Source organism: Streptomyces sp. NPDC001493, from assembly GCF_053597235.1.
Window position 1 is genome coordinate 224,828 of record NZ_JBSFHV010000005.1, and the last position, 57,093, is coordinate 281,920.

50 protein-coding genes and 1 tRNA gene (2 of these 51 only partly in view) are annotated in these 57,093 nt (G+C 72.3%); 34 read left to right on the plus strand and 17 right to left on the minus strand.

What is annotated here, in order from left to right:
- On the minus strand, nt 1–126 hold the beginning of the coding sequence (locus ACWCWD_RS10515) for a helix-turn-helix transcriptional regulator (RefSeq protein WP_450771763.1). The gene continues 726 nt to the left of window position 1, outside the view; 126 of the gene's 852 nt are visible here — the first part of the coding sequence; the start codon lies at nt 124–126; its stop codon lies off the left edge, out of view.
- Between the two features lie 87 nt (nt 127–213).
- Here ACWCWD_RS10515 and ACWCWD_RS10520 point away from each other — a divergent pair, with 87 nt between their 5' ends.
- Nucleotides 214–1,053 (plus strand): SDR family NAD(P)-dependent oxidoreductase, encoded by an 840-nt coding sequence (locus tag ACWCWD_RS10520; protein ID WP_450771765.1) that lies wholly within the window; start codon nt 214–216, stop codon nt 1,051–1,053.
- Nucleotides 1,054–1,089: 36 nt separating this feature from the next.
- On the opposite strand, the gene ACWCWD_RS10525 is transcribed toward ACWCWD_RS10520, so the two are convergent.
- From ACWCWD_RS10525 to ACWCWD_RS10540, 4 genes are all read right to left on the minus strand, one after another.
- On the minus strand, nt 1,090–2,493 hold the full coding sequence (locus tag ACWCWD_RS10525; RefSeq protein WP_450771767.1) for an NlpC/P60 family protein: 1,404 nt from the start codon (nt 2,491–2,493) through the stop codon (nt 1,090–1,092).
- A 174-nt stretch (nt 2,494–2,667) separates the two neighbouring features.
- Nucleotides 2,668–5,415, minus strand: coding sequence for an outer membrane protein assembly factor BamB family protein (locus tag ACWCWD_RS10530; RefSeq protein WP_450771769.1), 2,748 nt, complete (start codon nt 5,413–5,415; stop codon nt 2,668–2,670).
- Nucleotides 5,416–5,502: 87 nt separating this feature from the next.
- On the minus strand, nt 5,503–5,778 hold the full coding sequence (locus ACWCWD_RS10535; RefSeq protein WP_450771771.1) for a hypothetical protein: 276 nt from the start codon (nt 5,776–5,778) through the stop codon (nt 5,503–5,505).
- A 116-nt stretch (nt 5,779–5,894) separates the two neighbouring features.
- Nucleotides 5,895–6,830, minus strand: a complete 936-nt coding sequence (locus ACWCWD_RS10540) for an AurF N-oxygenase family protein (protein WP_450771773.1) — start codon at nt 6,828–6,830, stop codon at nt 5,895–5,897.
- A gap of 212 nt (nt 6,831–7,042) precedes the next feature.
- Here ACWCWD_RS10540 and ACWCWD_RS10545 point away from each other — a divergent pair, with 212 nt between their 5' ends.
- Both ACWCWD_RS10545 and ACWCWD_RS10550 read left to right on the plus strand, forming a co-directional pair.
- Nucleotides 7,043–7,972, plus strand: a complete 930-nt coding sequence (locus ACWCWD_RS10545; RefSeq protein ID WP_450771775.1) for an ADP-ribosylglycohydrolase family protein — start codon at nt 7,043–7,045, stop codon at nt 7,970–7,972.
- A gap of 102 nt (nt 7,973–8,074) precedes the next feature.
- Nucleotides 8,075–9,043, plus strand: a complete 969-nt coding sequence (locus ACWCWD_RS10550; protein WP_450771777.1) for a hypothetical protein — start codon at nt 8,075–8,077, stop codon at nt 9,041–9,043.
- On the opposite strand, the gene ACWCWD_RS10555 is transcribed toward ACWCWD_RS10550, so the two are convergent.
- The 7 genes from ACWCWD_RS10555 to ligD all read right to left on the minus strand — a co-directional run bounded on the left by ACWCWD_RS10555 (nt 9,036) and on the right by ligD (nt 17,984).
- Entirely contained in the window at nt 9,036–10,133 is a 1,098-nt protein-coding gene (locus ACWCWD_RS10555) for an amidase family protein (protein WP_450771934.1), read from the minus strand. The two genes, ACWCWD_RS10550 and ACWCWD_RS10555, sit on opposite strands and share 8 nt — an antisense overlap.
- 185 nt (nt 10,134–10,318) lie before the next feature.
- Nucleotides 10,319–11,797, minus strand: coding sequence for a penicillin-binding transpeptidase domain-containing protein (locus ACWCWD_RS10560; RefSeq protein WP_450771779.1), 1,479 nt, complete (start codon nt 11,795–11,797; stop codon nt 10,319–10,321).
- On the minus strand, nt 11,794–13,173 hold the full coding sequence (locus ACWCWD_RS10565; protein WP_450771780.1) for an FtsW/RodA/SpoVE family cell cycle protein: 1,380 nt from the start codon (nt 13,171–13,173) through the stop codon (nt 11,794–11,796). Before ACWCWD_RS10565 ends, ACWCWD_RS10560 begins: the two co-directional genes overlap by 4 nt.
- Before the next feature lie 217 nt (nt 13,174–13,390).
- On the minus strand, nt 13,391–13,963 hold the full coding sequence (locus tag ACWCWD_RS10570) for an SH3 domain-containing protein (RefSeq protein ID WP_450771782.1): 573 nt from the start codon (nt 13,961–13,963) through the stop codon (nt 13,391–13,393).
- Between the two features lie 277 nt (nt 13,964–14,240).
- Nucleotides 14,241–14,591: a zinc-ribbon domain-containing protein gene (locus ACWCWD_RS10575; protein WP_450771784.1), complete on the minus strand. Its 351-nt coding sequence runs from the start codon at nt 14,589–14,591 to the stop codon at nt 14,241–14,243.
- 126 nt (nt 14,592–14,717) lie between these two features.
- Nucleotides 14,718–16,823: a PBS lyase gene (locus ACWCWD_RS10580; RefSeq protein ID WP_450771935.1), complete on the minus strand. Its 2,106-nt coding sequence runs from the start codon at nt 16,821–16,823 to the stop codon at nt 14,718–14,720.
- A gap of 243 nt (nt 16,824–17,066) precedes the next feature.
- Complete coding sequence (ligD, locus tag ACWCWD_RS10585; protein WP_450771785.1) at nt 17,067–17,984, minus strand: non-homologous end-joining DNA ligase; 918 nt, start codon at nt 17,982–17,984, stop codon at nt 17,067–17,069.
- Nucleotides 17,985–18,105: 121 nt separating this feature from the next.
- Between ligD and ku the strand changes: the two genes are divergently transcribed.
- Nucleotides 18,106–19,233, plus strand: a complete 1,128-nt coding sequence (gene ku / locus ACWCWD_RS10590; protein ID WP_450771787.1) for a non-homologous end joining protein Ku — start codon at nt 18,106–18,108, stop codon at nt 19,231–19,233.
- 65 nt (nt 19,234–19,298) lie between these two features.
- On the opposite strand, the gene ACWCWD_RS10595 is transcribed toward ku, so the two are convergent.
- Together ACWCWD_RS10595 and ACWCWD_RS10600 are read right to left on the minus strand one after the other, a co-directional pair.
- Entirely contained in the window at nt 19,299–21,080 is a 1,782-nt protein-coding gene (locus ACWCWD_RS10595) for a hypothetical protein (protein ID WP_450771789.1), read from the minus strand.
- A gap of 236 nt (nt 21,081–21,316) precedes the next feature.
- Nucleotides 21,317–22,063, minus strand: coding sequence for an SAM-dependent methyltransferase (locus ACWCWD_RS10600; RefSeq protein WP_450771791.1), 747 nt, complete (start codon nt 22,061–22,063; stop codon nt 21,317–21,319).
- 417 nt (nt 22,064–22,480) lie between these two features.
- On the opposite strand from ACWCWD_RS10600, the gene ACWCWD_RS10605 reads away from it, so the two are divergent.
- Both ACWCWD_RS10605 and ACWCWD_RS10610 read left to right on the plus strand, forming a co-directional pair.
- Nucleotides 22,481–23,815, plus strand: a complete 1,335-nt coding sequence (locus tag ACWCWD_RS10605; RefSeq protein WP_450771792.1) for a serine hydroxymethyltransferase — start codon at nt 22,481–22,483, stop codon at nt 23,813–23,815.
- Between the two features lie 168 nt (nt 23,816–23,983).
- Nucleotides 23,984–25,276, plus strand: a complete 1,293-nt coding sequence (locus ACWCWD_RS10610; protein WP_450771793.1) for a cytochrome P450 family protein — start codon at nt 23,984–23,986, stop codon at nt 25,274–25,276.
- A 78-nt stretch (nt 25,277–25,354) separates the two neighbouring features.
- Here ACWCWD_RS10610 and ACWCWD_RS10615 read toward each other — a convergent pair whose 3' ends face one another.
- On the minus strand, nt 25,355–26,392 hold the full coding sequence (locus ACWCWD_RS10615; protein WP_450771794.1) for a ScbA/BarX family gamma-butyrolactone biosynthesis protein: 1,038 nt from the start codon (nt 26,390–26,392) through the stop codon (nt 25,355–25,357).
- A 255-nt stretch (nt 26,393–26,647) separates the two neighbouring features.
- Here ACWCWD_RS10615 and ACWCWD_RS10620 point away from each other — a divergent pair, with 255 nt between their 5' ends.
- From ACWCWD_RS10620 to ACWCWD_RS10630, 3 genes are all read left to right on the plus strand, one after another.
- Nucleotides 26,648–27,382, plus strand: coding sequence for a ScbR family autoregulator-binding transcription factor (locus tag ACWCWD_RS10620; protein ID WP_450771795.1), 735 nt, complete (start codon nt 26,648–26,650; stop codon nt 27,380–27,382).
- A 126-nt stretch (nt 27,383–27,508) separates the two neighbouring features.
- Nucleotides 27,509–27,769: a hypothetical protein gene (locus ACWCWD_RS10625; protein WP_450771796.1), complete on the plus strand. Its 261-nt coding sequence runs from the start codon at nt 27,509–27,511 to the stop codon at nt 27,767–27,769.
- Nucleotides 27,770–27,999: 230 nt separating this feature from the next.
- A complete protein-coding gene (locus ACWCWD_RS10630; RefSeq protein ID WP_450771798.1) occupies nt 28,000–28,434 on the plus strand; it encodes a VOC family protein in 435 nt (144 codons plus the stop codon).
- Nucleotides 28,435–28,545: 111 nt separating this feature from the next.
- Here the strand turns inward: ACWCWD_RS10630 and ACWCWD_RS10635 are convergent.
- Nucleotides 28,546–28,617 (minus strand) — tRNA-Arg (locus ACWCWD_RS10635).
- Between the two features lie 133 nt (nt 28,618–28,750).
- Here ACWCWD_RS10635 and ACWCWD_RS10640 point away from each other — a divergent pair.
- The 25 genes from ACWCWD_RS10640 (at nt 28,751) to ACWCWD_RS10760 (ending at nt 54,969) form a co-directional block, all read left to right on the plus strand.
- Nucleotides 28,751–29,233, plus strand: a complete 483-nt coding sequence (locus tag ACWCWD_RS10640; protein ID WP_450771800.1) for a response regulator — start codon at nt 28,751–28,753, stop codon at nt 29,231–29,233.
- Between the two features lie 148 nt (nt 29,234–29,381).
- Entirely contained in the window at nt 29,382–30,512 is a 1,131-nt protein-coding gene (gene nrtL / locus ACWCWD_RS10645; RefSeq protein ID WP_450771801.1) for an ArgS-related anticodon-binding protein NrtL, read from the plus strand.
- 21 nt (nt 30,513–30,533) lie between these two features.
- Nucleotides 30,534–31,925 (plus strand): diaminopimelate decarboxylase, encoded by a 1,392-nt coding sequence (gene lysA / locus ACWCWD_RS10650; RefSeq protein WP_450771802.1) that lies wholly within the window; start codon nt 30,534–30,536, stop codon nt 31,923–31,925.
- A 95-nt stretch (nt 31,926–32,020) separates the two neighbouring features.
- Nucleotides 32,021–33,322, plus strand: coding sequence for a homoserine dehydrogenase (locus tag ACWCWD_RS10655; protein ID WP_450771804.1), 1,302 nt, complete (start codon nt 32,021–32,023; stop codon nt 33,320–33,322).
- Between the two features lie 6 nt (nt 33,323–33,328).
- Nucleotides 33,329–34,399: a threonine synthase gene (gene thrC / locus ACWCWD_RS10660; RefSeq protein WP_450771806.1), complete on the plus strand. Its 1,071-nt coding sequence runs from the start codon at nt 33,329–33,331 to the stop codon at nt 34,397–34,399.
- 400 nt (nt 34,400–34,799) lie between these two features.
- Nucleotides 34,800–35,717 (plus strand): homoserine kinase, encoded by a 918-nt coding sequence (thrB, locus tag ACWCWD_RS10665; RefSeq protein WP_450771807.1) that lies wholly within the window; start codon nt 34,800–34,802, stop codon nt 35,715–35,717.
- A gap of 386 nt (nt 35,718–36,103) precedes the next feature.
- Nucleotides 36,104–38,137, plus strand: coding sequence for a transcription termination factor Rho (gene rho / locus ACWCWD_RS10670; protein WP_450771809.1), 2,034 nt, complete (start codon nt 36,104–36,106; stop codon nt 38,135–38,137).
- 337 nt (nt 38,138–38,474) lie between these two features.
- Nucleotides 38,475–39,578, plus strand: coding sequence for an LCP family protein (locus ACWCWD_RS10675; RefSeq protein ID WP_450771810.1), 1,104 nt, complete (start codon nt 38,475–38,477; stop codon nt 39,576–39,578).
- Nucleotides 39,579–39,743: 165 nt separating this feature from the next.
- On the plus strand, nt 39,744–39,968 hold the full coding sequence (rpmE, locus tag ACWCWD_RS10680) for a 50S ribosomal protein L31 (protein WP_327177988.1): 225 nt from the start codon (nt 39,744–39,746) through the stop codon (nt 39,966–39,968).
- A gap of 146 nt (nt 39,969–40,114) precedes the next feature.
- Nucleotides 40,115–41,191, plus strand: coding sequence for a peptide chain release factor 1 (gene prfA / locus ACWCWD_RS10685; RefSeq protein WP_390965436.1), 1,077 nt, complete (start codon nt 40,115–40,117; stop codon nt 41,189–41,191).
- A 40-nt stretch (nt 41,192–41,231) separates the two neighbouring features.
- Nucleotides 41,232–42,077, plus strand: coding sequence for a peptide chain release factor N(5)-glutamine methyltransferase (gene prmC, locus ACWCWD_RS10690; RefSeq protein WP_266709130.1), 846 nt, complete (start codon nt 41,232–41,234; stop codon nt 42,075–42,077).
- A 70-nt stretch (nt 42,078–42,147) separates the two neighbouring features.
- Nucleotides 42,148–42,795: an L-threonylcarbamoyladenylate synthase gene (locus ACWCWD_RS10695; protein WP_386891249.1), complete on the plus strand. Its 648-nt coding sequence runs from the start codon at nt 42,148–42,150 to the stop codon at nt 42,793–42,795.
- Entirely contained in the window at nt 42,792–43,433 is a 642-nt protein-coding gene (locus ACWCWD_RS10700; RefSeq protein WP_450771813.1) for an arsenate reductase/protein-tyrosine-phosphatase family protein, read from the plus strand. The genes ACWCWD_RS10695 and ACWCWD_RS10700 overlap by 4 nt, the downstream gene beginning before the upstream one ends.
- 150 nt (nt 43,434–43,583) lie before the next feature.
- Nucleotides 43,584–44,876 carry a serine hydroxymethyltransferase gene (locus ACWCWD_RS10705; protein WP_450771815.1) on the plus strand — a complete coding sequence of 431 codons (1,293 nt, stop codon included), beginning with the start codon at nt 43,584–43,586 and terminating at the stop codon, nt 44,874–44,876.
- Nucleotides 44,877–44,960: 84 nt separating this feature from the next.
- Nucleotides 44,961–46,343, plus strand: a complete 1,383-nt coding sequence (locus ACWCWD_RS10710; protein ID WP_450771817.1) for an MraY family glycosyltransferase — start codon at nt 44,961–44,963, stop codon at nt 46,341–46,343.
- Nucleotides 46,344–46,606: 263 nt separating this feature from the next.
- Entirely contained in the window at nt 46,607–47,044 is a 438-nt protein-coding gene (locus ACWCWD_RS10715; RefSeq protein ID WP_450771818.1) for a hypothetical protein, read from the plus strand.
- A 211-nt stretch (nt 47,045–47,255) separates the two neighbouring features.
- Nucleotides 47,256–48,092, plus strand: a complete 837-nt coding sequence (atpB, locus tag ACWCWD_RS10720) for a F0F1 ATP synthase subunit A (RefSeq protein WP_450771937.1) — start codon at nt 47,256–47,258, stop codon at nt 48,090–48,092.
- Nucleotides 48,093–48,165: 73 nt separating this feature from the next.
- Nucleotides 48,166–48,396, plus strand: coding sequence for an ATP synthase F0 subunit C (atpE, locus tag ACWCWD_RS10725; RefSeq protein WP_031039373.1), 231 nt, complete (start codon nt 48,166–48,168; stop codon nt 48,394–48,396).
- A gap of 44 nt (nt 48,397–48,440) precedes the next feature.
- Entirely contained in the window at nt 48,441–48,986 is a 546-nt protein-coding gene (locus ACWCWD_RS10730) for a F0F1 ATP synthase subunit B (RefSeq protein WP_327177996.1), read from the plus strand.
- The gene (locus tag ACWCWD_RS10735) at nt 48,983–49,798 is read left to right on the plus strand and encodes a F0F1 ATP synthase subunit delta (RefSeq protein WP_450771820.1); all 816 of its coding nucleotides are present in this window, start codon (nt 48,983–48,985) and stop codon (nt 49,796–49,798) included. The genes ACWCWD_RS10730 and ACWCWD_RS10735 overlap by 4 nt, the downstream gene beginning before the upstream one ends.
- A 140-nt stretch (nt 49,799–49,938) precedes the next feature.
- Nucleotides 49,939–51,510, plus strand: a complete 1,572-nt coding sequence (atpA, locus tag ACWCWD_RS10740) for a F0F1 ATP synthase subunit alpha (protein ID WP_390965441.1) — start codon at nt 49,939–49,941, stop codon at nt 51,508–51,510.
- Between the two features lie 3 nt (nt 51,511–51,513).
- A complete protein-coding gene (locus ACWCWD_RS10745; protein ID WP_450771821.1) occupies nt 51,514–52,431 on the plus strand; it encodes a F0F1 ATP synthase subunit gamma in 918 nt (305 codons plus the stop codon).
- A complete protein-coding gene (gene atpD, locus ACWCWD_RS10750; RefSeq protein ID WP_450771823.1) occupies nt 52,431–53,873 on the plus strand; it encodes a F0F1 ATP synthase subunit beta in 1,443 nt (480 codons plus the stop codon). Before ACWCWD_RS10745 ends, atpD begins: the two co-directional genes overlap by 1 nt.
- Before the next feature lie 110 nt (nt 53,874–53,983).
- Nucleotides 53,984–54,358 carry a F0F1 ATP synthase subunit epsilon gene (locus ACWCWD_RS10755; protein WP_266709153.1) on the plus strand — a complete coding sequence of 125 codons (375 nt, stop codon included), beginning with the start codon at nt 53,984–53,986 and terminating at the stop codon, nt 54,356–54,358.
- Between the two features lie 164 nt (nt 54,359–54,522).
- Nucleotides 54,523–54,969, plus strand: a complete 447-nt coding sequence (locus ACWCWD_RS10760) for a DUF2550 domain-containing protein (RefSeq protein ID WP_387365983.1) — start codon at nt 54,523–54,525, stop codon at nt 54,967–54,969.
- 353 nt (nt 54,970–55,322) lie between these two features.
- Here ACWCWD_RS10760 and ACWCWD_RS10765 read toward each other — a convergent pair whose 3' ends face one another.
- Nucleotides 55,323–57,093 carry the 3' portion of a glycosyl hydrolase family 18 protein gene (locus tag ACWCWD_RS10765; protein WP_450771825.1) on the minus strand. It continues 116 nt past the right edge of the window, so only the last 1,771 of its 1,887 coding nucleotides appear in the window; the start codon falls outside the window, past its right edge; its stop codon occupies nt 55,323–55,325.

The following is a 57,093-nucleotide window of genomic DNA, read 5'->3' on the forward strand; positions in this document are numbered from 1 at the left end:
CTGCGCCACCTCCTCGCGGCGCAGCCCCGGGGTCCGGCGGCGCGGCCCGGCGGGCAGACCCACGTCGGAAGGGGCGATGCGCTCGCGCCTGCCGCGCAGGAAACCGGCCAGCTCTTCTCTGTCCACGCGTCCCAGTCTGCACGCGTGACGGGGACTCATCCAGGTACCGCTGATGCCTGGATGGGCTCCGGGCCCGGACCCAGACTCGGGGCCATGAACGACGCACCGCACATCGAGCACTCCACCGGGACCACCACAACCACCACCACGGGCACCGCCGCCTCCGCTTCCGGCGGCCTGCTCGCCGGGAAGGTCGCCTTCGTCACCGGCGCCGGTCGCGGCATCGGCGCCGCCGCCGCCCGCCTGTTCGCCCGGGAAGGAGCCCGGGTGCTGCTCGCGGCCCGTACCGAGCGGGAGCTCAAGGCGGTGACCGAGGAGATCCGGGCGGCCGGCGGCACCGCCGCGTACGCCGTGTGCGACCTTGCCGACGGGGTTGGTGTCCGGGCTGCCGTCGACCGTGCGGTCGAGGTGTACGGCCGGCTCGACGTCGCCTTCAACAACGCCGCCACCAGCGTGCCCCCGGCCCCGATGGACCAGGTGTCCGAGGCGGACTTCGACCACGTCTACGCCGTGAACCTCAAGGGCCAGTGGCTGGCGATGTCCGCCCAGGTCGCCGCCATCCGGGCCACCGCCGGCACGGGAGCGATCGTCAACAACTCGTCCGTGGGCAGCTTCCGGGGCAACCCCCCGCTCGCCGCCTACGCCGCGACGAAGCGGGCGGTCAACAGCCTCACCGAATCGGCCGCCGCCACCTACGGCCCGGAGGGCATCCGCGTCAACGCCATCGCCCCCGGCACCACGCTGACCGAGATGATGCGCGCGTGGGACGACGCCTCACCCGGCGTCATCGACCACCTCAACGCCCGCACCCCGCTCCGCCGCGCGGCCGAGCCCGACGAGATCGCCCAGGCCGCCGCCTGGCTCCTGAGCGACCGCGCCTCCTACGTGACCGGAGCGGTCCTGCCGGTCGACGGCGGCATGCAGGCGGTCTGAAGCGCGTTGCGCTTGAGGGCACCGGGCCCGAACACGTCACTCCGGCTCGGTCGACCCGCTGTATCCCGTGTCGGACCCCTCCGACGCCCCCTCCGGCAACTCCGGCCGTGTGTACGTGCCGAGCGGTACGCCCTCCGGGTCGGGGCGTACGGCGCCGAGCAGCGGGTTCGACGCCAGCGGCGACACCTTCACCCGCGCCCCCGGCCTCGGCGCCTGCACCACCAGGCCGTCGCCGATGTACAGCGCCACATGGGTGGCCTCCGGGTAGTACACGACGAGGTCGCCCGGGCGCAGCGAGGAGACCGGGACGCGGGGCAGTCCGGCCCACTGCTCCTGCGAGGTCCGGGGGACGGTCAGCCCGGCGTGCTCCCAGGCCCGCATGGTGAGCCCGGAGCAGTCGAAGCTGTCCGGCCCCTCGGCCCCCCACTCGTACGGCTTGCCGATCTGCTCGATCGCGTACGCCACCGCCTCGGCGCCCTCCCACGACGGCGGGCGCGTCGAGCTGAGGGCGCCGGAGGCGACGAGGTCCTGCTGCGCCGCGTCCACGCGGTCGTCCTCCAGGGCGGAGACCGCGCCGAGTTGGCCGGGCGTGAGCTCGGCCAGGCGCGCCTCCACGCGGTCCAGCGCCGCCCGTACGGAGTCGCGCTGCCCGCGCTGCTCCGCCGCGAGCGCCCGCTGTTCGGCGAGCGCCTCGCGGGCGGCGACCGCGAGGACGCCGGCCCGCTTCTCGGCCTTCGTCAGGCGGTCCACGGTCGCCGCGCGCCCGGCCGCCGCACGGGCGATCACATGACTCTGGTCGAACGCGTCGGACGGCCGGTCCGCCAGCAGCAGCCGCAGGTACGCGGAGAAGTCGGACCGGTCCCGGTACTGCTCCCGGGCCAGCCGCCCGGCCGCCGCACGCCCGGAACGCAGGGTGCGCCGGGCCCGCGTGAGGTCGTCGTTCACCTTCCGGGTGGCGGTCATCTGCCGCGCCAGCTTTTCGTCGGTCGCGTTGTAGGTCTCGGTGGCCTTCTCCATCCGCCGGAAGAGCGTCTGGAGTTCGGTGAGCAGGGCGGGGGCGGCCTGGGGGGCGGCGGCGTCGGGGGTGGGGGACGCGGACGGCTCGCGGCCGGCGAGGGCCTCGGAGGCGTCCACGGTCACGCCGGGGGACGGGGCGGGGGCGGAGGACGAGGCAGGGACGGACGACGGGGTGGGGCTGGACGACGGGGCGGGAGTGGGCGACGCCTCGCGGGCCGGGTCGTCGGACGCCCCGGGGGCCGGGGCGGGGGCCGCCGGGCCGGTCGCATCGCCGTTCGCATCGCCGTTCGGGGCGCGCGAGGAGTCCCGGGTGGAGGGCTCGGGCGCCGCTCGTGGGTCTGGGCCGGCGCCGGCCGGGGCGTGGGCGGCGACGGCGGCCAGGACCGCCGTCGCGCAGACCGCTCGCAGAAGCCTGCCTGACACGTCATCACCTCCGGTGATGGTGCGGGCCCGTCGTCCGTACGCCGGACCGGACCGACCCCTTAAAAGTGTGCGAATCATATTTATCCGCTCACTCGGGGTCCGCCGACGCAAGCACCGCACGGCGTGGCGCCCCGCGTCACCCCGTACGGCGGGGTACGCCCGAGGCGTCGCCCGTCAGGCCACGGGGAACGCGTAGACGGCCCGGCCCCGCAGCACGACGGCGGTCTGACCGGCCGTCAGCGTCCGGTACGGGGCGGTGACGGCGGCGCCCCTGGGTTCGGCCACCCCGATGTCCTGGAACTTCCACAGCCGCCGCCCGTCCCGCGCGTCGAACGCCGTCACCTGCGTGGTGTCCGAGGCGAGGACCGTGTCGCCGGACGCGGTGACGGTGACCAGGGGCGCGGCACCGCCGACCGGCACCTCGGTGGAGCGCAGCCAGAGGAGCTTGCCGGTCTCGCGTTCGACCATGCCGACCTCCTGGCTGCGGTTGGTGGTGACGATCAGATCGCCCGACTCCACCGGGGTGCCGAACTCCGACTTCGGGCCGGTTCCGTCGAGCCGCCACAGCGGTTTGCCGCTGTCCGTGTCCCAGGACTGCAGAGCGTCGCCGGCCGCCCCGAAGAGCCGCCCCTCCTCGTCGCCGCCCGCCGCGCCGGAGGGGCTGACCGCGCCGAACTGCTTCGTCCAGAGCAGCTTCCCGGTCGTCCGGTCGAAACAGCGGAAGGAGCCCTTGCCCTTGGCCGCGCGCACATCGTCGGCGGTGAGGGTGGAGGCGTCCTGACGCACCACGATGTCGTTCAGCCGGGCCGCCGTCAGCCGGTACTCGGGGCCTGCCGCGCCCCGGCCCGCCGGCACCTGGACCCGCCACAGCTCCTCGCGGCTCACCAGGTCGTACGCGAAGAAGTACGCCTGGACGACCTGCTTGTCCTTGCCGGGCTTCTTGCCCTTGGCCGGCTTCGGGGCCTTCACGGTCACCGTCCGCGCGCCCGAGAACCAGACGACGGAGCCCGACTGCCCGGTGAGCTTGCCGACGCGGAGCCCGGGGAGGCCGGCGAAGCCGTCCGCGTACCGCACCCGGTGCTCCACCTCGCCCGTCCCCGGCGACAGCCAGAGGAACGCGGTCGGGCCCGCGACGAAGACGAGGCTGTCCCCGGCGGCCAGCGCCGCCTGGCCCTCGGCGGCGTCCGCGCGCTGCCAGACCCGCTTGCCCGTGCGGAGGTCGACCGCCGACGCCTGGGCCTTGCTCGTCAGCACCAGCAGCCGGTCCTGCCAGAGCGCGGCGGTGAGCGGCTCCGCCTCGGACGCCGGGTGCGCGTACGTCCAGGTGAGGGCGGGAGGCTGCCCGGGCAGCGCGGGGCCCTTGCTCGGCTCGGGCTTCCCGTCGTCCACCGGGGCGGGTGCGTCGTCGGTCCCGAGGGCGCCGACCGCGACCCCGCCGACGAGGAGGCCCAGCGCCCCGGCGGTGACCGTGGCCAGCAGCGACCTGCGGGTGGGGAAGAGCGAGGCCCGGTCCGGCGCGGGGGGCTGCCGCACCGGCGGGGTCGCCGCACCGGTGGGCAGGGAGCCGCCGCCCGGCAGGGAGGTGCCGGAGTACGGAACCGGGTAGGCCGGGGAGGCCGGTGCCTGGGCGGCGAGCGAACCGCCGGACGGCGACTCCAGGGGACGGCGCGCGGGGAGCAGCGAGCCGGGGGCGGGAACGCCCGGCGGGACGGCCGGGGCGGGCGGGGCGGACCGCCTGGTCGCCAGGGCCCGGCCGGGTGCCGGGGCCTGCTCGGGGGCGGGGGCCGGGCCGGTGGTCGAGGAGGAGGGTGCGCGGAGTGCGGCGAGCCGGGTGGTGGGGTGGTCCGGCTCCCCGTCGCGGGGCCGGGTGTTGAGGAACCGGGTGGCCGACCCGCCCTCGGCGGAGGCGGTGGTGTCGGGATTGTTTGCGGCGTCGGGACCGTCCGTGGAGCCGGGGCCGTCCGGGGCCTCCAGCGCGCGCACCCGCGCCTCCTGGTCGGCCACCGCCGCCGAGAGCCGTTCCGGCAGCCAGCCGCTCCGGGCGAGCGCGGCGGCGCCCTCCAGCGCCAGCGACGCCGCGACGGACGCGGCGCTCGGGCGGGCGCCCGGGTCCTTCGCCAGGCACCCGGCGATCAGCTCCCGCAACTCGGCCGGTACACCGCCGAGTCCGGGCTCCCCGTGGGCGATCCGGTCCGCCGTGCTCCCGGCGGGGCCCCCGGCGAACGGGGTGGCCCCGGTCGCCGCGTACGCCAGCAGCAGCCCGAGCACGAAGAGGTCGGAGGCGGCGCCCACCTCCTGGCCGGCGACCTGCTCCGGAGTGAGGTAGCCGAGCCGTACGGAGAGCTGCCCGCCCGGCAGCGCCTCGGCGGCGGCGGCCCCGCCCAGTGGGCCGAAGGCGGTCAGCCGGGGCCCGTCGGCGGCGAGCAGCACGGTGTCCGGGGAGAGCCCCTGCAGGGCGGAGCCGGTGGCGTGCACCCGGGCCAGTACCTCGGCGATGCCCGCGCCCAGTATCCGTACCGCGCGCTCGGGCAGCGGCCCGCCGACGGCGACGGCCTCCGCGAGCGTCAGCGCGGGGAGGTAACGGGTGGCGGTCCAGAGCCGCTCCGGACCGGAGAGCGAAAGGTCGGTGCTGCCGTCGCCGGGAACGCCGGTGACGGCGGCGATGGCAGTGACGGCAGTGATGTCGAGGGGTGGCTGTACCCAGCCGCCGGCCAGGCGTTCGGCGGTACGGACCTCGGCCTGGAAGCGGCGCCGGAAGGCGGGCACCCCGGCGAGGGCAGGCCGGGCGGCGGTGATCAGCACCAGGTCCTCGGCATCCGCGCCGCGCGCCACATAACTCACCGCGCTCGCCGTCTCGCGGTGACGGGCCAGCGCGGTGTACGGGCCGAAGCGGCGTGGATCGTCCTGACGAAGCGCCTCCATGGCGCACCCCCCTCGTGACCGTCCCTCGGCACCTGACCGCCGATCTTAGGGGGTTCGGTACCGGACCGAGCGGGCCGCCCCGGGGCCTCAGCCGCCGCTGTTCGGCTTTGTCCAGGGCCACTTGGGGCGGAAACGCTCCCGGCCGCCGGGGACGTACTCGTACAGCCAGCCACGCTGGAGGCGCAGCCGGGGGGTGTACCCGGCCGGGACGCGGCGGTAGGCGTGGACGGCCGGCGGGCCGCCGTCCTCGGCCGGCACCGGCACCACGTACCACTTGGGCGGGTGGCCGGTGAGGCCGGTGAGGACGGGCAGGACCCGGCCGTCCAGGGGACCGCCCTCGAAGGGGGTGTTCTCGCTTCTCACCCGGACAGTCTTGCTCACCGGGCCCCGGCGGCCACCCGGGGCGGCCACCCGCCGGGCCGCCGGGCGCTCGACCGGAAGGCCGTCCGGTCAAGCCGGACGGTCTCGGGCCGGTTCCCTCAGGCCAGCAGCCCCGACTTCCGCCAGAGCTTGCGGCTCACCCCGTTCATCACGCCGATGTCGTCGAAGAAGTCGGTGAGCCGCTTGGCGCCCGACTGCATGACCTCCTTGCGGTGCCCGCTCGCCTTGACCTGGGCGAGCGCCTCGCGGCGGTCCAGGCCGACGTTCTCGTAGACCTGCGGGTTGATGAAGCAGACGGAGAACACCCGGGCCGCCTCGCCCGAGGTCAGCCGGGTCAGCTCCCGCTCCCAGCGCGGGGCGGTCACCATCTGGCGGCGGAGCTCCTCGCGTGCGTACCGGACGTGCCGGGCCTCCTCGACGACGTGGATGCGGGTCACCCCGCGCACCAGCGTCTGGACCCGCTCGTCCGGGAAGGTCAGCCGCTGCATCCAGTCGAGGATCTCCTCGCCGAGCAGGGTCGCGGCGAACGAACCCGGCGTGGTGGACACGCTCTTCAGGACCCGGGCCACGTTGTGGTAGCCGCGCGGAACCGGGTACGTGGGGGCCCGGCCCCACTCGATCATCTTGCCGAACATCATCGAGTGCCGGCACTCGTCGGCTATCTCGGTGAGCGCGTACCGCACGTGATTGCTGGTCACCGGCTTGTCGTAGATGTGCCGGACCAGCAGCTGCATCAGGATGATCTCGAACCAGATGCCCAGCGAGGCGAGCGAGGCCGCCTCGTGCCGGGCGAGGTCCATCCGCTGCTCCTCGGACATCTTCCGCCAGAGCGGGGTGTCGTAGAGGGAGACCAGCTCGGGGGGCCAGAACCACTTGCCGTCCTCGATCGCCGAGCTCCAGTCGATCTCGGTCTCGGGGTCGAAGGAGTGCTTGGCCGAGGATTCGAGCAGGCGCTCGGCGATCTGCTCGCGGTCCCGGAGCGGGCCGAGCGCGTCGCGGAGGACCTGGACGTCGTGTTCGCTCACTGTCGTCATGACTGGGGTACCTCGCACATGGGTTACCTGGGGTCACCTCTTATTGGACTGCTTGTCAGCAAGGCCGTCAATCCCTCGGGTCCTCCTTGTCGGCCTGGTTCTCCATGGTGTGCGTCACGTCAACTGCCGTACGGCGCGAGTGGTTTGGTCAACCGGTTCGCGGGCGCGGGAAATCGGTGGGCAGGGGGCGGGCGGGTCGGGAGGATGGCCGCATGACGAACTCCTCGCCCCACCGCCCGGCGGACGTCGCCCGGGCCGGAACGGAAGCGGCCCGCCGCAGCCTCGAAGGACTCGCTCTCGGCGACGCGTTCGGCGAACGCTGGTTCCCCCTCTTCCGCGAACGCCGCCGGGCGCTCCGCGAGATCACCGAACGCCGGACCCCCGCCGAGCCCCGCTGGTACTGGACCGACGACACCGCGCTGGCCCTCGCGCTCGACCAGGTCCTCGCCGGACACGGCGAAGTCGTCCAAGACCGGCTGGCCCTCGTCTTCGCCCTCACCTTCGACGCGGACCAGGGGCGCGGATACGGCCACGGCATGCACATGCTGCTGCCCCAACTGCTCGCCGAACCCGCCGACTGGCGCACCCTCGCCCCCGGCCTCTTCGAGGGCGGCAGCCTCGGCAACGGCGCCGCCATGCGGGTCGCCCCGCTCGGCGCGCGCTTCCACGAGGACCTGGACCACGTCTCCCGGCAGGCGCGCCTCCAGGCCGAGGTCACGCACGCCCACCCGGAGGGGATCGCGGGCGCGGTCGCCGTGGCGGTCGCGGCGGCCCTCTCGGTCCGGGGCGAACTCGCCCTCCCCGCCGTCGCGGAGCGGACCCCCGAGGGACTCGTACGGGACGGGCTGCGCCGGGCCGCCGGGCTGCCGTTCACCACCGAACCCTGGCGGGCCGCCGACGTCCTGGGCAACGGGCAGCGCGTCCGGGCGGACGACACCGTGCCCTTCGCGCTGTGGACCGCCGCCCGCCACCCGGACGACCTGGAGGCGGCGCTCTGGGCGACCGCCGAGGGCTTCGGAGACGTGGACACCACCTGTGCCATCGCCGGCGGGGTGGTCGGCGCGGCCACCGGGACCGGCCGGGTGCCCGGTGAATGGCTGCGGAAGCGGGAGCCGTTGACGGGCTTTCCGGAGTCGGCCTGACGGCGGGGCGCCCATGGGCCGGCCCATCGGTCCGCCCGGTGGTCCGCCCGCTCCCGGATATTGAGCAGGGACCTGTCAGGCCGGTGCCGTAGCGTGGGCCGCATGACCACGCCGCCCCCGCCGCCGGGCCCCTACGGCCCTCCGACGCCGCCGTCCCAGCCGTCGCCGCAGTACCCGCCGTACCCCGGAACCCCGCAACAGCCGGGCGCGTTCCCGCAGCAGCCGGGGCCCGGGTATCCGAACGCCCCGCAGCAGCAGCCCCAGCCGGGGTACGGCTACCCGAACCCGCCGCAGCCGCAGCCCGCATGGGGCCAGCCCGGTCCTGGCCAGTCGGGTCCGGGTCAGCCCGGGGCGGGTCAGCCCGGTTGGGGTCAGCCCGCCTGGGGTCAGCCCGGGATACCCGGGCAGCCGACGGCGCCGGGCTGGCCGGTCCAGCCTCCGCGCAAGAAGCCGGTCAAGCTGATCGTCGGCGTCCTCGTCGGCGCGCTGGTGGTGGTCAGCGGGGTCGCCTACGGGGTCCTGCAGCTCATCGACAAGGGCACCGACGCCGTCTACCCGAAGGCCGTGAACAAGCTGGTGGTCCAGAAGACCCTGCTGGACGGGGAGTTCACCCTGAGCAGCGACACGTCCGACACCGACGGTGCGGACATCGAGGACACCCCGGACCTCAGCATCCGCGACGCGCAGGCCGTCGTCGCCCAGTACGGTTCCGAGGACGGCGGAGTCCTCATCGTCTCCGGGATGTACGGCCGCATCGCCGACCCCGAATTCACCCGCGACTCCATCATGAAGGGGGCTGCCGGGGCCGAGGGGAACACCGTGGTGGTGCCCGCCGAGGAGTTCACTCCCGACGGCTACGACATCACGGTCACCTGTCAGGTGCAGCAGACGGGGACCGGGGACGCGACCTCGGCCATCCCGATGTGCGCGTGGGGCGACGACAACACCGGCGCCATGGTCGCGCTGCTGAGGGTCGAGGACGCGCTGGTGGCCGCCGAGGACGTCGATCTGGAGAAGGCGGCGGCGGAGACCGCGAAGATCCGCGAGGAGATGCTGAAGCCGGTCAAGTAGTGCCCCTCCCGGCACCGGCGCCGCGACCGGGGAGGACCGCCGGCCCCACCCGGGGCAGCGCGCCCTCCGCCGCGCGGACCGCCGCGAGCAGCCACGCGTCGGCGCCCCGGTCGGCCACCCACTGGAGGCCGACCGGGCAGCCGTCCCCGGTGAACCCGGCGGGAACGCTCGCCGCCGGATGCCCGCTCAGGTTGAACGCCCAGGTCAGCGCGGTCGAGTAGACCTCGCCCGGCCCCTCGTGCCCGTGCGGCCGGTTGGGTGTGGTGGGCGTCAGCAGCAGTGGCGTACGCGCGAACAGGCCGTCCAGTACGAGGTCGTTCGCGCGCCGGGTCTCCACCGCCACGGTGTCCTCGGGCGCCCCGCCCCGTACGGCCAGCCAGGCCGGCGCCGGGTCGCGCAGCGCGCAGCCGCCGGGCACCAGCCGCACCACCCCCGCCGCCACCAGCCGGTCCACCGCCGCCCGCACCACCTCGGCCACCTCCGGATCGACGTCCGCGAAGCCCAGGTCCATGCTCAGCACGGCGGGCACCGGGAGCCGCACCGCCACCGGCTCGTACCCGTCCAGCACATGGCGCAGATACGGTTCCGCGGCCGCCGCCGACGCGGCCAGCACCCCGGCCGACGCGAGCCCCGTACGGTCCGGCGAGGGCAGCAGCCCGTTCGTCGTCTTCAGCCCGAACACCCCGCACCACGCGGCCGGCAGACGCACCGACCCGGCGCCGTCGCTGCCCGTGGCGAGCGGGACCATCCCCGCCGCGACCGCCACCGCCGACCCGGCCGAGGAGCCGCCCGGGGTCCGGTCCGCCCGCCAGGGGTTGCGGGTCCTCCCGTACGCGCCCTGCCCCCAGGTCTGCCAGTACGTGCCCGGCCCCGGCACCGCCGTCGAGCCCACCGGAACCCCGCCCGCCGCGATCAGCCGCCGGGCCGCGTACGAGTGGAGCCCGGCCGGTCCCTTCACCGCGAACGGCAGCCCGCCCAGCGGCAGCAGGGCCGCACCGGGCTCCCGGGCGAGTGCCTCGCGACGCCACACCTCGATGAACGCGCCGAGCGACGGATCGAGTGCGTCGATCCGCTCCAGCGCCCGCCCCACCGCGCCCGTTCCGTCCAGCGCCCGCCCCACCGCGCCCGTCCCGTCCACCGCGCCCGTCCCCTCCACCGCGTCCGCCCCGTCCACCGCACCAGTGTCACCCGCACGGAACGCGGTGTCCCCGGAACGCCTGCCACCGGATCGGCCGGGCCGCCGCCCCCCCCGGAATCGGGGGGCGGCTGCCCGAATCACCCCTGCTCCAGCGCCGCCTCCATCACCGCCCGCGCGATCGGTGCCGCGCTGCCGCCGCCGCTGATGTCCGCGCGGTCCGCCGCCGCGTCCTCCACCACCACCGCGACCGCCACCTCCGGCCGGCCGGCACCCTCCGACTGCGCCCAGCAGATGAACCAGGCGTAGGGCGCCCCGGTGTTGTCCACCCCGTGCTGTGCGGTGCCCGTCTTGCCGCCGACCGTGACGCCGTCGATCGCCGCGTTGGTCCCGGTGCCGTTCTCCACCACGTCGACCATCATCCGCCGCAGCTGCACGGCGGTGGAGGGGCTCATTGCCCGCCGGTAGGAGCGGGTGGAGGTCTGCGACACCGTGTCGCCGTCGTGCTTGGTCGTGCGGTCCACCAGGTACGGCCGGGCGATCTCGCCGTCGTTCGCCACGGCGGCGGCGACCATCGCCATCTGGAGCGGGGTGGCCGTCGTGTCGAACTGTCCGATCGAGGACTGTGCCAGCTGGTCGTCGCTCATCTCCGTGTCGAAGTTGCTCTTCGCCACCCCCGACGGAATCCGCAGCCCGTCGTCGTTGAAGCCGAAGTCGCCCGCCGCCTCCACCATCCCGTCCAGGCCCACCTCCACCCCGAGATGTGCCATCACGGTGTTGCAGGAGACCCGGATCGCCTCCGCCAGCGACGCCTTCTCGCAGCCGCTCGACTCGTTGGGCAGCACGGTGGACGTGCCCGGCAGGACGTACGGGGACGGGGTGTCGGTCTCCTCGTCCGGGTCGTCCACCACCCCGGCGTCCAGCGCCGCCGCCGCCGTCACGATCTTGAAGGCCGAACCGGGCGGATAGGTCTGCCGGATGGCCCGGTTGAGCATCGGCCGGCTCTCCGAGGCGTTGAGCCGCGTCCAGGCGTCGGTCACCGCCGATCCGGTGCCGGAGAGCCGCTCGGGGTCGTACGACGGGGAGGAGACCAGGGCCAGGATCTTCCCGGTCGACGGCTCCAGCGCGGCCACCGCGCCCTTGCGCCCGGCCAGCCCCTCGAACGCGGCCCGCTGTACCGCGTCCCGGACGGTGGTGACCACGTCGCCGCCCGGCTGCCGGCCCCGGGTGAGGTCGTTCCAGAGCGGCAGCGGGGCGAGCAGCGAGGAGGTCCCGGAGAGGATGTCGTCCTCGGCGTTCTCGATGAGGGTGGTGCCGTACGTCTGCGAGGCGTAGCCGGTGACGGGTGCGTACAGCGGGCCGTGGCGGTAGGTGCGTTCCCAGGCGAGCTGCTCGCCGGTGTCCTTGGAACCGGTCACGGTGGCCGTCGCGTCGCCGCTGCCCGTGTGCACCAGGATGTTGCCCCGGGGCTGGTCGTAACGGGCGATCGTGTTGCGGCGGTTGGCGGGGTTGGCGGTCAGCTCGTCGGCCTCGAAGACCTGGACGCGGGCCGCGTTCGCCAGCAGCGCCAGCAACAGCAGCAGACAGAAGGCCGCGGCCCGCCGGATGTACCGGATCACTGCTCGTCCTCCACGATCGGGGCAATGACGCCGGTCTCCGGCTGACCCGGGCGCGGGGTACGGGCCTGGTCGCTGACCCGGATCAGCAGCGCCACGATGATCCAGTTGGTGACGACCGAGGAACCGCCCTGCGCCAGGAACGGCATCGCCATGCCCGTCAGCGGGATCAGCCCCATCACCCCGCCCGCGATCACGAACACCTGGAGCGCCAGGATCGAGGCGAGCCCGACGGCGAGCAGCTGCCCGAACGGGTCGCGCAGCGCGAGCCCCGCCCGGTAGCCGCGCGCCACCATCAGCGCGTACAGCAGGAAGACGGCGGTCAGCCCGGCCAGGCCCAGCTCCTCGCCCGCCGTCGCCAGGATGAAGTCGGACTTCGCGGCGAAGCCGATCAGGACGGAGTGCCCGAGCCCGAGACCCGTACCGAGCATCCCGCCCTCGGCGAACGCGAAGAGCGACTGCGCCAGCTGGCTCGGCCCCCGACCCGCGTCGATGGTGGCGAAGGGGTCCAGCCAGTCCTGCACCCGGCTGTGCACATGCGGTTCGAACGAGCCGACGACGAAGGCCCCGACCGCCGCGAGCAGCAGTCCGACCGCGATCCAGCCGATGCGCCCGGTCGCCACGTACAGCAGGATCACGAACAGTCCGAAGAAGAGCAGCGAGGTCCCCAGATCGCGTTCGAGGATGAGGACCCCGACGCTCAGCAGCCAGATCGCCACGATCGGACCGAGCACCCGGCCGGTGGGCAGCTGGAGCTTCCAGACCGTGCGGCCCGAGTACGCCAGGGCGTTGCGGTTGGCCGCGAGGTACGCGGCGAAGAACACCGCCAGCAGGATCTTCGCGAACTCGCCCGGCTGGAAGGAGAACCCGCCGACCCGGATCCAGATGCGGGCGCCGTTCACCGCCGGGAAGAAGATCGGCACGATCATCAGCACCAGCGCGGTCGCGACCGAGAGATAGGCGTACCGCTGGAGCACCCGGTGGTCGCGGAGCAGCACCACCACCACGATGAAGAGCGCCACCCCGAGCGTCGACCAGATCAGCTGGGTGGGCGCCGCCGTGTCCGAGGGCGTCTCCAGGTCGAGCCGGTAGATCAGCACCAGGCCCAGCCCGTTGAGGAGCACGGCGATCGGCAGCAGCAGCGGATCGGCGTACGGGGCGCGGAAGCGGACCGCCAGATGCGCGAGGAGCGCCAGCAGCCCGAGGCCCCCGCCGTAACCCGCGACGTCGGGCGGTACGGCGTCGTCGTGGGCGAGGCCGACCGCCGCGTAGCCGTAGACGGAGATGAGGACCGCCCCGACGAGGAGGGAGAGCTCCACGCCGCGCCGTTTGGGCAGCCGGAGCGGGGGCGGGGGAGAGTCCACCGTCGGTGCGGTCATGCCAGGAACGTAGCAAGCGTGGGGGGTTATTTCCCTTATGTCATAGTTCGGCGCTCGCGGTAATGTCCCGGACCGCCGGTGGTGCCGACCGTGGACGCGCCGCCGCCCGGGCCCTCGCGAGGCGAGCGGCCCGGGCGGCGGACGTGCGGTGAAGGGGTGTGCGGTGAGGGGGTGCGGCGAAGGGGCGGGCTTGAAGGTGCGTGGGCTTGAAGGTGCGTCAGCACCAGTCGGGGGCCGCGCCGATGTTCTCGATGTAGCGCGCGGAACCCCAGGCCCAGGTGCCGTTGGTCAGCAGGTACCAGCGGTCGTTGCCGTCCACGCTGTCGCCCCGGGTCTTGCAGAAGATGTCGACGATCGTGCCGTACGGCACCTCGCCCACGACCCGGCTGCTGCGGGTCGGGCGGTCGCGGAGCAGCAGGCTCGGCCGGGCGATGACCCGCCCCCGGTACGTCACCTTCGGCGCCGCGGGCGTCACCTGCGGCTCGGTCGACGGCCTCCCGTGGTCACCCGGCTTCACCTGGGGGGAACCCGGCTTCACCTGGGGGTCGGAGGGCTTCGCCTGGGGGGTGCCCGGCTTCGCCTGGGGGTCGACGGCCGGCCTCCCGTGGTCGGCGGGGTGTCCGTGCCCGTGGCCGGGGGCCGGGTCGGCGGCGGCGATGACGTGGTGGTGCGGGTGGTCCACCGGCTGGGGGAGGGGGCCGGCGGCGAACGTCGGGGCGGCGGCCGTCAGCGCGGCGAGCACGCCGGCGGCGACACCGAGACCGACGCGGCGGAGGGACGAAGAGGACATGCTGCCTCCAGAGAACGTGGGGGGCGAGGTGCGGGGCCGCGACCCGGGGGCCGCTCCCCGCACGCTAGGTTCGTCACGTCACGCACGCATAGAGTCGCTCTGGGTGATGTACGCGGACGGGGGACGGCCGATGGGCCGTCCGGGTGTATCCGCCGCCCGCCCGCTCCCGTCCGTGCGCCCCGGCCGGCAGTCCGTACGCCGGTGTGCGGCAAGGCCGCCGCGCGGACCCCGCCGGAGTGCCGCGCCGGCAGCGCGGCGCCCCGGTGGCGTGCCCGCCTCAGCTGTTGTAGGGGTTCTGGCCCGGGGCCTGGCCCTGCTGCGGGGCGTGGCCCGGCTGGGCGGGGTGGCCGGCCTGGCCCGCCTGGCCGAAGGGGTTGGCACCGTCCGGGCCCGCCGTGTACTGGGCCAGCAGGGCGTCCGCCTGCTCCTTGGCTATCTTCTGCTCCCCGCCGCAGAAGGTGCACTGCGTCGCGTACCTGACGGAGATCGGGAAGAGCGGGACGAAGAACAGGGTGAACTTGGTGACCCGCTTGCGGAGGGTGTGCGCGGCCGGGTTGCCGCACCAGCCGCACACCATCGTCAGGACGGCCAGCTGGTACAGGTAGCCCCGAGTGCCAAAAATGATCATGTCGTGTCTCTCCTTGTTGCCTTCGGTACGGTTGTGCCGCGGGTCCGTCGGCCCGCCTCCCCGCGATGCGGCGCACCGGTCGGTCCGGCACCCCGGTGGTCCTGCCGCCCCGGCCGCGCGCCCGGCTCAGCCCACGCCGTTCCCGTGGCGCAGCGCCTGCCGGCACAGCGTCAGCAGGCGTTCGTCCTCCTGGACGTCCGTACCGGAGTACCCGCCGTCCCGGGCGTTGTGACGGCGTACGGAGGACAGCTCGGCGCGCAGGGCGTGCGCCGCCCCGGACCCTGCCGCAGCCGCCCCCGTCCGCGCCAGCGTGTCCGCCACCCGGACGCGGACGTACGCGTTCTGCGTCCACGCGGCCAGCAGCACCGGCCACGTTTCGGCGGACCGCCCCGAAACCTTGCACAGTGCGAGCGCCGCGTCCACCCGTACCCAGAGATCGTCGTGTTCCAGCAGCGCCCGCAGCCGGGGTTCGGCCACCGCCGCCCTGCCGCCGAGGCGGCCCAGCGCCTCGGCCGCCGCCCGCAGATCGCGGCCCTCCGCCGCCGCCAGCCCGTCGAGCAGCACCGGGAGCACCGCGTCGACGTCGCCGGAGACCGAGTAGAGGGTGTTCGCCGCGTCGACCGCCCCGCGCGGGTCCGGCCCGCGCATCAGCGTCTCCAGCTCCCCGACCGCGCCCCGCGCCCCCGGCCCGAACGCGCCGAGCGCCCGCAGCGCCGACTGCCGCACGTGCCAGGCCGAAGGCCCCCGCGCGCCCCGCAGGACGCGCAGCACCTCGGGCGTCGCCTCGTCCGCGCGCAGCGAGGCGAGGGCGTCCATCAGCCCGATCGAGCCGTCGTACCCGGACGGCGCGGGCCCGGCCTCCGCCAGTCTCCGGCGCAGCGCCCCGGCCAGCGGGGACGCGGCCGGCCCGAGCGCCGCCACGGCGTGCCCGAGGTTGTGCGGCACGCCCGGCCGCTCCAGGACGGCGGCCAGCACCGGCACCGCCCGGGGGTCGCCGATGCCGGCCAGCGCCCGTACCGCCGGGTCGAGGCTGGGCTGCCCGTGGTCCCACTGCCTGACCCAGCTCTCGGGGGCGACCGCCACCCGTGCCGCCAGCGCGTCCGCGGCCGGGGCCGCGAGTATGTGCACGTCGGCCAGCAGATGCGCCGCGGCCTCGCGGAGCCGGGGATCGGGCTCGGCGAGCTGTTCCCCGACCAGCCGCACCACCTCGTCGTACGGGCCCCGCCACGCGCGGATCAGCCCGCCGCTCATCCGGACCGCGTCCAGCCGCTGCCCCTCGTCCGGGCTGCACAGCTGGTCGGCCAGGAGCGCCACCCGGTCCTCCACCCGGTCGCCGAGTGCCCCGTGGAGGGTGCGCAGCAGATCGGCGGCCCAGGGGGCGCTCCGCCCGGCCGCCTCCGCCGCCTGGAGGGCGCGCAACTGGCCGATCAGGGTCGGCGACTGGGCGCCCTCCCGGGAGGCCGCCTCGGCGGCGGCCCGGGAGGCCGGGCCGGACGGCGGGTGCGCCGCGCGCAGGTCCCGCAGCAGGGCGGCGACCCTGGGCACGATGTCGACGGGGAGCGCGCCGGGCGCGCACCGCGCCAACTGCGCGAGGGCCGCCAGCCGGAGGCCCGGCGCGTACTCCTGCATGGCGAGCCGGCTCAGCCAGTGCGCCGCCGCGTCGGCCACCGTGTCGTGGCGCAGCGCGAGGCGCCCGCCCGCCTCCACCAGTGCGAGCCGCACCTCCTCGTCCTGCTCCACCGGCAGCCGCTTCCGCAGCAGCCCGAGACATCGCTCCGGTTCGGGGTGGAGCGTCGCGAGCGCCAGGGGAGCCGCGAGCCGCACGCCGCGATCGCGGTCGTCCAGCAGCTGGACGAAGGCCTCCGCACCGGCGCAGACGGCCGCCGCGGCCATGGCGTAGTTGGCGGCGCCCTCGATCTCGTCCTCGTCGAGTTCGTCCTCGTCGTCCTCGTCCAGTTCGATGCCGCCGATGCTGGTCAGCAGCTCCACGACGCTGCCGCGCTCGGCCACCGAGGTGTCGGCGACCAGCTCGAAGAGGAACGGGATGCACGCGAGCGTGCAGGCGTACACGTCGCCCTGGTGGTGGACGGCGCCGTACATCCCGTCCAGCGCGCGTTCGCGTTGCGCCGGGTCCGCGGAGGCCAGCCCCGCCAGCAGCGCCGGAACATCGTCGGCCGGTCCGTAGGCATGGTGCATCGAGGCCCAGTCCACCTCGTCGATCCCCGAGAACACTCCGGCCATCCCCTCCCCGATCACGACGCTCAACCGCTGCGACGGCACATGACCGGAGTTGGTTCCCGGGACGACCCATGCCCGCCTCGCACCGAGTCTGCCCCAGGTCGGCGGTGGTCCGCCCGGGGGACGGGCCTTTCCCGCCGCCGGGGAGCGGGGCTGTGGGAGACCTGTGGTGCGGGAGGCCCTGGAGGCGGCGCGTGGGGGCGGCCGGGCGGCCCCGCGCACCCCGGGCAGGCGCGGTCACGCGCCGGGGCGGCGCCCCCGGCGGCCCGCGGGCAGCGGACGGGCCCGGTTCGGGTTGATGAGCGGCCCGAGCAGGTCCCCGTACGTCTCCAGGCGTGCGGCCATGTCGCCCGCGAGGAACACCAGCTCCTCCGGGGCGCCGCACGCCTCGATCTCCTCCCAGGTGACGGGCGCGGAGACGGTCGGTTCGGGGCGGGCACGGAGGGTGTAGGGGGTGGCGGTGGTCTTCGCGGCCGCGTTCTGGCTGAAATCGACGAACACCTTCCCCGGGCGCAGATCCCGCTTCATCCGGTGGACGACCAGATCCGGCAGCTCCGCCTCCGCCTCGACCGCGAGCCTCTTCGCGTACGCCGTCACCTCGTCGGACGGGGTGGGCTCCAGCGGGACCAGCAGATGGAGGCCCTTGGCGCCGGAGGTCTTCCCGTACGCGAGCAGCCCGTCGGCCGCCAGCCGCTCGCGCAGCCACCCGGCGACCGCACAGCACTCGACCACGCTCGCCGGGGCGCCCGGGTCCAGGTCGAAGACCATTCGGTCGGCGACGGCCGGTGCGTCCGCCTGCCACTGCGGGGTGTGGAACTCGACCATCAGATTGGCCGCCCACATCAGCGAGGCCAGGTCCTGGACCACGACCTGGGCCGCCTCCCGCTCCCCCCGGTGCGGAACGCGCGCCGTACGCACCCAGGCGGGCGTACCGGGCGGCGGGTTCTTGGAGAAGAAGTGCTGGCCCTCCGCGCCGTCCGGATACCGCAGGAAGGAGACGGGCCGGTTGTACAGATGGGCGAGCAGCGCTCCCGCGACCGTGGCGGCGTAGTAGTGCAGCACCTCGCCCTTGGTGGTGCCGGTGGCCGGGTACACCACCTTGTCCAGGTTGCTGAGCGCCAGGCGCCGCCCCTCCACCTCCGTGATCGGCGTCATACGATAAGAATCACACGAATCGCCCTAAGTGTGCTCAATGCGGAGGAATGGCCGAGACCGCCGGGCGTGGCCGTTCGAAGTCGCCGGGCGTGGTCGTCGGAAGGGGTCGAGAGTGAGCTCCATGAGGTCCATCTGGAACGGCGCGATCTCGTTCGGGCTGGTCAGCATTCCGGTCAAACTGATGAACGCCACCGAGAACCACTCCGTCTCCTTCCGTCAGGTCCATCTCACCGACGGCGGCCGCATCCGCTACCGCAAGGTCTGCGAGGTCGACGAGGAGGAGGTGACCTCCGCCGAGACCGGCAAGGCGTACGAGGACGCGGACGGCACCCTCATCCCGATCACCGACGAGGACCTCGCCTCGCTCCCGCTCCCCACGAACAAGACGATCGAGATCCTCGGCTTCGTCCCGGCCACCCTGATCGACCCGCTCCAGATGGACACCGCCTACTACCTCTCCGCGAACGGCGTCCCGGCGGCGAAGCCCTACATCCTGCTGCGGGAGGCGCTGAAGCGCAGCGAGAAGGTGGCCGTGGCCAAGTTCGCCCTGCGGGGGCGGGAACGGCTCGGGATGCTGCGGGTGGCCGAGGACGTGATCGTGATGCACGGACTCCTGTGGCCGGACGAGCTGCGATCGCCCGAGGACGTCGTACCCGACACCGCGACCAAGGTGCGCGACGCCGAACTCGACCTGGCCGACGCTCTGATGGACACCCTCGGCGGGGTGGACCTGGACACGCTCCACGACGACTACCGCGAGGCGGTGGAGGAGCTGGTCGCCGCCAAGGCCGCGGGCGAGCCGCTGGAACCCGCCCGGGAGGAGGACACCGGCGGCAAGGTCATCGACCTGGTCGCCGCCCTGGAGAAGAGCGTCCGCGCCGCCAAGGAGTCGAGGCGGGACGGGGAGGGCGAGGGCGACGGGGAGGACGGCGAGGTGGCCGACGTCCACCACATCGGGCGGACCACCCGTCGCACGCCGACCGGCAAGAACGTCTCCCGCTCGGCCGGACCGGACTCCGGCAGGTCGCAGCCCAAGGAGACCGGGGCGAAGAAGTCCACCGCCAAGGGGACGGCACGGAAACCGGCGGCGAAGAAGGCTCCCGCGAAGAAGGCGTCCGGAGGCAGGGCGGGGACGAAGACGGCCGCGACGAAGAAGACGGCCACATCGGCGACGAAGAAGACGGCGACGAAGAAGACGGCGGCGGACAAGAGCGCTTCGGGCAGGCGGACTTCACGTTCCTCCGCCTGAGCGCCCGGAGCGCCCTTGGCCGTACTCACTTGGCCGTACTCCCGTGGACGTGTGCCCCGGGCCGGTCAGGCGATGTCCGACGGGTCGATCGACGGCAGGTCCAGCGAGGGCGGGTCCAGTCCGAAGGGGTCGTCCTGCTCGACGACGTACGTGCACGAGGTGTAGGTGTACCCGGGCTCGATCGTCGAACCGTCCGCGTAGCTGTCCACGGCCGCGCTCGCCCCGGTCCCGTGCTTGTACAGGAAGTGGTAGTCGCCGGCGGGCAGTCGCAGCCGCGCCTTCGGGTAGCTCTTCCCGCTCGCCCTGCAGGCCTGCTGGTTCCCCGCGGCCGTGCTGTCGTACCGCCCGCAACTCCCGCACGCCTTCAGGGTGACGGTGCCGGTGACCGGCCCGGTGTAGAGGACCTCCACCTCGTTGGGCGCGTCGTTGCTGATGACGAGCTCCATCGTGGCGCCGCCCGGACGCTTCGCCGGGGGCAGCTTCTCCCCGGCGGCGGGACGGCTCTCGGCGATCTCGGCGGCTATCGAGATGTTCCGCGCCTGCCCGCGCCGCCCGTCGTCCTCGTACGTGTCGGCGAAGCCGGTCAGCGTGGAGCGCGCCTCGCCGAACTTCTTCTCCGTGAACTGGTCCACCCCGCAGGCGTACACCCCGTCCCGGACGCCCCGGTCCGCGCGGGCGGCCGAGGCCTTGAGGTCGTCCCCGGTCAGGGCGCCGACGGTCGCGCTCATGCTGCGCAGGGTCTCCGTCACCGCGCACGGCTCCGCGCCGCCCAGCTTCCCGGCCTCCTCGGCGATCCGGGCGTCGACGGCCGGAGCCACCTTCGCGGCGGCGGCCGAATCCGGGAACGTCCGCTGGAGCTCCGCGAGTTCGGCCCCCTTGGAGGCGGAGGCGACGTCCGCGTCGTACGAGCCGAGCTCGGAGAGCCCGCACGCGTACAGGGACTCGGACAGCGGCTCGTCGGGCGACTGCGCGAGGCTGCCCAGCAGTTCGGTGTCCGGGCCCTTCGGCAAGGTGCGCAGATAGCGCAGCGGCTCCAGCGCCCCGCAGAAGTCCTTCTCGGTGTACGGGGCGGAGACCGCCGCGTAGAAGGACTTCAGCCGGTCGGGCACCAGCTTTCCGGCACGCGAGTCCGGGTGCTTCCGGCCGAGGTCGCGGTAGACGGCGTACGCCGAGGTGTACCCCGCCTTCGCCGTGGTGAAGGACTGACCCTCCGCCGCGGCGACCGTCCGGTCGGCGGTCTCCAGCCGGTCGAGCAGCATCTCCTGCACGGCCTCGTCGCGCGCGGAGCCGTAGAGCGCCGCCCCGCCCACCGGCACGGCCAGCAGCACCAGTCCGAGCACGGCGGCCACCACCGGCCGCCACGAGCCGGCGACCGCCGTGCGCCGCGCGATCCTCGCCGCGTCGGCGGCGGCCACGACGAGTACGGCGAGGTAGGCGACGAGTACGCCGCCCGACACCCCCTCGGGCTCGGCGGGCAGGACCGCGAGCAGCAGCAGACCCGTGGCGGCGAGGCAGAGGGCGGCGCGGATCCAGCGGCGGGTGAGGAGATGACCGAGCCCGAGGCCGCTGAGGCTGAGCAGCCCGGCCGCCGCGGCACGCAGCCCGGCACCCGGCGGGGGAGGCCCGACGGGCCCGGCCGGCGGCGGCTGCGCGGCGAACGGCGGCAGCGGCGGGGGCGAGGGAGGCAGCGGTGGGGGCGGCGGTACGGGCGGCGGCCCCGGCGGAGGCGGCGGTGCGTCCACCGGTCCGCCCGGCCCGCCCAGTCCGCCCGGCCCACCCGGTCCGCCCGGCCCACCCGGTCCGCCCGGCCCACCCGGCCCGTTTGGTCCGGAGCCCCGGGCGGGCATTGGCCCCGATCCCGATCCCGGATCCGGCCCCGGAGCGCCTTCGTACGGGTGTGCGCGTCCCTCGTCCGACTCCATACGGTCCCCCCACCGTCGAGCCCTTCCAGTCACCCCTTCTCTTTCCCCTTTCTGCCTCATCCACGCACGAACCGGACGGTTCGCCACGGTCCGGGCGCCGCCGCCCAGCCCGGCTGCCCAGCCCCCGGCGAACCCGTCAACCGCGCGGCGGCGGCGCCGCGTCAGCGCTTCATCAGGGCGAACACCCCCCAGCCGAGGTACTCGCGCTCGTACCGGGCGTAGCGCACGGGGTCGGTGGTGAGCTCCGCGCGTACCCCGGCGGCCAGTTCGTCGTCCGGGTTCCGGTCCAGCCAGCTACGGAGGTTGAGCCACTGCGCCGCCCGGTACCTGTCCCAGCTGTCCTGGTCAGCCAGCACCATCTCCACGACGTCGTACCCGAGATCGCCGAACCGCCCGAGCAGCCCGGGCAGCGCCAGGAAGTCGGCCGGACCGCTCGCGTGGCAGCCCTCGACGGTCTCCTGGTCCGGGGGGTCCCGGCGCCAGAACGGCTCGCCGATCAGCATCAGGCCGCCCGGCCGCAGGCTGCGGGCCAGCAGCTCCACCGTCCCGTCCAGACCCCCGCCGATCCAGGTCGCCCCGACGCAGGCGGCGAGGTCGACGGGCCCGTCCGCGACATGCCCGGAGGCGTCGCCGTGCACGAACTCCACCCGGTCCGCCACCCCGAGTTCCGCCGCACGGGCGCGTGCCCCGGCGGTGAACACGGTGCTGATGTCGACGCCCGTACCGGTGATCCCGTGGTCGCGCGCCCAGGTGCACAGCAACTCGCCGCTACCACTGGCGAGATCGAGTGCGCGGGTCCCCGGCTCCAGGCGCAGGGACCGGCCCAGGGCCGCCAACTTGTCGGCCGTGAACGGGTTGTGGATGCGGTGGCTGCTCTCGCGGATGGTGAAGATGCGGGGAAGGTCCACGGGCGGCTCCTCTCTTCTCGGGCGGAGTGGGTACGGAGGCGGCCTTGCCGGGTGGAACGGGTCACGGGTACGGAGGCGGCGGGCCGTCCGGGCGGGACAGTCCTACGGGCCGCACGCGCCGCGTGTCCACCGGATTTCGACCCCCGCGCCGGTCCCGTGTCGCCCCCACGCCGACCTCGTGCCGCCCCCGCCCCAGCCCCGCGCCAATCCCGTGCCGTCCGTGTTTTCCCGCGCGCGCTCCGCCCGGAGCCGGTAACGTCCTGGGTGCCGCGACTGGCGTGCGCCCCACGGGGCGTTGCGTGGAAACGACCACGAGGGAGCGGCGCGCTCCGGCCCGTCCGGAGGACCACCGCCGGAGGCCGTCCGCCTGGGTATCCGGGTCCATGCCGCACGACGCGGCCGACCCGGGAGAGTCTCGTGACCGTACCCGCACTCGCATCCGTACCCGCATCCGCACCGCCGTCCGCAGGGGCGGCCGCCCCGGCGCCCTCCGCCGCCCGTCCGGCGCTCGCCGCCACCGATCCCGTACTCGCAGGGCTGATCGACGCGGAGGAGCGGCTCCAGGCCGACACCCTGCGGATGATCGCCAGCGAGAACTACGTTTCGGCCGCGGTGCTGGAGGCGTCCGGCACCGTCCTCCAGAACAAGTACTCCGAGGGCTACCCCGGCCGCCGCTACTACGAGGGCCAGCAGGTGATCGACCAGGTCGAGAGGCTGGCCGTCGAACGCGCCAAGGCCCTCTTCGGCATGGAACACGCCAATGTGCAGCCGTACTCGGGCTCCCCGGCCAACCTCGCCGTCTACCTCGCGTTCTGCGCCCCCGGCGACACCGTCCTCGGCATGGGCCTGCCGATGGGCGGCCACCTCACCCACGGCTGGGGCGTCTCCGCCACCGGCACCTGGTTCCGGGGCGTGGGCTACGGCGTGCGCCGCGACACCGGGCGGATCGACCTGGACGAGGTGCGCGACCTGGCCCTCGCCGAACGCCCCAAGGTGATCTTCTGCGGCGGTACGGCCGTGCCCCGCACCATCGACTTCGCGGGCTTCGCCGAGATCGCCCGCGAGACCGGTGCGGTGCTGGTCGCCGACATCGCCCACATCGCCGGGCTGATCGCCGGCGGGGCGCACCCCTCGCCGGCCTCGTACGCCGACGTCGTCTCCACCACCACCCACAAGACGCTGCGCGGGCCGCGCGGCGCGATGCTGCTCAGCACGGCCGAGCACGCGCGCGCCCTCGACCGGGCGGTCTTCCCGGGGCTCCAGGGCGGTCCGCACAACCAGACCACCGCCGCCATCGCGGTCGCGCTCGGCGAGGCCGCGCGGCCGGACTTCTCCGGCTACGCCCACCAAGTGGTCGCCAACGCCCGGCTCCTCGGCGAGGAACTGGCCGGGCGGGGCTTCGACCTCGTCTCCGGCGGCACCGACAACCACCTGCTGCTCGTCGACCTCACCGGCAAGGACGTGTCCGGCAAGGTCGCGGCCAAGGCCCTGGACCGCGCGGGCATCGTGGTGAACCACAACTCCGTGCCGTACGACACCCGCAAGCCCTTCGACCCGTCCGGCCTCCGCATCGGCACCCCCGCGCTCACCTCGCGCGGCGTCCCGGCCTCCGCCATGGCGGACGTGGCGGCCTGGATCGACACCGTGGTCGACGCGGCACGCACCGGCGACGAGACGGTGATCGCCCGGGTCCGCGGCGAGGTCAAGGAGCTGATGGACGCCCATCCGGCACCGGGCCTGCCGCTCGCCTGACCCGCCGTGCGCGGCGGCGGTACGGGACACGGGGCGGCCTTCCGTCCCGGTCCCCGTACCGCCTCCGCGCCACCGGCCGGAAAATCGGTTCGCCCCTCCGCTTGCCGAAGAACCGTCTCTGCGGCCAATGTCCTCGCAGGCACGAGCCGTCCAGAAAAGAGACACATCATGCACACGACCCCCGCCGCCGACACCGCTCCCTCCGAGCCCGCCGCGCGCTGCCCGTTCCGGCTCGACCCCTCCGGTACGGACATCCAGGGCGAGGCCGCCCGGATCCGCGCCGGCGGATCGGCCACCCGGATCGAGCTGCCGGAAGGCGTCCCCGCCTGGGCCGTCGCCGACCCGGCCGTCATCACCCGGCTGCTCACCTCCCCGGACGTCTCCAAGGACGCCGCCCAGCACTGGCCCGCCTGGATCGACGGCGAGGTCGGGCCCGACTGGTCGCTGGCCCTGTGGGTCTCCATACGCAGCATGTTCACGGCGTACGGCCCCGCCCACACCCGCCTGCGCAAGCTCGTCTCCGGCGCCTTCACGGCCCACCGGACCAAGGCCCTGGCCCCCGTCGTCACCCGCATCACCGAGGAACTGCTCGACGAGATCGAGGCGTTGCCCGCGGGCGAACCGGTCGACCTGCGCGCCCGGTACGCCGGACCGCTGCCCGCCCGCGTGATCTGCGAGCTGTTCGGCGTACCGCTGAGCAGCCGCGACCGGCTCTGCACCCTCTTCGACGCCCTGTTCAGCACCGCGACCCCGGCCGAGGAAGTACGCGCCCACGCCGGGGAGCTGTACGGCATCCTCCACGAACTCGTCGCCCTCAAGCGGGAGACCCCCGGCGACGACCTCACCAGCGCCCTGGTCGCCATCCAGCGCGACGGACTCGCCTCGGGCGCGCCGGACCCCCTGGACGACCAGGAACTGCTCGACACCCTCGTCCACTTCCTGTCGGCCGGGTACGAGACCACCATCAACCTGATCGACCACGCCGTGCACGCCCTGCTCACCCACCCCGACCAGCTCGAACTGATCCGCACCGGCAAGGCCGCGTGGGCCGACGCGATCGAGGAGACCCTGCGCTGGGAACCGGCGGCGGCCAACCTCATGCTCCGGTACGCCGTCGAGGACATCGACCTCGGCGACGTGGTCGTCCCCAAGGGCGACGCCCTCGTCATGGCCGTCGCCGGCGCGGGCCGCGACGAGGGCCTGCACGGACCGGACGCCGACCGGTTCGACCTCACCCGGGCGACCCGCCGCGACCATCTCGCCTTCGGACACGGCGTCCACCACTGCCTCGGAGCGCCCCTCGCCCGGATGGAGGGCGTCACGGCCCTCTCCGCGCTCTTCGCCAGGTTCCCCGAACTGGCTCTGGCCGTCCCGTCGTCCTCGCTGCGTCCGGTGAAGTCCTTCATCTCCAACGGCCACCAGGAACTCCCCGTCCTGCGGCACGGGAGCCCGCGGGCCTGACGAGCGGCCCCGGAAGCCGGTGGCGTACGGACACGGGCCCCGCCCGTCCGCCACCGGCCCCGGGACCTCATCCGCCCGTCACTCCGCTACGGCGACGGGCGCGGCCAGCCCTTCCACCAGGCTGCGGAACGCGACCCTCCCGCGCTGCGTCCCGGTCACCTCCACCGCGATCCTGTCCGGAGCACGGCCCGCGTCCGGGGAGCCCCCCGCGTCCGGAGCGCCGCCCAAGGGCGTCTCCGGCAGCGGAACTTCGCGGGCGTCGATCCAGCACGGCGCGTCGAACTCGATGTACCGGGACGTACGCATGTCGGTGGTGAGCGGGCACCACGACCGGTCACCCGCACCCGCGACGACCGCGTACGCGGCCTGCTGGCTCGCCTCCATGGCCACGAGCCCCGGCACATGGTCGACCGGGTGGTCCATCAGCGCCGGATTCCCGGTGTCGGCGATCAACTCCCAGCGGTGCGCGTCGCCGGAAGCGCCGAGCACCACCTCGTCCGCCGCCCGCCGCCCGGCCCGCGCCGCACCGGCGGGCGCCGGCCCGGCCCCGGGCCGCGCGGTCAGGTACGAGCCGCGCAGCCGCCGGTAGACCCGGTCGGACACCCAGGAGAAGCCGGACACGCTCCGGACGAAGACCGACCCGTGCTGCTCCAGGGCGATGGCTATGCGGATACCGTTGCGCCCGGTCCAGGTGCAGACCGCCTCCGCGCGGATCGGCGACAGGTCCGTCGGCCGGCGCGGATCGGCGGCGTAGGAGATCCCGCTCATCAGGAACTGGTGCGCGGAGCTGATCTTGAACTCGGTGTGTGCGAGGCTGAGTCCGATCTGTCTCAGTGTCTGCGCGATCAGCATGTGGTGGTGCACACTTCCGAGTGCGGGTTCGAAGAAGACGTGCCGGCCGGCCCAGTCGATGTCGAGCGCGTACCTGTTCTCGGCGAGCCGGCGGTAGTCGCGGATCAGCACGTCGTCGGGCTGGACACGGTGGGCGTCCGCCGGACGGACCGAGGGTGTGGTGGTGCCCGGTACGCCCCTTCCGGGCGCCGGGACCGAGGCGGTGCCATCCGTCCTGAACTCGGGTACGGACGGGGTGTGGTGGTGCTTCACGGTGTGGTGCATGTGCTCCCCCCAGGGATGAATGCGCACGTGATCAGTTGTGGTCGAGCGCGAATACGGAGCAGTTCGGCACGTCCTCAAAGAGGCCGACCGAAAAGGCCGTTGAAGGCGGGGAGCGCGGCCGGGCACACGGCCGCCGGCGCCGCCTCAACTGGAGGCCGCCGGGAACGGTGCCATAGAATACGGACCAGCCGGTTTCTTGAGGGGAACGTGCCGGAGACACTGAGCCCCGTCAGGCGCATCGTCAGGAGATCTCGAATGGCACGGCAGGAGCGCGCGATCAGGACGCGCAACGCAGTACTGACAGCCGCCGCAGCGGTCTTCGCCGAACGCGGCTACGAGGCCGCCACGATCCAGGAGATCCTGGAGCGGGCCGCGGTGACCAAGGGCGCGCTGTACTTCCACTTCCCCTCCAAGGAAGACTTGGCGCGAGGCGTTCTGGATCATGCGGTCACCGAGCCGCCGCCCGATCAACCGCTGAAGATGCAGTCCTTCGTGGACATGGGGCTGATCCTCGCGCACCGGCTGCCGAGAGAGCCACTGTTGCGGGGTGCCGCGCGCATTGCAGCCGATCAGAGCAACCAGCGCTTCTTCGGAAAGCCCTGGCACGACTGGACGATGCTGACCAGCCAGCAGATCATCGCCGCTCAGGGGCAGGGTGAGGTGCTTCCGCACGTCGATCCCGAGCGGACCGCCCAGACGATGGTCGGCTCCTTCACCGGAATCCAGCTGATGTCGCAGGCGGCCACGGAGATGGCCGATTTCGAGGAGCGCATCTCCCTTCTGTACGACCTGGTGCTGCCCAGCATCGCGGTCCCCGGCGTCCTCGGACGGCTGGACACCTCGCCCCTGCGCGGCGCCCGCGCCTTCGCGGAGGCCCGCGCTTCGGCCGAGGGGCACGAGGGTCACGAGGGTCACGAGGGTCACGAACCCGTGGATTCCGGACAGCCGGACGTCTTCGGCGCGGAGCGTCCGGCGGCGCGCACGGCCTGACCCCGGCGTCCCGTTCCCCGTACGACGCTGGGCGTCCGGCGGGGTTCGTCCGGCATGCCCCGGGTACCCGGAGTGGCGGCACACCCGCGCCCCGGCAACCATGGGCACGACGGACGGAGAACGCAGATGACCGACCGCAGGCCAGAAGGACCCGCGTACACCGGCGCCTCGGGAAGCCCGCCGCCCGTACCCGCCGACATGCCCGACCAGCAGGTGCAGGAGGGCGAGGACGCCCTCGACGTCCCCCCGCCGCCCTGGGCGGACCAGGAGCAGGACGACACCGGCGCCGACAGGACCGACCCCGACGAGGCCGGCGCGGGCGCGCGTGCAGCCCGCAACGCGGGCGTCCACCCGGACCACCCGACCCCGGACGAGTCGACGGGCTGAGGCCCCCCGCAGCCGCCCGCCGCCGACCGCAGGCCGCAGGTGTCGGGCCACGGCGGGCGGACTACGGCGGGCGGGCCGGACGGGAAACCGATTGAGCCCCCGCCGCTCCCGTGGCAGGCTCGCGCGTCCGCACCGGTGCCGCCACGAGCGCGACGGCGGCATCCGGTGAACCGCGACGGCGGCATCCGGTGAACGGCGAGCGGTGAACGGCGAGCGTCCGGGAGGACCCCTTGGCAGCGATCAGGCAGTTCCAGGTCACCTTCGACTGCGCGGACCCCGAACGCGTCGCCCGTTTCTGGTGCGAGGTGCTGGGGTACGTCGTACCGCCGCCCCCGGAGGGGTTCGGCACCTGGGAGGAGTACGACCGCTCGCTGCCGCCCGAACGCCGGGGCGCGTCCTTCGTCTGCATGGACCCCACCGGCGTGGGCCCGCGGATGTACTTCCAGCGCGTTCCCGAGGGCAAGGCGGTCAAGAACAGGGTGCACCTCGACGTACGGGCCGGCACCGGGCTCGTGGGCGACGAGCGGCTGGCCGCACTCGAAGCGGAGTGCGCACGGCTGGTCGCGCTCGGCGCGGTGTGCGTGCGGATCCTGCGGGCCGACGGCTTCGACGAGTCCTGCATCAACATGCGGGACATCGAGGGCAACGAGTTCTGCCTCGACTGAGCGGCCCGGGCCGCGGCGGCGCGACGATAAGTGGCGGCGCGACGAGAAGCGACGGGGCAACGAGAAAGGGCCCGATCGGCGTTTCCGCTGATCGGACCCTCTGTCCGGAAGTGCCCCCGGCAGGATTCGAACCTGCGCACCCGGCTCCGGAGGCCGATGCTCTATCCCCTGAGCTACGGGGGCGTATCGCTGTGTTGCTCTGCGACGGGTGAAACACTACCAGCTCCCGAGGGGTGTCCGTGAACGGGTATTTCCGCGGCGCTGGGCGATTCGTGCGCGCGGGGGAGCCGGGCCGGTGCGGCCCCCGGGGGCGGAAGTGGGCAAAACCCGGACGCAGCCCCTGGGGCGCACCTACTCTCGAAACGTGTCAGGGGCGTACGGCCGCGTGCTTGTTGTGGACGACAACAAGGTCATCCGGCATCTGATCAGGGTCAACCTGGAGCTTGAGGGCTTCGAGGTCGTGACCGCGGCCGACGGTGTCGAGTGCCTGGACGTCGTGCACCGCGTGCGGCCCGATGTGATCACCCTCGACGTCATGATGCCCCGCCTCGACGGCCCCCGGACCGCCGCCCGGCTCCGCGAGGACCCCCGTACCAGCGCCATTCCGGTCGCGATCATCAGCGCCTGCACCCCGAACGAGGCGGACCGGGGCGTCGCCGCCGGGGTGGAGGCGTTCCTGGCTAAGCCGTTCGAGCCCAGTGAGCTGGTGCGGCTGGTGCGCCGCCTCGCGCTGCCGGACGAGCCCACCGCGGTGGACGGCGGTTACGGCGCCGGCCGCGCGGGCAGCGCCGCGCGCTGAGCTCCTGCCCGGACGCCGCCCGCTCCGGACCCGCCCGCTCCGGACCCCGGACACCGCCCGCCCCGGACACCGGCCCATGGCCCCGGCGGCTGCCCGCATGGCGAAACGCGGTCGCGGAGCGCCCCCCTTCCTCCCCTAGGCTGGTCCCGTGACCCCCGCCGACCTCTCCAGGACCGTGCTGCACGCCGTGCGCCGCGCGGTGGACGAGGACGCCCTGCGCGTGGCCGTACCCGCGCGCGTACGGGTGGAGCGGACGCGCCCCGGCGGCAGCGGCGACTACGCCTGCGCCGTCGCGCTCCAGCTCGCCCGTCCGGCGGCGCTGCCCGCGCACGAGGTCGCCCGCATCCTCAAGGACCGCATCGCGGCCGAGCCCGGGATCGGCCGGGTCGAGATCACCGGGCCCGGCTTCCTCAACCTCACGCTCGACGCCTCCGCCGACGGAGCCGCCCGCACCGCCCTCGTACGCGAGGTGGCGGCGCGCGGCGCGGAGTACGGCCACGGGACGGCGCTGAGCGGCGAGACGCCCCTGCTGCCGTACGCGGCCGAGGTCCGGGCCGCCGTCACCGCCGACGCCGTCGCCGCCCTGCTGCGGTCCCAGGGCGCCGCCCCGCGCACCGTCCCGGCCGGACCCGTCGACCCCGACTGGCGCGGCCTCGGGATCGCCGTCGGCAGGGACTCCGGCGCCGACACGGGTGCGGCCGGTACGGCCGGAACGATTCGGCCCGTGCCCGCCGGGGTGCCCGCCGCCGACCTCCTCGTACGCCTCGGGTCCGACGCCGCCCGCTGGGGGCTGCTGCGGGCCGCCGGACACGACCGGGCCGCGCTCGACGACGGACTGCTCGTCCAGACCGCCGCCAACCCGCTCTTCCTGGTCCGCTACGCCCACTCCCGCGCCCGCGCCGTCACCCGGGCCGCCCGCACCCTCGGCCTCCGGGTCACCCCGGACGCGTACGGCGAAGGCGCCCGGGACGACGCCGCCACGCTGCACACCGCCCCCTTCGGGGAGCCCGCCGCCCTCGCGCTGGCCGCCCTCCTCGCCGACCACCCGGCGGTCCTCCTCGCCGCCGCCCGGCACCGTGCGCCCGACCGGCTCGCCCGCCACCTCGAAGCCGTCGCGCACGCCTTCTTCGACTTCCACGACGCCTGCCCCCCGCTCCCCGCCGGCGACGAGAAACCCTCGGCCGCCCACCGCTCCCGGCCGGCCCTCGCCGAAGCCACCGGGACGGTGCTGGCCGGCGGCCTGTCCCTGCTCGGTATCAGCGCGCCCGAACACCTTTGAGAGACCCGAGAGAGCCATACGATGAGCCGTTCCGCCCACCCCGCCGGACCCCGTCACGCCGATGTCGTCCCCGAGGGCCACTACGCGGCCCCGCCCGCCGACCTGAACCTCCTCGACGAGAAGGTCTGGTCGCGCACCGTCACCCGTGACGCGGACGGCGCACTCACCGTCGGCGGCATCGAAGTCGCCCGGCTCGCCGAGGAGTTCGGCACCCCGGCGTACTTCCTGGACGAGGCCGACTTCCGGGCCCGCTGCCGCGCCTGGTCCGACGCCTTCGGGCCCGACGCCGACGTCTACTACGCGGGCAAGGCGTTCCTCTCCCGCGCGATCGTGCGCTGGCTCCGCGAGGAGGGGCTCAACCTCGACGTCTGCTCCGGCGGCGAGCTGACCACCGCGCTCGACGCCGGCATGCCCGCCGAGCGCATCGCCTTCCACGGCAACAACAAGACGGTCGCCGAGATCGAGCGGGCCGTCGAGGCCGGTGTCGGCCGGATCGTCCTCGACTCCTTCCAGGAGATCGCCCGCGTCGCCCACGTCGCCCAGCGGCTCGGCAAGCGCCAGCGGGTGCAGATCCGGGTCACCGTGGGCGTGGAGGCGCACACCCACGAGTTCATCGCCACCGCGCACGAGGACCAGAAGTTCGGCATCGCGCTCGCCGGCGGCCTCGCCGCCGAAGCGGTCCGCCGCGCCCTCACCCTGGACGGCCTGGAGCTCACCGGCATCCACTCGCACATCGGCTCGCAGATCTTCGACATGGCCGGTTTCGAGGTCTCCGCCCGCCGCGTGGTCCAGCTCCTCGCCGAGGTGCGCGACGAGCACGGCGTCGAGCTCGCCGAGATCGACCTCGGCGGCGGTCTGGGCATCGCCTACACCTCCGACGACGACCCGCGCGAGCCGCACGAGATCGCCAAGGCGCTCGGCGACATCGTCACCCGCGAGTGCGAGGCGTCCGGCCTCGCCACCCCCCGGATCTCCGTCGAGCCGGGCCGCGCCATCGTCGGCCCCACCGCCTTCACCCTGTACGAGGTCGGCACCATCAAGCCGCTCGAAGGGCTCCGTACGTACGTCAGCGTCGACGGCGGGATGTCCGACAACATCCGTACCGCGCTCTACGACGCCGAGTACAGCGTCGCGCTCGTCTCGCGCAGCTCCGACGCCGAACCGATGCTGGTCCGGGTCGTCGGCAAGCACTGCGAGAGCGGCGACATCGTGGTGAAGGACGCGTTCCTCCCCGCCGACCTCGCGCCGGGCGACCTGATCGCCGTACCGGCCACCGGGGCGTACTGCCGCTCGATGGCGAGCAACTACAACCACGCGCTCCGCCCGCCCGTCGTCGCGGTGCGCGACGGAGAGGCGCGCGTCATCGTCAGGCGCGAGACGGAGGAAGATCTCCTGCGTCTCGATGTCGGCTGATGAAATAGATGTCTCAGAATCCGGACGGGTGACAGAATCGCCCGTCCGGTGAGTGAGACTGTCCCACACATCGGATGTAGGAGAAACGAGGTCGGATGATGCGTACGCGTCCGCTGAAGGTGGCGCTGCTGGGCTGTGGTGTGGTCGGCTCAGAGGTGGCGCGCATCATGACGACGCACGCCGACGACCTCGCCGCGCGCATCGGCGCGCCGGTCGAGCTCGCCGGCGTCGCCGTCCGCCGCCCGTCGAAGGTCCGCGAGGGCATCGACCCCGCGCTCATCACCACCGACGCCACGGCCCTGGTCAAGCGCGGCGACATCGATGTGGTCATCGAGGTCATCGGCGGCATCGAGCCCGCCCGCACCCTCATCACCACCGCCTTCGAGCACGGCGCGAGCGTCGTCTCCGCCAACAAGGCGCTCCTCGCCGAGGACGGCACGGCCCTGCACGCCGCCGCCGAGGAGCACGGCCGCGACCTCTACTACGAGGCCGCCGTCGCCGGGGCCATCCCGCTGGTCCGCCCGCTGCGCGAGTCCCTCGCCGGCGACAAGGTCAACCGGGTGCTCGGCATCGTCAACGGCACGACCAACTTCATCCTCGACAAGATGGACACCAGCGGCGCCGGCTACTCCGAGGCGCTCGACGAGGCCACCGCCCTCGGGTACGCCGAGGCCGACCCGACCGCCGACGTCGAGGGCTTCGACGCCGCCGCGAAGGCCGCGATCCTCGCCGGGATCGCCTTCCACACCCGGGTGAGGATCGGCGAGGTGCACCGCGAGGGCATCACCGAGGTCACCGCCGCCGACATCGCCTCCGCCCGGCGCATGGGCTGCACCGTCAAGCTCCTCGCCATCTGCGAGCGGGCGGCGGACGGGCAGTCGGTCACCGCGCGCGTCCACCCCGCGATGATCCCGCTCAGCCACCCGCTGGCCTCCGTCCGCGAGGCGTACAACGCGGTCTTCGTCGAGGCCGAGGCGGCCGGGCAGCTGATGTTCTACGGCCCCGGCGCCGGCGGTTCGCCGACCGCCTCCGCGGTCCTCGGCGACCTCGTCGCCGTCTGCCGCAACAAGCTCAACGGTGCCACCGGTCCCGGTGAGTCCGCCTACACGCGCCTGCCCGTCAGCCCGATGGGCGAGGTCGTGACGCGCTACCACATCAGCCTCGACGTCGCCGACAAACCGGGCGTTCTCGCCCAGGTCGCCACGGTCTTCGCCGAGCAGGGTGTGTCGATCGATACCGTTCGTCAGCAAGGCCGTCAGGACTCGAGCGGCGAGGCTTCTCTCGTCGTCGTCACCCACCGCGCGCCCGACGCCGCCCTCTCGGCGACCGTCGAAGCGCTGCGCAAGCTCGACACCGTGCGCGGTGTCGCCAGCATCATGCGTGTTGAAGGGGAGTAAGGACCCATGACCAGCAAGGGCACCCACCAGTGGCGCGGCATCATCGAGGAGTACCGGGACCGTCTCCCGGTCACGAGCACGACGCCGGTCGTCTCGCTCCGTGAGGGCGGCACTCCGCTCGTCCCGGCGCAGGTCCTGTCCGAGCGCACGGGCTGCGAGGTGCACCTCAAGGTCGAGGGCGCCAACCCCACCGGTTCGTTCAAGGACCGCGGCATGACCATGGCCATCACCCGGGCCAAGGAGGAGGGCGCGCAGGCCGTCATCTGCGCCTCCACCGGCAACACCTCCGCCTCCGCCGCCGCGTACGCGGTGCGCGCCGGGATGGTCTGCGCCGTCCTCGTACCGCGCGGCAAGATCGCGCTCGGCAAGATGGGGCAGGCGCTCGTGCACGGCGCCAAGATCCTCCAGGTCGACGGCAACTTCGACGACTGCCTGACGCTGGCCCGCTCGCTCTCCGACAACTACCCGGTGGCGCTGGTCAATTCGGTCAACCCGGTCCGTATCGAGGGCCAGAAGACCGCCGCGTTCGAGATCGTCGACGCGCTCGGCGACGCCCCGGACATCCACGTCCTGCCGGTTGGCAACGCGGGCAACATCACGGCCTATTGGAAGGGCTACACCGAGTACGCCGGTGACGCCGTGTCCACCCACCGGCCGCGGATGTGGGGCTTCCAGGCCTCCGGTTCCGCGCCCATCGTGCGCGGCGAGATCGTCAAGGACCCGGCGACGATCGCCACCGCGATCCGGATCGGCAACCCGGCCTCCTGGAACTACGCCCTGGCCGCCCGGGACGAGTCCGGTGGCTTCATCGACGAAGTGACAGACCGTCAGATCCTGTCCGCCTACCGCCTGTTGGCCGCACAGGAGGGCGTCTTCGTGGAGCCCGCCTCGGCCGCCTCCGTCGCCGGTCTGCTCAAGGCCGCCGAAGAGGGCAAGGTCGACCCCGGCCAGCGGATCGTCTGCACCGTCACCGGCAACGGCCTCAAGGACCCCGACTGGGCCGTCGCGGGCGCACCGCAGCCCGTCACCGTCCCGGTCGACGCCGCCACCGCGGCGGAGAAGCTCGGCCTGATCTGAGGCCACGAGCCTTCGGGGCCGGGCGGGTTGCCCGCCCCGCCCGTACGGCCACCGCACCGCCCGGCAGGCGAAACGCCTCCGGGCGGTGCGGTGCAGATCGGGCAGATCGTGCCCAACCCCCTTTTCCAGGGCGGAGAGCGCAGGGGATGCGTGCGACACGCATCGTGCGCCTCCCATGCGCCCTATGTCGCCACAGAACCTTCCTTCGATAAGCTGTACGTGATCGGCAGCGTCGTCACACGGCCCTGTCCCGGTCGCCGTGCGGTGGCCGTGGGGTCCACCACCGGAGCACCGCCGCCCGGAAGTCGCGTTCCGGCCGACCGGACTCCCGTGTCACCATCCCGCCGCCGCAGAGTCACCCGCACGCACCGCATCCCCGCCCCAAGGAGTCCACCAGCCGATGGCCGGTCCCGCGTTCCGAGCCGCCGCCGTCAGGGTGCGCGTCCCCGCCACCAGCGCCAACCTGGGCCCGGGCTTCGACGCCCTCGGCCTGTCGCTGGGCCTCTACGACGACGTGGTCGTCCGGGTCGCCGACTCCGGCCTGCACATCGACATCGCCGGTGAGGGCGCCGACACCCTGCCCCGCGACGAGTCGCACCTGCTCGTCCGTGCCATGCGCACCGCCTTCGACCTGCTCGGCGGGCAGCCGCGCGGGCTGGAGATCGTCTGCGCCAACCGCATCCCGCACGGCCGCGGCCTCGGCTCCTCCTCCGCCGCCATCTGCGCCGGCATCGTCGCCGCCCGCGCCGTGACCACCGGCGGCGAGGCCCGCCTCGACGACGCCGCGCTGCTGGAGCTGGCCACCGAGATCGAGGGCCACCCGGACAACGTCGCGGCCTGCCTCCTCGGCGGATTCACCCTCGCCTGGATGGACGGCGGAGCGGCCCGCGCGATCCGGATGGACCCGGCCGCCCAGGTCGTGCCGGTGGTCTTCGTACCGGGCAAGCCGGTGCTCACCGAGACCGCCCGCGGACTGCTGCCCCGCCAGGTCCCGCACGTCGACGCCGCCGCCAACGCCGGCCGCGCCGCACTGCTCGTCGAGGCGCTGACCCGGCGCCCCGAGCTGCTGCTGGCCGCCACCGAGGACCGGCTCCACCAGGAATACCGGGGCCCGGCGATGCTGGAGAGCCTCGAACTGGTGCACCGGCTGCGCGCCGACGGCATCCCCGCCGTCATCTCCGGCGCAGGGCCCACGGTTCTCGCCCTCACGGAGGAAGGCGCCGCCGACAAGGTGGCCCGGCTCGCGGGTGAGGGATGGGCCGCGAACCGGCTCGCGCTCGACGGCCCCGGCGCGTGCGTGCTGCCGCTCGCGCCGTAAGCAGAGGGATTGCCGGTGACAGAGAGGGGGAATATTTGTTGGAGCCGGTAGTGTTAATCTCAAGTCGGCAATCGACGTCCCAGCGACGCGTTGCTTCGTGTCCCCTTCAGGGACCACCTTTCTTCCGGGAGCCTCCCCAACTGCCTGATCAGCCTGTCTGAGCAGTTTCGAGCACGCTCCGGAACCGGCACGACACCCCACGTTCGTCCATGAGTGGGCCGAGCAGGGGGAGCTCGCGTCGGACCCCGCACGTTCATCTCTCCGCCGCACCCGGCGGACCACCGCCCCGGCCCGGTCCGCGATCGAAAGATCACATACCGAATGCCGGACAGCACAACCGGTCGCCGAGCCAGAAGGCCGACGTCCGCTCCAGGGAAGGACCCTTCGTGAGCGACACCACCGATCTGATGGGCGTGACTGCCGACAAGAGCGTCGACAGCGCCGCGCCCGCCGAAGGTGCTGCCACTGGCACCACCGCACGGCGCCGCCGCTCCGGCACCGGCCTTGACGGCATGGTCCTGGCCGAGCTGCAGCAGGTCGCGTCCGGCCTCGGCATCAGGGGCACCGCGCGTATGCGCAAGAGCCAGCTGATCGAGGTCATCAAGGAGGCGCAGGCCGGCAAGGCCCCCGCCGCCAAGGCCGCCGCCAAGGCGCCCGCCGCCGGGACGGACGCGGAGAGCAAGCCCAAGCGCCGCGCCACCTCCAAGGCGCGCACGGGTGACGAGGCCGCCGCCCCGGCCGAGAAGCCGGCCGCCCAGCAGCAGATCGACATCCCCGGCCAGCCCGCCAGCGACGACCAGCCCGCGGGCGAGCGCCGCCGGCGCCGCGCCACCGCGCAGGCCGGTGCCCCCGAGGTCAAGGCCGAGCCGAAGCAGGACGACCGCGCCGCCGAGGCCAAGCAGGACGACCGCGCCGAGGCGAAGGGCGACGCCCGCGCCGAGTCGGCGGCCGACACGGCCGAGGGCCGTCGCGGCGACCGCCAGGACCGTCAGCGCGGCGACCGCGGTGACCGCCGCGACCGCCAGCGCGACCGCCGGGGCAAGGGCGACGACCAGGGCCAGCAGCGTCAGGGCCAGGGCCAGTCGCAGCGTCAGGGCCAGGGCCAGACCCAGGGTCAGGGCCAGGGCGGCGGTCAGGGCCAGCAGCACCGTGACAACGGTCCGCAGGACGACTTCGACGACGAGGGCGGCCGCCGCGGCCGTCGTGGCCGCTACCGCGACCGCCGTGGCCGTCGTGGCCGCGACGAGTTCCAGAGCGACGTGCAGGTGGCCGACGACGACGTCCTGATCCCCGTCGCGGGCATCCTGGACATCCTCGACAACTACGCGTTCATCCGGACCTCCGGCTACCTCCCGGGCCCGAACGACGTGTACGTCTCGCTCGCCCAGGTCCGCAAGAACGGCCTGCGCAAGGGTGACCACGTCACCGGCGCCGTGCGCCAGCCCAAGGACGGCGAGCGCCGCGAGAAGTTCAACGCCCTCGTGCGCCTCGACACCGTCAACGGCATGGCGCCCGAATCCGGCCGCGGCCGCCCGGAGTTCCAGAAGCTGACGCCGCTGTACCCGCAGGACCGGCTCCGCCTGGAGACCGACTCCAACGTCCTGACGACGCGGATCATCGACCTGGTCGCCCCGATCGGCAAGGGCCAGCGCGGACTGATCGTGGCCCCGCCGAAGACCGGTAAGACCATGATCCTCCAGGCCATCGCCAACGCGATCACGGTCAACAGCCCCGAGTGCCACCTGATGGTCGTCCTCGTGGACGAGCGTCCGGAAGAGGTCACCGACATGCAGCGGTCGGTGAAGGGCGAGGTCATCTCCTCGACCTTCGACCGTCCCGCCGAGGACCACACCACCGTCGCCGAACTGGCCATCGAGCGGGCCAAGCGCCTGGTCGAGCTGGGTCACGACGTGGTCGTCCTGCTCGACTCGATCACCCGCCTGGGCCGCGCGTACAACCTCGCGGCGCCGGCCTCCGGCCGCATCCTGTCCGGTGGTGTCGACTCGACCGCGCTGTACCCGCCGAAGCGCTTCTTCGGTGCCGCGCGCAACATCGAGGACGGCGGCTCGCTGACCATCCTGGCCACCGCGCTCGTCGAGACCGGCTCGCGCATGGACGAGGTGATCTTCGAGGAGTTCAAGGGCACCGGCAACATGGAGCTCAAGCTCGACCGGAAGCTCTCGGACAAGCGCATCTTCCCGGCCGTCGACGTCGACGCGTCCAGCACCCGCAAGGAAGAGATCCTGCTGGGCAGCGACGAGCTGGCCATCACCTGGAAGCTGCGCCGCGTGCTCCACGCGCTCGACCAGCAGCAGGCGATCGAGCTCCTGCTGGACCGGATGAAGAAGACCCAGTCCAACGCGGAGTTCCTGCTCCAGATCCAGAAGACGACGCCGTCGCCGGGCAACGGCAACGACTGACGTCCGCACCGCGGTTGAACGAAGCCGCCCCCGTCGCACCCGCGACGGGGGCGGTTTTGTCGTACAGGGGGCGGTCCCGAGACCTTCGCCACACCCAGAGTGATCGCCCCGGGGGTGCCCGGAAACGTGCAGAAGGAAAGAAACCGCAGGTGAGCGCGGTGTCACCGGTAGTTCTCCAGGTCCGCCCCCCCACCCGTTCGGCCGTACGGTGGTCACAGGGCGTTGTGACACCCTTCTTGGTGCTTCGGCGTCCATCCGAGAGACGACCCGACCGTGCCGGGACCACACCGGCAGGGGGGAGCAGGGAGCAGCGGGGAACCTGGAACGAGGGAACACCATGAGCGAGCAGAGCAGAGGTACGGGCCGCATACGCGGCACCGGCAGCCGGCGCAGAAAGCCTTCGCGCCGGCGCCGGGTGAAGACGGTGGTGGCCTGGACGGCGGCGGGGGTCGTGGTCCTCGGCGGATCGGGCCTCGCCTACGCGTACTTCGCACTCGACGGAAACCTCAAGGGCGTCGACATCAACGCCGCCCTCGGCACGGACCGCCCCGACAACGTGGACAACGGCTCCGAGGACATCCTGGTGCTCGGCTCGGACTCCCGCTCCGGCGCCAACGCCGAGTACGGCAAGGACCAGGGCGGCGCCCGTTCGGACACCGCGATGGTCGTGCACGTCAACAAGGGCCACAAGTCGGCGAGCATCGTCTCGATCCCGCGCGACACGATCGTCGACCGGCCCGCATGCACCGACCCCGACACCGGGCAGCAGGCCCCCGCGGCCACCGGCCAGATGTTCAACTCGGCCTACCAGGTGGGCGGTCCGGCCTGCACGGTGAAGACCGTCGAGGCGATGTCCGGCATCCGCATGGACCACTACGTCGAGGTCGACTTCACCGGCTTCAAGAAGCTCGTCGACCAGCTGGGCGGTGTCGAGATCACCACCAGCGAGGCGATCGACGACCCCGGCAGCCACCTCGACCTCGCCCCCGGCACGCACACCCTCGACGGCGAACAGGCCCTCGGCCTCGTCCGTACCCGCAAGAGCGTCGGCGACGGCAGCGACCTCGGCCGCATCCAGCTCCAGCAGGCCTTCGTGAAGGCGCTGATGAAGCAGGTCAAGTCGGTGGGCGTGTTCACCAACCCCGCCAAGCTGTTCGGACTCGCGAACACCGCCACCAAGGCCATCACCACCGACTCCGACCTGGCGTCGGTCACCAAGCTCACCGGATTCGCGAACGGGCTCAAGGGCCTCGACGCCAACGACGTCGACATGGTCACCCTGCCCGTCCAGTACGACCCGGCGGACCCCAACCGGGTCGTCCCGCTGGAGAAGGACGCGCAGGAGGTCTGGAAGGCCCTGCGCGCGGACACCGCGATCCCCGCCTCCGCCACCGCGGACTCGGCCGGCGACAAGGGCTCGGCGAGCGCCGTCGTACGGTAGGCGGCACCCGCGCCGCCCGCCCGGCCGTTCCGGCCGGGAATAGACCGGCCCGTACCCCCGTTTTGGGAGATACGGCCGGTCCTGGCAGACTGGTACGTCGGCCCCGGTTCACGGACGCGCAATCCGCGCGGACGACCCGGAGCCCTCCCGAAACTAGGAGACACCTTGAAGCGCGACATTCACCCCACGTACGTCGAGACGCAGGTCAGCTGCACCTGTGGCGCGTCGTTCACCACCCGGAGCACCATCGACAACGGCACCATCCGTGCCGACGTCTGCTCCGAGTGCCACCCGTTCTACACGGGCAAGCAGAAGATCCTCGACACCGGCGGCCGTGTGGCCCGCTTCGAGGCCCGCTTCGGCAAGGGTGCAGGCTCCGCCGCCAAGTAGCGAGCCACAGCGCCGGTTCTCGGGCGCCCTCTCGGGGGCGGCGGGAACCGGCGTTTTTTCCGGTCGGGTCCTGGGGCGACCCGGGACCCGACCGGCACCTTCCTCCAGCAGGCCCGTAGAAGTCACCCCCACCCAGGAGCCCGAAGATGTTCGAGGCGGTCGAGGAACTGATCGGTGAACACGCCGATCTCGAGAAGAAGCTCGCCGACCCGTCGGTCCACGCGGATCAGGCCAACGCGCGCAAGCTCAACAAGCGCTACGCGGAGCTGACCCCGATCGTCTCCACGTACCGGTCCTGGAAGCGGACCGGTGACGACATCGTGACCGCACGCGAGTTCGCCGCCGACGACCCCGACTTCGCCGCCGAGGTCAAGGAGCTGGAGAAGCAGCGCGAGGAGCTCACCGAGCACCTGCGCCTCCTTCTCGTTCCGCGCGACCCGAGCGACGACAAGGACGTGCTCCTGGAGATCAAGGCGGGTGCGGGCGGCGACGAGTCGGCCCTGTTCGCCGGTGACCTGCTCCGCATGTACCTCCGCTACGCCGAGCGCATCGGGTGGAAGACCGAGATCATCGACTCCACCGAGTCCGAGCTCGGCGGCTACAAGGACGTCCAGGTCGCCGTGAAGACCAAGGGCGGCAACGGCGCCACCGAGCCCGGCCAGGGCGTCTGGGCCCGGATGAAGTACGAGGGCGGCGTGCACCGCGTGCAGCGCGTGCCCTCCACCGAGTCCCAGGGCCGCATCCACACCTCCGCCGCCGGCGTCCTCGTGACCCCCGAGGCCGAGGAGGTCGAGGTCGAGATCCACGCCAACGACCTCCGCATCGACGTGTACCGGTCCTCCGGCCCCGGCGGCCAGTCCGTCAACACGACCGACTCCGCCGTCCGCATCACGCACCTGCCGACCGGTGTCGTCGCCTCCTGCCAGAACGAGAAGAGCCAGCTCCAGAACAAGGAGCAGGCCATGCGCATCCTGCGGTCCCGGCTGCTCGCCGCCGCCCAGGAGGCCGCCGAGCAGGAAGCCTCCGACGTACGCCGCAGCCAGGTGCGCACCGTCGACCGGTCCGAGAAGATCCGTACGTACAACTTCCCGGAAAACCGGATCTCGGACCACCGCGTCGGCTTCAAGGCGTACAACTTGGACCAGGTCCTCGACGGGGACCTCGACGCGGTGATCCAGGCGTGCGTCGACGCCGACTCCGCCGCCAAGCTCGCCAACGCCTGATCCCGCCCGCCCCGCCCGTGAACCCGTACGGAGATCCGCGATGAACCTGCTGCTCGCCGAGGTGGCCCAGGCCACCCAGCGGCTGGCCGACGCCGGTGTCCCCTCGCCGCGATTCGATGCCGAGGAGCTCGCGGCCTTCGTCCACGGAGTCAAGCGGGGCGAGCTGCACCGGGTGCCGGACGCGGACTTCGACGCGCGCTACTGGGAGACCATCGCGCGCCGCGAGAACCGCGAACCCCTCCAGCACATCACCGGCCGCGCCTTCTTCCGCTACCTGGAGCTCCAGGTCGGCCCCGGGGTGTTCGTGCCGCGCCCGGAGACCGAGTCGGTCGTCGGCTGGGCCATAGACGCGGTCCGCGCGATGGACGTCGTCGAGCCGCTCATCGTCGACCTCTGCACCGGCTCCGGCGCCATCGCCCTCGCCATGGCCCAGGAGGTGCCGCGCTCGCGCGTGCACGCCGTGGAGCTGTCCGAGGACGCCCTGACGTGGACCAGGAAGAACGCCGAGGGGTCCAGGGTCACCGTGCACCGCGGAGACGCCCTGAGCGCCCTTCCCGAGCTCGACGGCCAGGTCGACCTGGTGATCTCCAACCCGCCGTACATCCCGCTCACCGAGTGGGAGTACGTCGCGCCCGAGGCCCGCGACCACGACCCGCAGATGGCGCTGTTCTCCGGCGAGGACGGCCTCGACACCATCCGCGGCATCGAGCGCACCGCGCACCGCCTGCTCCGCCCCGGCGGCCTCGTCGTCATCGAGCACGCCGACACCCAGGGCGGCCAGGTCCCCTGGATCTTCACCGAGGAACGCGGCTGGGCCGACGCGGCCGACCACCCGGACCTCAACAACCGGCCGCGGTTCGCCACGGCCCGCAAGGCCATGCCGTGACCGGCGCCGCGGCCCCGTGCCCGCACTGCCCGCACCACCCTTACCCGTACACGCTTGAGGAGGCCGGCTGATGGCACGGCGATACGACTGCAACGACGCGACCGACCGTACGACCGGGCTGCGTGAAGCCGCCTCGGCGGTCCGTCGTGGCGAACTGGTCGTGCTGCCCACCGACACCGTGTACGGCATCGGTGCGGACGCCTTCTCCCGGGAGGCCGTCGCGGACCTGCTGGACGCCAAGGGCCGCGGGCGCAACATGCCCACCCCGGTCCTCATCGGCTCCCCGAACACGCTGCACGGCCTGGTCACCGACTTCTCCGAGCAGGCGTGGGAGCTCGTCGACGCCTTCTGGCCCGGCGCCCTCACCCTCGTCGCCAAGCACCAGCCGTCGCTCCAGTGGGACCTCGGCGACACCCGCGGCACCGTCGCCGTCCGGATGCCGCTGCACCCGGTCGCCATCGAACTCCTCACCGAGGTCGGCCCGATGGGCGTCTCCAGCGCCAACCTCACCGGCCACCCGTCCCCGGAGACCTGCGACGCCGCCCAGGAGATGCTCGGGGACTCCGTCTCCGTCTACCTCGACGGCGGCCCCACTCCGGGCAACGTCCCGTCCTCCATCGTGGACGTCACCGGCAAGGTCCCGGTCCTGCTGCGCGCCGGCGCCCTGTCCGTCGAGGAACTGCGCAAGGTGGTACCCGACCTCGAGGTGGCCAATTGACCGCCCCTGAGGGGCGTGGCATAGCGGGGCAGACCGACCACTTCCGCATTCTCCACGTCAGCACCGGCAACGTCTGCCGCTCGCCCATCACCGAGCGGCTGACCCGCCATGCCCTCGTGGACCGCCTCGGCGATCCGCACCAGGGCGGCCTCATCGTGGAGAGCGCCGGCACCTGGGGGCACGAAGGCGCCCCCATGGAGGCGAACGCCGAGATCGTCCTCGCCGACTTCGGCGCGGACGCCACCGGCTTCGTCGGCCGCGAGCTCCTGGACGAGCACGTGATCCGCGCCGACCTGGTGCTCACCGCGACCCGCGACCACCGCGCGCAGGTCATCTCGATGGGCCACTCCGCCGGTCTGCGCACCTTCACCCTCAAGGAGTTCACCCGGCTCGTGCGGGCCATAGACCCCGCCACCCTGCCGGACGCCCACGACGAGGGCGTGGTCGAGCGTGCCCGCGCGCTGGTCCGCGCCGCCGCCGCGCTGCGCGGCTGGCTGCTCGCCCCGACCGCCGACGCCGACGAGGTGTACGACCCGTACGGCGCCCCGATCACCTTCTTCCGCTCGATCGGGGACGAGATCAACCAGGCGCTCGACCCGGTCGTCACCGCGCTCACCGGCGTGCCCGCACACCACTGAGACGCGCCTGCCGGGCGTACTCCGGCCGGCGGCACCCACCCTTGCGCCGACCGGCCCCACCGGCCCTTTCGCGGCGGGCGTACGAGCGCCCACCGGCCTACATTGGATGCGAAGCCCCCCACCGCACTCCTCCAGGCCCGGAGCCGTCAGATGCCGGTCAGCACCCCCACCGCACCCCTGCCGCCCGCCGCTCCGCGGTGGGACCTCGGCCCGCTGCCGCGCACCGACCCGGAGATCGCCGAGGTGCTCCGGGACGAGGCATTCCGGCAGGCCGGCTCGCTCCAGCTGATCGCCGCCGAGAACTTCAACTCGCCCGCCGTCCTCGCGGCCCTCGCCTCGCCGCTCGCCAACAAGTACGCCGAGGGCTACCCCGGCGCCCGCCACCACGGCGGCTGCGACCACGCGGACGCCGCCGAGCGCATCGCGGTCTCCCGCGCCACCGCCCTCTTCGGCGCCGAGCACGCCAACGTCCAGCCGCACTCCGGCTCCTCCGCCGTCCTCGCCGCCTACGCGGCCCTGCTGCGCCCCGGCGACGCCGTATTGGCCATGGGCCTGACCTCCGGCGGCCACCTCACGCACGGGTCGCCGGGCAACTTCTCCGGACGCTGGTTCGACTTCACCGGCTACGGCGTCGACCCGGACACCGGCCTGATCGACTACGACCGGGTACGCGCCCTGGCCCGCGCCCGCCGGCCCAAGGCGATCGTCTGCGGCTCGATCTCCTACCCCCGCCACCCCGACTACGCGCTCTTCCGCGAGATCGCCGACGAGGTCGGCGCCCGCCTGATCGTCGACGCCGCGCACCCGATGGGGCTGATCGCCGGGGGAGCGGCGCCCAACCCGGTGCCGTACGCCGACGTGGTCTGCGCCACCACGCACAAGGTGCTGCGCGGGCCGCGCGGCGGGATGCTGCTCTGCCGGGCGGAGCTGGCCGGACGGATCGACCGCGCGGTCTTCCCGTTCACCCAGGGCGGGGCGCAGATGCACACCATCGCCGCGAAGGCCGTCGCGTTCGGGGAGGCGGCGACACCCGCGTACGCGATGTACGCGCACCGGGTCGTCGCCAACGCCCGCGTGCTCGCCGCCGCGCTGGAGGCGGAGGGGTTCGAGGTCGCGACCGGCGGCACCGACACCCACCTGGTACTGGCCGACCCGGCGCCGCTCGGCGTCGACGGACGGACCGCCCGCGACCGCCTCGCCGCCGCCGGAGTGATCCTGGACGCGTGCGCGCTGCCGCACGCCGGAGCCGCCGCCCTCACGGACGGCCACGGCCGGGGCATCCGGCTGGGCACGGCTGCGGTCACCACCCAGGGCATGGACGAGGCGGACATGGCCCGCATCGCCGTCCTGCTCGCCGACGCGGTCCGGGACGGGGCCGACCATGATCGTATCCGGGCCGAGGTGCGAGGATTCACCGAGCGGTATCCCCCCTTTCGCCGGTAGACGGAACCTGTGGAACCGTCACCCGTTCCCTGATGTCCTTGCTCGTGGGGCTAGGGTGTGGGGCTGAGATGGCCGGCGAAATCTGTGGGGCAGCCCGTGCGTGATTACCTGCTGACGCTGTGTGTCGCGGCCGCAGTGACCTATCTGCTGACCGGACCGGTGCGGAAGTTCGCCATCGCGATCGGGGCCATGCCCGCGATCCGCGCGCGCGACGTGCACCGGGAACCGACACCGCGACTCGGTGGCATCGCCATGTTCGGCGGACTGTGCGCCGGGCTGATCGTCGCCTCGCACCTGTTCAACCTCGGCGGGGTCTTCGAACTCTCCAACGAGCCGAGGGCGCTGCTCTCCGGGGCGGCGCTGATCTGGCTGATCGGCGTCCTGGACGACAAGTTCGAGATCGACGCCCTGATCAAGCTCGGCGGGCAGATGATCGCCGCCGCCGTCATGGTCATCCAGGGCCTGACGATCCTCTGGCTGCCGATCCCCGGCGTCGGGACGGTGGCGCTCACCCCCTGGCAGGGCACCCTGCTCACGGTCGCCCTGGTCGTCATCACGATCAACGCGGTGAACTTCGTCGACGGCCTGGACGGCCTCGCCGCCGGCATGGTCTGCATCGCCGCGGCCGCGTTCTTCCTGTACACCTACCGCCTCTGGTACGGGTACGGCATCGAGGCCGCCGCCCCCGCCACGCTCTTCGCCGCGATCCTCATGGGCATGTGCCTGGGCTTCCTGCCGCACAACATGCACCCCGCCCGGATCTTCATGGGCGACTCGGGGTCGATGCTGATCGGCCTGGTTCTCGCCGCCGGCGCGATCTCGGTCACCGGGCAGGTCGACCCGGACGCGATGAAGCTCTTCGAGGGGAGCGAGCGGCAGGCCACCCACGCGATGCTGCCGGTCTTCATCCCGCTGCTGCTGCCGCTGACGATCATCGCGATCCCCGCCGCCGACCTCGTGCTCGCGATCGTGCGGCGCACCTGGAACGGCCAGTCGCCGTTCGCCGCCGACCGCGGCCACCTGCACCACCGGCTGCTGGAGATCGGCCACTCGCACAGCCGGTCCGTGCTGATCATGTACTTCTGGTCGGCGCTGATCGCCTTCGGCGCCGTCGGGTACTCGGTGCACTCGGCGTCGATGTGGATCGTCCTGGTCATCGTCTTCCTCAGCGCCGTCGGCCTGGTGCTGCTCCTGCTGCCGCGCTTCACGCCGCGCGCCCCGCGCTGGGCCAACTCCCTGGTGCCGCCCCGCTACCGGCGCCGGCGCCGGGTCGTCCTTCCCGAGGGGCCCCACGAGGAGCTGCCCGGGGAGGGGGCGGGTGCCCCGGAAGCCCATGGCTCGCACCTCGCGGACGAGGACTCCGAGGGCGTACGGGTCGCGGTGGGCGTCTCCGGCGTCAACGGAGCGACCGCGATCGGCACTCGTTCGCGGTTCTCCGATCGGCGCAAAGCCGATTCCTCGCGTTGACCTTTCGGACGTCGTAGCCACTACCAGACAAGTCGTCAGATTGTCGCGCGCCACGCAGGCGACTAGTCCTCACGTGTGACAGTTGGCACACGTTTGAGGTAAAGACCTCATCAAATAGTTTGTGATACCGTTCACGAGACCCGGTGACAGAGCCGAAGGACCCGAGTACGTCGGTCCATTGGCCTCAGGCATCGACTCGGACCGGGCCTACGCTCGTCCATGACGACACCATTTGCCCACCCCAAGCAAGCGGAGCTGCCGCCATGCCGACCAACGACGCCCGGACCCTCCTCCACACCGCCCTGCCCACCGCTGCCGTCGGCGTGATCGCCGTCGCGATCAGCGCGGGTGTGGCCGGCGGCAAGGGGGCGCTCGGCGCGCTCGTCGGGGCGGTGGTCTCGATCTTCTTCATGGGGCTCGGACTCGTCGTCCTGCAGCGGACCGCCCGGTCCCTCCCGCATCTGTTCCAGATGATGGGGCTGTTGCTGTACACCGCTCAGCTCCTGCTGATGGTGATCTTCGTAGCCCTGTTCAAGGACACGACCGCGTTCAACCCGAAGGCGTTCGCGATCTCACTGGTCGCGCTCACCCTCGTATGGATCGGTGCCCAGGCCCGTGCGCACATGACGGCCAAGATGCTCTACGTCGAACCCGAGTCCAGCAAGGCCGAAAAGCCCGAAAAGACCGGCTCCTCGACGTGAAGGGTAGGGGCGGAATAAATGCCCGATCCGGACCCTGCTATCGTCCGGTTCCAACTGCGGCACTGCGGGCGCGGGCATGTGAGCTGACGCCTGCCCGATCGCGAGGCTCACATGCCTGACTGCCGCTCTCACATCCGAAACACCAGTCCAGTGCCGAACCGCGGCTGCGCGCCGCGCCGACACAACGAGGTTGCCGTACCTATGCGCCACGCTGAAGGAGCCCGCGGTGAGTGCTGACCCGACACAGGTGCTCGCCTTCGAGACCGATTGCCACATCTTTGACGGTTGTGGTTTCCCGGCACCCGGCCTGCACTCGTTCCTGTTCGAACCCCTCTGGGGCGATGCGGACAGCAACCTGTACTTCAACAAGCCGATGCTGCTGGCCCTGCTGGGCTCGGTCATCATCGTCGGTTTCTTCTGGGCCGCGTTCGCCAAGCCCAAGATCGTCCCCGGCAAGCTGCAGTCCGTCGCCGAGATGGGTTACGACTTCATCCGCCGCGGCGTCGTGCACGAGACCATCGGCAAGCGCGAGGGCGAGAAGTACGTCCCGCTCATCGTCTCGCTGTTCTTCTTCGTGTGGATGATGAACCTCTGGTCGATCATCCCGGTCGCCCAGTTCCCGGTGACGTCGATCATCTCGTACCCCGCCGTGCTCGCCGCGATCGTCTACGTGCTCTGGGTGAGCCTGACGTTCAAGAAGCACGGCTGGTCGGGCGGTTGGAAGAACATCACCGGCTTCGACAAGTCGCTCGGCCCGGTCGCCTGGCTGGCGGCCTTCATCGAGCTCTTCTCGAACCTCCTGGTCCGTCCGTTCACGCACGCGGTGCGACTGTTCGCGAACATGTTCGCGGGCCACACGCTGCTGCTGCTGTTCACGATCGCCAGCTGGTACCTGCTCAACGGCATCGGTATCGCCTACGCCGGCGTCTCGTTCGTGATGGTCATCGTGATGACCGCGTTCGAGCTCTTCATCCAGGCGCTGCAGGCGTACGTCTTCGTACTCCTGACCTGCACCTTCATCCAGGGCGCGCTCGCCAAGCACCACTGAGCCCCACGCACCCGACCCTTATTCGTCCGATGGCCAACCCCCATCGGTCCTTTGAAAGAAAAGGAAGACTGGCATGTCCCAGACCCTTGCTGCCGTCAGCGGCTCCCTCGGCTCCATCGGTTACGGCCTCGCCGCCATCGGCCCCGGCGTCGGCGTCGGCATCATCTTCGGTAACGGCACGCAGGCCCTCGCCCGTCAGCCCGAGGCTGCCGGCCTGATCCGCGCCAACCAGATCCTCGGCTTCGCCTTCTGTGAGGCGCTCGCCCTCATCGGTCTGGTCATGCCGTTCGTCTACGGCGTCTGATCTTCAGGCCCTGACGACCAGCAACCGAGACGAAAGGCACTGATGTGAACCCCCTGGTTCAGCTCGCGGCCGAAGAGGCGGAAAACCCCCTCATCCCGCCGATTCCCGAGCTCGTCATCGGCCTCATCGCCTTCCTCATCGTCTTCGGTCTCCTCGCCAAGAAGCTCCTCCCGAACATCAACAAGGTTCTGGACGAGCGCCGCGAGGCCATCGAAGGCGGTATCGAAAAGGCCGATGCGGCCCAGACCGAGGCGCAGAGCGTTCTTGAGCAGTACAAGGCTCAGCTCGCCGAGGCGCGTCACGAGGCCGCTCGACTGCGCCAGGAGGCGCAGGAGCAGGGCGCCGTCATCATCCAGGAGATGAAGGCGGAAGGCCAGCGGCAGCGTGAGGAGATCATCGCTGCCGGTCACGCCCAGATCGAGGCCGACCGCAAGTCCGCGGCCGCCGCGCTGCGTCAGGACGTGGGCAAGCTCGCCACCGACCTGGCCGGCAAGCTCGTCGGCGAGTCCCTCGAGGACCACGCCCGGCAGAGCGGCACCGTCGACCGGTTCCTCGACGAGCTCGAGGCGAAGGCCGAGGCCGTCCGATGAACCACGCGAGCCGCGAGGCACTGGCTGCCGCGCGCGAGCGGCTCGACGCGCTGACCGACAACACGTCGGTCGACGCCGAGAAGCTCGCCGAGGAGCTGGCATCCGTCACCGCGCTGCTCGACCGTGAGGTCTCGCTGCGTCGGGTCCTCACCGACCCGGCGCAGAGCGGCGAGGGCAAGGCCGAGCTCGCGGGCCGACTGCTCGGCGGTCAGGTGAGCGGCGAAGCCGTCGACCTGGTCTCGGGCATGGTCCGCTCGCGCTGGTCCTCCTCGCGCGACCTGGTGGACGCGACCGAGGAGCTGGCGGCCACCGCCGACCTCACCGCGGCCCAGCGTGCGGCTGCGCTCGACGACGTCGAGGACGAGGTGTTCCGGTTCGGCCGGATCGTCTCCTCCGACACGGCGCTGCGCTCCGCGCTCACCAGCCGTACGGCCACCCCCGCCGCGAAGGGCACGCTGCTGCGCAGCCTGCTCGGCGGGAAGAGCCGCCCGGCGACCGAGCGTCTCGTCACGCGCCTGGTCACGCACCCCCGTGGACGTAGCCTGGAGGCGGGACTCGAATCCCTGTCCAAGCTCGCCGCGGCCCGTCGGGAACGCACCGTCGCCGTGGTCACCTCCGCGGTGCCGCTGACCGACGTGCAGAAGCAGCGCCTCGGCGCGGCGCTGGCGAAGATCTACGGCCGGCAGATGCACCTGAACCTGGACGTGGACCCCGAGGTCCTCGGCGGAGTTTCGGTGCGCGTCGGTGACGAGGTCATCAACGGCACCATCGCGGACCGCCTCGACGAGGCGACCCGTCGCATGGCCGGCTGACGCCAGCCTTCGCTACAGAACTGAACGAGCAACACCTGCGGCCCGGTTGGGCCGTGCAGAAACTGCAGAAGATTCCTGGGGGTCGGCCCCCAGACCCCCTTAAGAAACTTCGGGCCCAACAAGGAGAGCAGGGAACCCAGATGGCGGAGCTCACGATCCGGCCGGAGGAGATCCGGGACGCACTGGAGAACTTTGTCCAGTCGTACCAGCCGGACGCGGCCTCGCGCGAGGAGGTCGGTACGGTCAGCGTTGCCGGCGACGGCATCGCGAAGGTGGAGGGCCTGCCCTCCGCCATGGCGAACGAGCTGCTGAAGTTCGAGGACGGCACCCTCGGTCTCGCCCTCAACCTCGAGGAGCGCGAGATCGGTGCGATCGTCCTCGGCGAGTTCAGCGGAATCGAGGAGGGCCAGCCGGTGCAGCGCACCGGTGAGGTGCTCTCCGTCGGCGTCGGCGAGGGCTACCTCGGCCGCGTCGTCGACCCGCTCGGCAACCCGATCGACGGTCTCGGCGAGATCGCGACCGACGGCCGACGCGCCCTCGAGCTGCAGGCCCCGGGCGTCATGGTCCGCAAGTCGGTCCACGAGCCCATGCAGACCGGCTACAAGGCCGTCGACGCGATGGTGCCGATCGGCCGCGGCCAGCGTCAGCTGATCATCGGCGACCGTCAGACGGGTAAGACCGCTCTGGCCGTCGACACGATCATCAACCAGCGCGACAACTGGCGCTCGGGCGACGTGAACAAGCAGGTGCGCTGCATCTACGTCGCCATCGGTCAGAAGGGCTCCACCATCGCCTCGGTGCGCGGTGCCCTCGAAGAGGCCGGCGCGCTGGAGTACACGACCATCGTCGCCGCCCCGGCGTCCGACCCGGCCGGCTTCAAGTACCTGGCGCCGTACACCGGTTCGGCCATCGGCCAGCACTGGATGTACCAGGGCAAGCACGTCCTGATCATCTTTGACGACCTTTCGAAGCAGGCCGACGCCTACCGCGCCGTGTCGCTTCTGCTGCGCCGTCCGCCGGGCCGCGAGGCCTACCCGGGCGACGTCTTCTACCTGCACTCGCGTCTGCTGGAGCGCTGCGCCAAGCTCTCCGACGAGATGGGTGCCGGTTCGATGACCGGTCTGCCGATCGTCGAGACCAAGGCGAACGACGTGTCGGCGTTCATCCCGACCAACGTCATCTCCATCACCGACGGCCAGTGCTTCCTGGAGTCCGACCTGTTCAACGCGGGTCAGCGTCCGGCGCTCAACGTCGGTATCTCGGTCTCCCGAGTCGGTGGCTCCGCCCAGCACAAGGCCATGAAGCAGGTCTCCGGCCGACTGCGCGTGGACCTCGCCCAGTACCGCGAGCTGGAGGCGTTCGCCGCCTTCGGTTCCGACCTGGACGCGGCCTCCAAGGCGTCGCTGGAGCGCGGTAAGCGCATGGTCGAGCTGCTGAAGCAGCCGCAGTACGCCCCGTACCCCGTCGAGGAGCAGGTCGTCTCCGTCTGGGCCGGCACCACCGGCAAGATGGACGACGTCCCGGTCGAGGACATCCGTCGCTTCGAGAGCGAGCTGCTGGACTACCTGCGCCGCGAGCGCAAGGACCTCCTGACCAGCATCGTCGAGGGCGGCAAGATGTCGGACGACACGCTGCAGTCGATCGCTGACGCCATTGCCGCGTTCAAGCAGCAGTTCGAGACCTCGGACGGCAAGCTTCTGGGCGAGGGCTGATCGATGGGCGCTCAGCTTCGCGTTTACAAGCGCCGCATCCAAGCCGTCACCGCGACCAAGAAGATCACCAAGGCGATGGAGATGATCGCCGCCTCGCGCATCGTCAAGGCGCAGCGCAAGGTGGCGGCGTCGCTGCCGTACGCCACCGAGCTCACCCGCGCGGTGACCGCGGTGGCGACCGGCTCCACCACCAAGCACCCGCTCACCACCGAGGTCGAGGCTCCGACCCGGGCCGCGGTCCTGCTCCTCACGAGCGACCGCGGTCTGGCCGGCGGCTACTCCTCCAACGCCATCAAGGCGGCGGAGCGCCTCCGGGAGCGTCTTGGCGCGGAGGGCAAGGAGGTCGACACCTACATCGTCGGCCGCAAGGGTGTCGCCTACTACGGCTTCCGTGAGCGGACCGTCGCGGAGTCCTGGACGGGCTTCACCGACAACCCGTCGTACGCGGACGCCAAGGCGATCGCCGCCCCCCTCATCGAGGCCATCTCCAAGGACTCGGCAGAGGGCGGTGTCGACGAACTGCACATCGTCTTCACGGAATTCGTGTCGATGATGACGCAGAACGCCATCGAAGGCCGGATGCTGCCGCTCTCCCTCGACCAGGTCGTGGAAGAGAACGGCACGAAGGGGGAGATCCTCCCCCTGTTCGACTTCGAGCCGTCGGCTGAGGACGTCCTCGACGCCCTTCTGCCGCGCTACGTCGAGAGCCGTATCTACAACGCGCTGCTGCAGGCCGCTGCTTCCGAGCACGCCGCCCGCCGCCGCGCGATGAAGTCGGCCACCGACAACGCCGGGGATCTCATCAAGAGCCTCTCCCGGCTTGCCAACGCGGCCCGCCAGGCCGAAATCACCCAGGAAATCAGCGAGATCGTCGGTGGAGCCAGTGCGCTGGCCGACGCGACCGCGGGGAGTGACAAGTAATGACGACCACAGTTGAGACGGCCGTTGCCACGGGCCGCGTCGCCCGGGTCATCGGCCCGGTCGTCGACGTGGAGTTCCCCGTCGACGCGATGCCGGACATCTACAACGCGCTGCACGTCCAGGTCGACGACCCGGCCGAGGCCGGCGCTCGTAAGACGCTGACCCTCGAAGTCGCCCAGCACCTGGGTGACGGCGTGGTCCGCGCGATCTCGATGCAGCCGACCGACGGTCTGGTCCGCCAGGCCCCGGTGACCGACACGGGTGCGGGCATCACCGTCCCCGTCGGCGACATCACCAAGGGCAAGGTCTTCAACACCCTCGGTCAGATCCTGAACGAGCCGGAGGCCGAGGCGCAGATCACCGAGCGCTGGCCGATCCACCGCAAGGCCCCGGCCTTCGACCAGCTCGAGTCGAAGACCGAGATGTTCGAGACCGGCCTGAAGGTCGTCGACCTGCTGACCCCGTACGTCAAGGGCGGCAAGATCGGTCTGTTCGGTGGTGCGGGCGTCGGCAAGACGGTCCTCATCCAGGAAATGATCATGCGTGTGGCGAAGCTGCACGACGGTGTGTCGGTGTTCGCCGGTGTCGGCGAGCGCACCCGTGAGGGCAACGACCTCATCGACGAGATGACCGAGTCGGGCGTCCTGGAGAAGACCGCGCTGGTCTTCGGCCAGATGGACGAGCCGCCGGGCACCCGTCTGCGGGTCGCGCTGTCCGCCCTGACCATGGCGGAGTACTTCCGCGATGTGCAGAAGCAGGACGTGCTGCTCTTCATCGACAACATCTTCCGCTTCACGCAGGCCGGTTCCGAGGTCTCCACGCTGCTCGGCCGCATGCCGTCCGCGGTGGGTTACCAGCCGACCCTGGCCGACGAGATGGGTGTGCTCCAGGAGCGCATCACCTCGACGCGTGGTCACTCGATCACCTCGATGCAGGCGATCTACGTCCCCGCGGACGACCTGACCGACCCGGCCCCGGCCACCACGTTCGCCCACCTCGACGCGACGACGGTTCTCTCCCGTCCGATCTCCGAGAAGGGCATCTACCCGGCCGTGGACCCGCTGGACTCCACGTCCCGCATCCTGGACCCGCGTTACATCACGCAGGAGCACTACGACGCGGCCAGCCGCGTCAAGGGGATCCTGCAGAAGTACAAGGACCTCCAGGACATCATCGCGATCCTCGGTATCGACGAGCTGGGCGAAGAGGACAAGCTCGTCGTCCACCGTGCCCGTCGCGTCGAGCGCTTCCTGTCGCAGAACACCCACGCCGCCAAGCAGTTCACCGGCCTGGACGGTTCGGACGTTCCGCTCGACGAGTCGATCGCCGCGTTCAACTCCATCTGCGACGGGGAGTACGACCACTTCCCCGAGCAGGCGTTCTTCATGTGCGGTGGCCTGGACGACCTCAAGGCCAAGGCCAAGGAGCTCGGCGTCTCCTGAGCCATCGGCTCACCGAGGGGGGTGGGTGTGTCCCACCCCCCTCACCACGCCCCGTAGAATTGACCCAACACCCGGCAACTACCGCCGGGTGGTGACCCGAGGAGCCACCCTTGGCTGCTGAGCTGCATGTCGAGCTGGTCGCCGCGGACCGCAGCGTCTGGTCCGGCGAGGCCACCCTGGTCGTCGCGCGCACCACGTCCGGCGACATCGGCGTCATGCCCGGTCACCAGCCGCTTCTGGGTGTGCTGGAATCGGGCCCGGTGACCATCCGTACGAGCGACGGCGGCACTGTCGTCGCCGCCGTGCACGGTGGATTCATCTCGTTCGCGGACGACAAGCTGTCGCTGCTGGCCGAGATCGCCGAGCTTGCCGACGAGATCGACGTCCAGCGTGCCGAGCGCGCGCTGGAGCGGGCGAAGTCGGACACGGACGCCGCCGCCGAGCGGCGCGCGGACGTACGACTGCGTGCGGTGTCGGCGCACTAGTGGTGTGACCGGCAGTGTTCCCGGGAGGGGCGTCAGCGCCTCTCGGGGAGAAGTTTTTACTCAGCCGCGGCCCGAGCTGGAATCATCCAGACCGTGTCGCGGCTGAGGCGATGCGGGTGCGGTTCGTTTTCTGGTTACTCGACGATGCGAGGAGGTCGGTGGAGATGGTCCTCGCGTTGTGGGTGGGCGGAGTCGTCCTCGTACTGATCCTGGTGGGACTCTTCGTCTTCGGTCTGCGCCGGCGGCTCATCCAGCGCTCGGGCGGGACCTTCGACTGCAGTCTGCGCTGGGACGTGTCCACGGAACCCGACCCCACCGGCAAGGGCTGGGTCTACGGAGTCGCCCGCTACAGCGGCGACCGGGTCGACTGGTTCCGGGTGTTCTCCTACTCCCCGCGTCCGCGCCGCGCCCTGGAGCGCGGTGCCATCGAGGTGGTCGACCGCAGGCTTCCCGAGGGCGAGGAGGAGCTGGCGCTGCTCTCCGACTCCGTCGTGCTCGGCTGTCTCCTGCGGGGGATCCGTCTGGAGCTGGCGATGAGCGAGGACGCGCTGACGGGTTTCCTCGCGTGGCTGGAGGCGGCGCCGCCCGGCCAGCGGGTGAACGTGGCGTAGTGGGTACACCCGCGGGAGCCGTCCCGCGGTGAACGTTTCTCCGGGGCCGGCTGTCCCGGGCAGGGCCGGGTGATCGCTCCCCGGCCTTTTCTGTTTCCGGGCGCTGTTGCGGGGCGCTGTCCGGGGTGCTGTTCCGGGGGTGCTGTCGCGGGGCGCTGTCCCGGGGGCGGCCCGTCCGTAGGACGCCCGCAGTAGGACCCCCGCGTACCGCTTCCGCGTACCGCTTCCGTGCCGACCGCTTCCGTGCCGCACCGCCCCCGGGAACGACGAAAGACCGGGGAGACAGGGGGCGGACCTGTCTCCCCGGCGCTTTCGGGGGTGGTGCTCTTCAGGGCAGAAGCCCTGGGGGAGTGCTACTTGAGGTTGGTGCCCATCGCCTTCACGAGCTCACCGTTGGTGGTGTCGCCGCTGAACTCCCAGAAGAACGCGCCGCCCAGGCCCTGGTTCTTCGCCCATGCCATCTTCGAGGCGATGGTGGCCGGGGTGTCGTAGCTCCACCAGTTGGTGCCGCAGTGGGCGTAGGCCGTACCGGCGATGGTGCCGGTGGCCGGGCAACTGGTCTTCAGGACCTTGTAGTCCTCGATGCCCGCCTCGTAGGTGCCGGCCGCCGCACCGGTGGCGGTGCCGCCGGGCGCGTCCTGGGTGACGCCGGTCCAGCCGCGTCCGTAGAAGCCGATGCCGAGGAGCAGCTTGGACGCCGGGACGCCCTGGGCCTTGAGCTTGGCGATGGCGTCGGCGCTGGTGAAGCCGGCCGTCGGGATGCCGGTGTACGAGGTCAGCGGCGAGTGCGGGGCCGTCGGGCCGGTGTTCGCCCAGGCGCCGAAGAAGTCGTACGTCATGACGTTGTACCAGTTGAGATTCGCCGAGGCGCCCGCGTAGTCGGCCGCGTCGATCTTGCCGCCGGCGGAGCCGTCCGCCGTGATGGCGGCGGTGACCAGGGCGGAGGAACCGAACTTGCTGCGCAGCGCGGAGGTGAGGTTCTTCAGGGCCGCCGGGCCGCTGGTGTCACAGGTCAGACCGCAGCCGTTGGGGTACTCCCAGTCGATGTCGATGCCGTCGAAGACATCGGCCCAGCGCGGGTCCTCGACCAGGTTGTAGCAGGACTGGGCGAACGCGGCCGGGTTCTGCGCCGCCTGGGCGAAGCCGCCGGACCAGGTCCAGCCGCCGAAGGACCAGAGGACCTTGATGTTCGGGTACTTGGCCTTCAGCTTGCGGAGCTGGTTGAAGTTGCCGCGCAGCGGCTGGTCCCAGGTGTCGGCGACCCCGTCGACGGCCTGGTCCGCGGTGTACGCCTTGTCGTAGTCGGCGTAGGAGTCACCGATGGCGCACTGGCCGTTGGTGACGTTGCCGAAGGCGTAGTTGATGTGGGTGATCTGCTCGGCGGAGCCCGAGGTGACCAGGTTCTTCACGTGGTAGTTGCGGCCGTAGACGCCCCACTCGGTGAAGTAGCCGAGGTTGATCTTGCTGCCGGTGCCGGGGGTGCCGGGATCGGTCGTGCCGCCGCCGGTGGTCTTGACGCTCACGGCGCCGGAGACCGGGCCCGTCACGTCGGAGGTGTCGCGCGCCTGCACGGTGTACGAGTAGCTGGTGCCTGCGGTCAGCGCGCTGTCGGTGTACGTCGTGGTGGTGACGGTGGCGACCTTCGCGCCGTCGCGCAGCACGTCGTAGTTCTTGATGCCCGCGTCGTCGGTCGCGGCGGTCCAGGTGAGCTTCGCCGAGGTGTTGGTGATGGCGCTCGCGGTGGGGGTGCCGGGGGCGGACGGAGCGCTGTTGCCGGGCACGGTGGTGCCGCCGTCACAGGAGGCGCCGTTCAGCTTGCAGCTGCTGGGGGATCCGGTGCCCGCGCCGTTGAAGCCGAAGCTGATGCTCGCGCCGGCGGCGAGGGAGCCGTTCCAGCCGAGGTTCTTGGCGGTCCAGTGGGTGCCGGAGCTGGTGACGGTCGCGTCCCAGGCCGAGGTGACCGAGGTGCCGGAGGGGAAGTCCCACTCGATGGTCCACGAGGAGAGCGCCGTGGTGCCGGTGTTCTTCACCGTCCACTGGCCCTCGAAGCCGGTGCCCCAGTCGGTCTTCTTGACGTAGGTGGCGGTGGCCGAGGTGGCCGCCGACGCGGGAGTGGCGAGGCCG

What these genes read in the sequence shown, in the direction of transcription:
- ACWCWD_RS10595 (WP_450771789.1), bottom strand. Translation starts at nt 21,080, where the DNA reads ATGCCCGCCCGGGGCTCCGGACCAAACGGGCCGGGTGGGCCGGGCGGA.
- ACWCWD_RS10565 (WP_450771780.1), bottom strand. Translation starts at nt 13,173, where the DNA reads ATGACCGCACCGACGGTGGACTCTCCCCCGCCCCCGCTCCGGCTGCCC.
- ACWCWD_RS10615 (WP_450771794.1), bottom strand. Translation starts at nt 26,392, where the DNA reads ATGCACCACACCGTGAAGCACCACCACACCCCGTCCGTACCCGAGTTC.
- prmC (WP_266709130.1), top strand. Translation starts at nt 41,232, where the DNA reads ATGAACCTGCTGCTCGCCGAGGTGGCCCAGGCCACCCAGCGGCTGGCC.
- ACWCWD_RS10530 (WP_450771769.1), bottom strand. Translation starts at nt 5,415, where the DNA reads ATGGAGGCGCTTCGTCAGGACGATCCACGCCGCTTCGGCCCGTACACC.
- ACWCWD_RS10760 (WP_387365983.1), top strand. Translation starts at nt 54,523, where the DNA reads ATGGTCCTCGCGTTGTGGGTGGGCGGAGTCGTCCTCGTACTGATCCTG.
- atpA (WP_390965441.1), top strand. Translation starts at nt 49,939, where the DNA reads ATGGCGGAGCTCACGATCCGGCCGGAGGAGATCCGGGACGCACTGGAG.
- ACWCWD_RS10625 (WP_450771796.1), top strand. Translation starts at nt 27,509, where the DNA reads ATGACCGACCGCAGGCCAGAAGGACCCGCGTACACCGGCGCCTCGGGA.
- atpE (WP_031039373.1), top strand. Translation starts at nt 48,166, where the DNA reads ATGTCCCAGACCCTTGCTGCCGTCAGCGGCTCCCTCGGCTCCATCGGT.
- ACWCWD_RS10520 (WP_450771765.1), top strand. Translation starts at nt 214, where the DNA reads ATGAACGACGCACCGCACATCGAGCACTCCACCGGGACCACCACAACC.
- ACWCWD_RS10735 (WP_450771820.1), top strand. Translation starts at nt 48,983, where the DNA reads ATGAACCACGCGAGCCGCGAGGCACTGGCTGCCGCGCGCGAGCGGCTC.
- lysA (WP_450771802.1), top strand. Translation starts at nt 30,534, where the DNA reads ATGAGCCGTTCCGCCCACCCCGCCGGACCCCGTCACGCCGATGTCGTC.
- ACWCWD_RS10655 (WP_450771804.1), top strand. Translation starts at nt 32,021, where the DNA reads ATGATGCGTACGCGTCCGCTGAAGGTGGCGCTGCTGGGCTGTGGTGTG.
- ACWCWD_RS10675 (WP_450771810.1), top strand. Translation starts at nt 38,475, where the DNA reads ATGAGCGAGCAGAGCAGAGGTACGGGCCGCATACGCGGCACCGGCAGC.
- ACWCWD_RS10745 (WP_450771821.1), top strand. Translation starts at nt 51,514, where the DNA reads ATGGGCGCTCAGCTTCGCGTTTACAAGCGCCGCATCCAAGCCGTCACC.
- prfA (WP_390965436.1), top strand. Translation starts at nt 40,115, where the DNA reads ATGTTCGAGGCGGTCGAGGAACTGATCGGTGAACACGCCGATCTCGAG.
- ACWCWD_RS10715 (WP_450771818.1), top strand. Translation starts at nt 46,607, where the DNA reads ATGCCGACCAACGACGCCCGGACCCTCCTCCACACCGCCCTGCCCACC.
- ACWCWD_RS10610 (WP_450771793.1), top strand. Translation starts at nt 23,984, where the DNA reads ATGCACACGACCCCCGCCGCCGACACCGCTCCCTCCGAGCCCGCCGCG.
- atpD (WP_450771823.1), top strand. Translation starts at nt 52,431, where the DNA reads ATGACGACCACAGTTGAGACGGCCGTTGCCACGGGCCGCGTCGCCCGG.
- ACWCWD_RS10540 (WP_450771773.1), bottom strand. Translation starts at nt 6,830, where the DNA reads ATGACGACAGTGAGCGAACACGACGTCCAGGTCCTCCGCGACGCGCTC.
- ACWCWD_RS10550 (WP_450771777.1), top strand. Translation starts at nt 8,075, where the DNA reads ATGACCACGCCGCCCCCGCCGCCGGGCCCCTACGGCCCTCCGACGCCG.
- thrB (WP_450771807.1), top strand. Translation starts at nt 34,800, where the DNA reads ATGGCCGGTCCCGCGTTCCGAGCCGCCGCCGTCAGGGTGCGCGTCCCC.
- ligD (WP_450771785.1), bottom strand. Translation starts at nt 17,984, where the DNA reads ATGACGCCGATCACGGAGGTGGAGGGGCGGCGCCTGGCGCTCAGCAAC.
- thrC (WP_450771806.1), top strand. Translation starts at nt 33,329, where the DNA reads ATGACCAGCAAGGGCACCCACCAGTGGCGCGGCATCATCGAGGAGTAC.
- ku (WP_450771787.1), top strand. Translation starts at nt 18,106, where the DNA reads ATGAGGTCCATCTGGAACGGCGCGATCTCGTTCGGGCTGGTCAGCATT.
- ACWCWD_RS10620 (WP_450771795.1), top strand. Translation starts at nt 26,648, where the DNA reads ATGGCACGGCAGGAGCGCGCGATCAGGACGCGCAACGCAGTACTGACA.
- ACWCWD_RS10545 (WP_450771775.1), top strand. Translation starts at nt 7,043, where the DNA reads ATGACGAACTCCTCGCCCCACCGCCCGGCGGACGTCGCCCGGGCCGGA.
- ACWCWD_RS10705 (WP_450771815.1), top strand. Translation starts at nt 43,584, where the DNA reads ATGCCGGTCAGCACCCCCACCGCACCCCTGCCGCCCGCCGCTCCGCGG.
- ACWCWD_RS10695 (WP_386891249.1), top strand. Translation starts at nt 42,148, where the DNA reads ATGGCACGGCGATACGACTGCAACGACGCGACCGACCGTACGACCGGG.
- ACWCWD_RS10570 (WP_450771782.1), bottom strand. Translation starts at nt 13,963, where the DNA reads ATGTCCTCTTCGTCCCTCCGCCGCGTCGGTCTCGGTGTCGCCGCCGGC.
- ACWCWD_RS10575 (WP_450771784.1), bottom strand. Translation starts at nt 14,591, where the DNA reads ATGATCATTTTTGGCACTCGGGGCTACCTGTACCAGCTGGCCGTCCTG.